The 57,671-nt window shown below is 43.4% G+C and carries 42 protein-coding genes (2 of these 42 cut by a window edge); 40 read left to right on the top strand and 2 right to left on the bottom strand.

Annotated features, from left to right (window positions below):
• From nagA to ACZ5B7_RS27340, 17 genes are all read left to right on the top strand, one after another.
• Positions 1 to 775 carry the 3' portion of an N-acetylglucosamine-6-phosphate deacetylase gene (gene nagA / locus ACZ5B7_RS27420; protein ID WP_464491732.1) on the top strand. It extends 404 nt beyond the left edge of the window, so 775 of the gene's 1,179 nt are visible here — the last part of the coding sequence; its start codon lies beyond the left edge, outside the window; it ends in the stop codon at positions 773 to 775.
• Positions 772 to 1,710: a tagatose-6-phosphate kinase gene (gene lacC / locus ACZ5B7_RS27415; RefSeq protein ID WP_464491731.1), complete on the top strand. Its 939-nt coding sequence runs from the start codon at positions 772 to 774 to the stop codon at positions 1,708 to 1,710. The genes nagA and lacC overlap by 4 nt, the downstream gene beginning before the upstream one ends.
• Positions 1,711 to 1,722: 12 nt before the next feature.
• Positions 1,723 to 2,724 (top strand): tagatose-bisphosphate aldolase, encoded by a 1,002-nt coding sequence (lacD, locus tag ACZ5B7_RS27410; RefSeq protein ID WP_464491730.1) that lies wholly within the window; start codon positions 1,723 to 1,725, stop codon positions 2,722 to 2,724.
• A 197-nt stretch (positions 2,725 to 2,921) separates the two neighbouring features.
• Positions 2,922 to 5,192, top strand: a complete 2,271-nt coding sequence (locus tag ACZ5B7_RS27405) for a helix-turn-helix domain-containing protein (protein WP_464491729.1) — start codon at positions 2,922 to 2,924, stop codon at positions 5,190 to 5,192.
• Positions 5,193 to 5,516: 324 nt separating this feature from the next.
• Positions 5,517 to 6,494: an ABC transporter permease gene (locus ACZ5B7_RS27400; RefSeq protein ID WP_464491728.1), complete on the top strand. Its 978-nt coding sequence runs from the start codon at positions 5,517 to 5,519 to the stop codon at positions 6,492 to 6,494.
• Positions 6,495 to 6,502: 8 nt separating this feature from the next.
• Positions 6,503 to 7,375, top strand: coding sequence for a carbohydrate ABC transporter permease (locus tag ACZ5B7_RS27395; protein ID WP_464491727.1), 873 nt, complete (start codon positions 6,503 to 6,505; stop codon positions 7,373 to 7,375).
• Between the two features lie 82 nt (positions 7,376 to 7,457).
• Positions 7,458 to 8,993, top strand: a complete 1,536-nt coding sequence (locus ACZ5B7_RS27390; RefSeq protein ID WP_464491726.1) for an extracellular solute-binding protein — start codon at positions 7,458 to 7,460, stop codon at positions 8,991 to 8,993.
• Positions 8,994 to 9,080: 87 nt separating this feature from the next.
• Positions 9,081 to 10,958, top strand: coding sequence for a DUF2264 domain-containing protein (locus tag ACZ5B7_RS27385; RefSeq protein ID WP_464491725.1), 1,878 nt, complete (start codon positions 9,081 to 9,083; stop codon positions 10,956 to 10,958).
• Between the two features lie 12 nt (positions 10,959 to 10,970).
• A complete protein-coding gene (locus tag ACZ5B7_RS27380) occupies positions 10,971 to 12,176 on the top strand; it encodes a glycoside hydrolase family 88 protein (protein ID WP_464491724.1) in 1,206 nt (401 codons plus the stop codon).
• A gap of 27 nt (positions 12,177 to 12,203) precedes the next feature.
• Positions 12,204 to 12,842: a YesL family protein gene (locus tag ACZ5B7_RS27375; protein WP_464491723.1), complete on the top strand. Its 639-nt coding sequence runs from the start codon at positions 12,204 to 12,206 to the stop codon at positions 12,840 to 12,842.
• 137 nt (positions 12,843 to 12,979) lie between these two features.
• Complete coding sequence (locus tag ACZ5B7_RS27370; protein WP_464491722.1) at positions 12,980 to 16,117, top strand: glycosyl hydrolase family 95 catalytic domain-containing protein; 3,138 nt, start codon at positions 12,980 to 12,982, stop codon at positions 16,115 to 16,117.
• Between the two features lie 46 nt (positions 16,118 to 16,163).
• Positions 16,164 to 17,312, top strand: coding sequence for a Gfo/Idh/MocA family protein (locus ACZ5B7_RS27365; RefSeq protein ID WP_464491721.1), 1,149 nt, complete (start codon positions 16,164 to 16,166; stop codon positions 17,310 to 17,312).
• 260 nt (positions 17,313 to 17,572) lie between these two features.
• Positions 17,573 to 19,327, top strand: coding sequence for an ABC transporter ATP-binding protein (locus tag ACZ5B7_RS27360; protein WP_464491720.1), 1,755 nt, complete (start codon positions 17,573 to 17,575; stop codon positions 19,325 to 19,327).
• Positions 19,328 to 19,335: 8 nt separating this feature from the next.
• Entirely contained in the window at positions 19,336 to 21,159 is a 1,824-nt protein-coding gene (locus tag ACZ5B7_RS27355) for an ABC transporter ATP-binding protein (RefSeq protein ID WP_464491719.1), read from the top strand.
• A 418-nt stretch (positions 21,160 to 21,577) separates the two neighbouring features.
• A complete protein-coding gene (locus ACZ5B7_RS27350) occupies positions 21,578 to 21,751 on the top strand; it encodes a copper homeostasis protein CutC (protein ID WP_464491718.1) in 174 nt (57 codons plus the stop codon).
• On the top strand, positions 21,700 to 22,245 hold the full coding sequence (locus ACZ5B7_RS27345) for a copper homeostasis protein CutC (RefSeq protein ID WP_464491717.1): 546 nt from the start codon (positions 21,700 to 21,702) through the stop codon (positions 22,243 to 22,245). The genes ACZ5B7_RS27350 and ACZ5B7_RS27345 overlap by 52 nt, the downstream gene beginning before the upstream one ends.
• Before the next feature lie 293 nt (positions 22,246 to 22,538).
• Positions 22,539 to 25,751, top strand: coding sequence for a chondroitinase family polysaccharide lyase (locus tag ACZ5B7_RS27340; RefSeq protein ID WP_464491716.1), 3,213 nt, complete (start codon positions 22,539 to 22,541; stop codon positions 25,749 to 25,751).
• A gap of 51 nt (positions 25,752 to 25,802) precedes the next feature.
• On the opposite strand, the gene ACZ5B7_RS27335 is transcribed toward ACZ5B7_RS27340, so the two are convergent.
• Together ACZ5B7_RS27335 and ACZ5B7_RS27330 are read right to left on the bottom strand one after the other, a co-directional pair.
• Positions 25,803 to 26,486: a response regulator gene (locus ACZ5B7_RS27335; protein WP_464491715.1), complete on the bottom strand. Its 684-nt coding sequence runs from the start codon at positions 26,484 to 26,486 to the stop codon at positions 25,803 to 25,805.
• 32 nt (positions 26,487 to 26,518) lie between these two features.
• Positions 26,519 to 27,691 (bottom strand): sensor histidine kinase, encoded by a 1,173-nt coding sequence (locus tag ACZ5B7_RS27330; protein WP_464491714.1) that lies wholly within the window; start codon positions 27,689 to 27,691, stop codon positions 26,519 to 26,521.
• 448 nt (positions 27,692 to 28,139) lie between these two features.
• Between ACZ5B7_RS27330 and ACZ5B7_RS27325 the strand changes: the two genes are divergently transcribed.
• The 23 genes from ACZ5B7_RS27325 to ACZ5B7_RS27215 form a co-directional block, all read left to right on the top strand.
• Positions 28,140 to 29,441 (top strand): ABC transporter substrate-binding protein, encoded by a 1,302-nt coding sequence (locus ACZ5B7_RS27325; protein ID WP_464491713.1) that lies wholly within the window; start codon positions 28,140 to 28,142, stop codon positions 29,439 to 29,441.
• A 76-nt stretch (positions 29,442 to 29,517) separates the two neighbouring features.
• Positions 29,518 to 30,417, top strand: a complete 900-nt coding sequence (locus tag ACZ5B7_RS27320; RefSeq protein ID WP_213144019.1) for a carbohydrate ABC transporter permease — start codon at positions 29,518 to 29,520, stop codon at positions 30,415 to 30,417.
• A gap of 38 nt (positions 30,418 to 30,455) precedes the next feature.
• The gene (locus ACZ5B7_RS27315; protein ID WP_213117518.1) at positions 30,456 to 31,328 is read left to right on the top strand and encodes a carbohydrate ABC transporter permease; all 873 of its coding nucleotides are present in this window, start codon (positions 30,456 to 30,458) and stop codon (positions 31,326 to 31,328) included.
• Positions 31,329 to 31,337: 9 nt separating this feature from the next.
• The gene (locus tag ACZ5B7_RS27310; protein WP_464491712.1) at positions 31,338 to 34,754 is read left to right on the top strand and encodes a polysaccharide lyase family 8 super-sandwich domain-containing protein; all 3,417 of its coding nucleotides are present in this window, start codon (positions 31,338 to 31,340) and stop codon (positions 34,752 to 34,754) included.
• 24 nt (positions 34,755 to 34,778) lie between these two features.
• Positions 34,779 to 36,212, top strand: a complete 1,434-nt coding sequence (locus tag ACZ5B7_RS27305) for a sulfatase family protein (protein WP_464491711.1) — start codon at positions 34,779 to 34,781, stop codon at positions 36,210 to 36,212.
• Entirely contained in the window at positions 36,209 to 37,408 is a 1,200-nt protein-coding gene (locus tag ACZ5B7_RS27300; RefSeq protein WP_464491710.1) for a glycoside hydrolase family 88 protein, read from the top strand. The genes ACZ5B7_RS27305 and ACZ5B7_RS27300 overlap by 4 nt, the downstream gene beginning before the upstream one ends.
• Before the next feature lie 32 nt (positions 37,409 to 37,440).
• Entirely contained in the window at positions 37,441 to 38,052 is a 612-nt protein-coding gene (locus ACZ5B7_RS27295; RefSeq protein WP_464491709.1) for a YesL family protein, read from the top strand.
• A gap of 33 nt (positions 38,053 to 38,085) precedes the next feature.
• On the top strand, positions 38,086 to 38,502 hold the full coding sequence (locus ACZ5B7_RS27290; RefSeq protein WP_464491708.1) for a PTS sugar transporter subunit IIA: 417 nt from the start codon (positions 38,086 to 38,088) through the stop codon (positions 38,500 to 38,502).
• A gap of 1 nt (position 38,503) precedes the next feature.
• Complete coding sequence (locus tag ACZ5B7_RS27285; RefSeq protein WP_464491707.1) at positions 38,504 to 40,324, top strand: alginate lyase family protein; 1,821 nt, start codon at positions 38,504 to 38,506, stop codon at positions 40,322 to 40,324.
• A 12-nt stretch (positions 40,325 to 40,336) separates the two neighbouring features.
• Positions 40,337 to 40,990, top strand: a complete 654-nt coding sequence (locus tag ACZ5B7_RS27280; RefSeq protein WP_464491706.1) for a bifunctional 4-hydroxy-2-oxoglutarate aldolase/2-dehydro-3-deoxy-phosphogluconate aldolase — start codon at positions 40,337 to 40,339, stop codon at positions 40,988 to 40,990.
• Complete coding sequence (locus tag ACZ5B7_RS27275; protein WP_464491705.1) at positions 40,987 to 42,000, top strand: PfkB family carbohydrate kinase; 1,014 nt, start codon at positions 40,987 to 40,989, stop codon at positions 41,998 to 42,000. Before ACZ5B7_RS27280 ends, ACZ5B7_RS27275 begins: the two co-directional genes overlap by 4 nt.
• Before the next feature lie 173 nt (positions 42,001 to 42,173).
• Entirely contained in the window at positions 42,174 to 43,004 is an 831-nt protein-coding gene (gene kduI, locus ACZ5B7_RS27270) for a 5-dehydro-4-deoxy-D-glucuronate isomerase (protein WP_378586029.1), read from the top strand.
• Positions 43,005 to 43,104: 100 nt separating this feature from the next.
• Entirely contained in the window at positions 43,105 to 43,881 is a 777-nt protein-coding gene (gene kduD, locus ACZ5B7_RS27265) for a 2-dehydro-3-deoxy-D-gluconate 5-dehydrogenase KduD (protein WP_464491704.1), read from the top strand.
• A gap of 68 nt (positions 43,882 to 43,949) precedes the next feature.
• Positions 43,950 to 46,574: a polysaccharide lyase 8 family protein gene (locus tag ACZ5B7_RS27260; RefSeq protein ID WP_464491703.1), complete on the top strand. Its 2,625-nt coding sequence runs from the start codon at positions 43,950 to 43,952 to the stop codon at positions 46,572 to 46,574.
• Between the two features lie 378 nt (positions 46,575 to 46,952).
• A complete protein-coding gene (locus ACZ5B7_RS27255; RefSeq protein ID WP_464491702.1) occupies positions 46,953 to 48,461 on the top strand; it encodes a sulfatase family protein in 1,509 nt (502 codons plus the stop codon).
• A 42-nt stretch (positions 48,462 to 48,503) separates the two neighbouring features.
• Positions 48,504 to 49,760 carry an anaerobic sulfatase maturase gene (locus ACZ5B7_RS27250; RefSeq protein ID WP_464491701.1) on the top strand — a complete coding sequence of 419 codons (1,257 nt, stop codon included), beginning with the start codon at positions 48,504 to 48,506 and terminating at the stop codon, positions 49,758 to 49,760.
• A 23-nt stretch (positions 49,761 to 49,783) separates the two neighbouring features.
• Entirely contained in the window at positions 49,784 to 50,614 is an 831-nt protein-coding gene (locus ACZ5B7_RS27245) for a sulfite exporter TauE/SafE family protein (protein WP_464491700.1), read from the top strand.
• 149 nt (positions 50,615 to 50,763) lie between these two features.
• Positions 50,764 to 52,290 (top strand): PucR family transcriptional regulator, encoded by a 1,527-nt coding sequence (locus tag ACZ5B7_RS27240; RefSeq protein WP_464491699.1) that lies wholly within the window; start codon positions 50,764 to 50,766, stop codon positions 52,288 to 52,290.
• A gap of 162 nt (positions 52,291 to 52,452) precedes the next feature.
• The gene (locus ACZ5B7_RS27235) at positions 52,453 to 53,106 is read left to right on the top strand and encodes an aspartate/glutamate racemase family protein (RefSeq protein ID WP_464491698.1); all 654 of its coding nucleotides are present in this window, start codon (positions 52,453 to 52,455) and stop codon (positions 53,104 to 53,106) included.
• Between the two features lie 51 nt (positions 53,107 to 53,157).
• The gene (locus tag ACZ5B7_RS27230; RefSeq protein ID WP_464491697.1) at positions 53,158 to 54,057 is read left to right on the top strand and encodes a DMT family transporter; all 900 of its coding nucleotides are present in this window, start codon (positions 53,158 to 53,160) and stop codon (positions 54,055 to 54,057) included.
• 74 nt (positions 54,058 to 54,131) lie between these two features.
• A complete protein-coding gene (locus ACZ5B7_RS27225; RefSeq protein WP_464491696.1) occupies positions 54,132 to 55,748 on the top strand; it encodes an OPT/YSL family transporter in 1,617 nt (538 codons plus the stop codon).
• A 61-nt stretch (positions 55,749 to 55,809) separates the two neighbouring features.
• The gene (locus ACZ5B7_RS27220) at positions 55,810 to 56,871 is read left to right on the top strand and encodes a DUF917 domain-containing protein (RefSeq protein ID WP_464491695.1); all 1,062 of its coding nucleotides are present in this window, start codon (positions 55,810 to 55,812) and stop codon (positions 56,869 to 56,871) included.
• Between the two features lie 20 nt (positions 56,872 to 56,891).
• Positions 56,892 to 57,671: the 5' portion of a DUF1177 domain-containing protein gene (locus ACZ5B7_RS27215; protein WP_464491694.1), read on the top strand. It continues 168 nt past the right edge of the window; the window shows 780 of its 948 coding nt (coding positions 1-780); it begins with the start codon at positions 56,892 to 56,894; its stop codon lies off the right edge, out of view.

Raw genomic sequence — 57,671 nt, 5'->3', positions numbered from 1 at the left:
ACATAAAGGCGCCCAAAACACTAAATATTTCTGTGACCCATCAGTGGAGAAGCTGGAAACCTGGCAAGCCAAATCGAATCGTTTCATTAAAAAAATTGCGCTTGCTCCTGAACGGAATGGGGCACTCCAATTCATCGAACATGCCGTGAAGGATCAGGTAACGGTGGCGTTAGCACATAGTGATGCCACATATGAAGAGGCAAAGCAGGCGGTTGAAAAGGGTGCATCGATCTTTGTTCATACCTTTAACGGCATGAGCGGCGTGCATCATCGTGAGCCGGGGATGGCAGGTGCGGCGATGGCTCTGCCGGATGTGTTTGCGGAAATTATTTGTGATGGTCACCATGTCCATCCTGCAGCCGCCAATATTTTAATGAATGCCCGTGGCAGGAAGGAAACGGTTCTGGTTACCGATTGTATGATGGCAGGCGGAATGCCGGATGGCCGTTATCAGCTCGGTGAATTTCCGGTCGTAGTGAAGGAAGGGGCTGCACGCCTAGAAAGTGGAAGCTTGGCCGGCAGTATTTTGCAATTAATCGATGCCGTCAAAAATGTCGTCGATTGGGGAATTGCAACCCCGGAGGAAGCCATCTATATGGCAAGCACCGCACCTGCGAAGAGCATTCAACTGGACGAGGAATGCGGCAAAATCGCCAATGGTCTTGCAGCCGATTTTATTGTGCTGACAGCGGACCTGGAGCTTGCGGCGACGTATCTTGATGGTATTTGTCGGTACAAGGTCGAAAACTTCACGCAGAAAGAGGGAGTTCGATGATTTTAACGGTCACGATGAACCCATCTGTTGACATTTCCTATCCAATCCCACATTTCAAGCTCGATGATGTAAACCGGGTCGAAGCCGCCAGCAAAACCGCAGGCGGCAAGGGCCTAAATGTGGCCCGCGTCATCAAGCAGTTGGGCGAGGACGTTCTCACGACAGGAGTGCTAGGCGGAACAATTGGCGACTACATCATTCAGGAATTGACGAAAGACGAGATTGAAAGCAATTTTTTAAAAATAAACCAAGAATCACGAAACTGCATTGCGATTCTCCATGACGGCAAGCAAACGGAAATTTTGGAAGCAGGTCCGACCTTGACGAATGAAGACGGGTCTGCCTTTCTAGCAAAATATGAAAACCTTCTGCCCCACGTTTCTATGGTGACCATCTCTGGCAGTTTACCAAAAGGTCTGCCTTCGAGCTTTTATCGGCGGATGGTCGAGATGGGCCGGGATAAGGGTATTCCTGTCATTGTTGATACATCAGGGGAGTCACTGCGTCAGGTGTTGTTACATAAAGTAAAGCCATTTGCCATCAAGCCAAATATCACGGAACTAACGCAGCTTCTCAGCAGAAAAGTGGAGCAAAGCATTAGCAGCATGTCGCAGGCGTTAGGAGACGAAATGTTTCAGGGAATTGAATGGATTGTCGTATCAATGGGTGGGGAAGGTGCTTTTGTTAAACATGGTTCAGATTTTTACCGGGTGACCATCCCTCCGATTGATGTAGTGAATCCGGTCGGCTCCGGGGATGCAACGGTAGCTGGGCTTGCTGTTGCTCTGAAACATAAGCAGCCCGCCACGGTTGTGCTGAAAACGGCGATGACCACAGGAATGTTAAATACGATGGAAGCAGCCACAGGCCATATTAATACAGCTCATTTCAGACGATTTTTCGAATTGGTTCAAGTGGAAAAAATAGATTACTAGAGGTGAATGTCTATGTTAAAGCTAACGAAAAATAAACTAGAAGCCCTTAAACGTTTGTCAGATGAAAATGGGATCATTGGTGCATTAGCGATTGATCAGCGCGGTTCCTTGAAGAAAATGATTGCCTCCGGCAGCAAAAGTCCAGTTGGCGATGAGGGGATCGTCCGCTTTAAACAATTAGTTTCTGAAGAACTGACACCCTATGCAACTTCGATTCTATTAGATCCGGAATATGGGCTTCCTGCGGCACGTGTCCGTCATCCGGAAGCGGGATTACTAGTGGCCTATGAAAAAACAGGCTACGATGCCACGGCTGTTGGCCGTTTGCCTGATTTATTGACTGAATGGTCGGTACGCCGCCTGAAGGAAGCCGGCGCCGATGCAGTAAAATTCCTGCTGTATTACGATGTGGATGAAGATGAAAAAATTAATGAATATAAGCATGTGTATATGGAACGTGTAGGCTCTGAATGTGCGGCAGAGGATATTCCGTTTTTCCTTGAGATTGTCACTTACGATGCCAAAAACGATGATGCGAAAAGTTTGGAGTACGCAAAAGTGAAACCGCATAAGGTGATTGAAGCGATGCGGGAATTCTCTAAGCCGCAGTACCAAGTAGACGTTTTGAAGGTCGAAGTTCCTGTTGATATGAACTTTGTCGAAGGGTACACGGACGGAGCAGCTGCGTATTCGAAGGAAGAGGCGGCCGGCTATTTCAAAGAACAAAGCGAGGCAACCGATCTTCCGTTTATCTTCTTAAGCGCCGGCGTAAGTGCGCAATTATTCCAGGAAACATTGAAATTTGCCAATGCATCCGGGTCCACCTTTAACGGTGTCTTATGCGGCCGGGCTACTTGGAAGAACGGTGTTGCTCCATTTGCCGAACAAGGTGAAGAGGCAGGCCGTGCTTGGCTCCAGGGCACTGGGAGTAGAAATATCCAAGAACTGAACGCAGTCCTGAAAGAAACGGCCAGTTCTTGGTTTGAAAAGACCGCTCTTGGAATGTATCGCTAGTCAAAAGAAATATCTTAATATATCAAATGTTTTAAGGCCGGATTCGTCATGAATTCCGGCTTTTCGTCTCATATTAAGCTGCCGAACTTTTTTCATCCGCTATAAAAACTGCAAGTACGCGTAATTGGAGGGATTTACTGAAAATATTGAAGGAAATTATTACTGTTCGCTACCTTAATTACATTTAGGAGGTAAAAATGAAAAGGAGAAAGTTATTTTGGCAGATGCTGATGTACTTCGGTATAATTATTATCTTATTTTCTTCCGTTACAACATTCCTCTTATATAAAGAGAGCAGTGAAGTGTACCAAAAGGAACGAAGTCAGCATCAGAAAATCTTGCTGGAGCAGGCAAAAAAAAGTATTGATACAAGAATCCAGGTAGCTTTTAATGCACTGATGCAGTTACAAAATAGCCAAGAATTTAAAGATTACATTAGGCCAAATCAAAAAGAAGACTATTATTACCGAATGCTGCAATTGTTGAAACAGTTGAAAATTAATAATTCAGCATTTGCAAATTTTGAATATAGAAGCGGCGTACTGAACCTTGCTGATAACGTAGTCGTTACACAAGATTCAACGGTGAACAGAGAAATGTTTTTTAAGGAATTAGGATTTTCTAAAAAAAATATTTCAGCATTGGAGGATTATGTACATAATTCAACGCCGCAATATGGCAATCATCAAGTCTTGATCCTAGCGAACGAAAATAATAGTGATTATTTGACATTAATTAAAAAGGAAACAAATTTTAATAAAGTAGAAACATTATTCTTTATTTCTTTTTATGTAAAAAGTTTTTTTTCCTTCGTGGATGGAAAGGACAAGGAAGGGTTTGGTTTGGTAACTAAGGATGAAATAAAATATTTGCAGACCAATTTAGAATCTGCCAAAGTGAAGGACATCCTAGATCCTAAGGAATTAGCTAAATTGGATGAGCTTAGTTTTGAATCCGGCTCTGTCACGACGGAAAATGCTAGGTACGATATTCATCTTACACAGTCTACTGTTCTCAGTAATTTAAATTATGTTTATTTTTCACCAAAGCCGGCTTCAATTGCGGCGATGAAAAGGGTGTATCTAAAAGCCTTTATAATTGGACTTTCGTTGTTAACAGTAGGAATACTATTAGCTGCTTATTTAGTGAATCGAACGTATCGTCCGATACAACATATTATTCATCATTTGTCCCAATACCAGAATTATGAAGGATATGATGAGCTTTCATTTATAAAAAATACAACCGATCAAATTAGCACGATGAACGAAAATCTGAAGGAGACGATTGAGCAAAACAAGCTGCCGCTCAAACAGCAATTCCTTAACGAATTGGTTGTGGGTCCCATGAATCAAGAGGATTTTTCGGAGAAATTAAAGCGCTTTCCCCTCAAGGTTAGTCAGAGGAATTTGAAGGTCATCATGATTGAGGTTGATTCCAATGTCATTCTTCAGGAACGTCTTTCGAAAGAGGGAATCTTGACGGTAAAGCAGCAAATTCTCGGTATTCTTATAAAAGAAATTGAGCCGTTTTTTGCCTGTGAATTATTCGAATATGGCTATCAGAAAATTGTGCTTATCATTCATCAGGAAGATGTGGAAAATATTGTTTCAAGATTGACACTGTTATTTCAGGCGATGAATAAAGAATTAGAGCTTAATATTAGTACAGCTGTCGGTCAGCCGGTAGTCGGACTGGAGCAAATTTATCATTCATTTGAAAGTGCCCAGAAAATTTTGGAGAGTAAATTCGCTTTGGAGAGGAACACAGTCCTTTCATACGAGGATTTCACATATTTGGATCAGACAAACTTTTATTTTCCGTTGGATGTCGAACGGAGCTTAATTCAGCTAGTTGTTCAGGGAAACAGTGAAAAAGCAGAAACGATTCTAAATCGAATTCTTGAGGAAAATTTGTATTCTAAGAAACTGACAAGGAATGCGCTCTCCCAATTCGTGTTTGCAATCAGAGGGACAATTAACCGGATATTGCAGGCAGCCAATAAAACATCGAAAGAGATTTTCGGTGATAAAATGTCCACTTTCCATTTCGAACTTCAGCAAATTCATGATAAAGATCAATTAGAAGAGAGAATCCGTTGGATTTTTTCAGTGATGTTAATGCAAATTAGTACAAAGGAAAGTGAGGAGGAAACGTCGATTGCGACGAAATTTTTAAATTTTATTCAGCAAAACTATGAAAAGGATATCTCCCTTCAAGATCTTGCTGATGAATTTGGGTTGTCCTCCAGCTATATCAGTACCATTTTTAAAAATCATACAGGTGAAAATTATAAAGATTACTTGAATAAATATCGTATTTTAAAAGCGCAGGAGATTTTAGAAAACAGAGAGGTAAAAATAAAGGAATTGGCAGGGATGGTTGGATTCAACAACGTGAACACATTCATCCGTACTTTTAAGAAATATGTAGGACTGCCTCCGGGACAATATGAAAAAAGCAGTTAACATTTTGGCGTGGATTGGAACTTAATGTCCCATTCCATGCTTTTTTAGTTTATTTACCGTTTCTCCACAGTCATTTTCTTAAAAAATGGATATTCATTTTTTTCGAATATCTACAAAACTTTCAAAATAGGAGAAATCAAAACCGCTACAGCACTTAAATATTCAAAATAAAATAAAAATTTGAATATTAGCCTAAAAAATTGGAGATAGCAACCGTGGACATGGTTTTTTATGATGAGAATAACAGAGAGCAGGAGGGGGAGTTCATTGAAAAATATAAGAAAGCGCATTCGCTGGCAGTAAACGCAGGAAGGATGGTTGCAGTTGAATAGTCCATTGTCAGAAGTAAAAGAAACAATTGTTCCAGCAAAACAATCGCTCCTTGCAGTGAAGCTACAGGCAGCAAAAACGATTATCTGGCGCGATAAATACCTCTATTTAATGCTAATTCCATTTATTCTATGGTATTTAATTTTCGCCTACAAGCCGATGTACGGATTGCAAATTGCATTCAAAGATTATAGCTTATTTAAGGGAATCTCAGGAAGCCCCTGGGTCGGGTTTGAAAATTTTGAACGTTTTTTTCACAGTGAGTATTTCATCAGAAATTTAGTGAATACATTTATGATCAATTTTTGGGGTTTAATTTTTGCTTTCCCGGCACCGATTATTCTTGCTTTATTGTTAAATGAAGTAAAGAATATGATGTTTAAAAAGACCGTACAGACGATTACGTATCTTCCTCACTTTATTTCGGTTGTCATTATCGCAGGGATTGTCACCAATTTTCTGGCGCCAACGAATGGGATTGTCAACATTATAATTGAAAAATTGGGGGGAGAAAAAATCAATTTTCTCGCAATGCCGGAATTCTTTCGTACTATTTATATTGGCTCGATGCAGATTTGGAAGGATGTAGGCTATAGCGCCATTATTTATTTGGCAGCGATTGCCGGCATCAATCCTGCCCTATATGAGGCGGCAAAAATGGATGGGGCAAACAGGTGGAAACAAATGTGGCACATCACCCTGCCAGGAATGCTGCCGACGATTATGATTTTACTGATCTTAAATCTCGGTAGTTTTCTCGAAGTAGGCTATGAATCGATTATCCTGTTATACCAGCCTGCCACTTATGAAACGGCTGATGTGATTAACACTTATGTGTACCGGGCAGGTCTTCAAGGCGGAAACTATGAGGTAGGAGCAGCGGCCGGTTTGTTTAATTCGGTTGTAAGCTTGATATTAGTAGTTGCAGCCAATCGTTTAAGTAAAAAAATGACTAACATTGGATTATGGTAGGTGATGAGATGAAGCAATCCTTTTCTGATAAACTATCATCGGGCTTTATTGCAGTAATCTTAATTTTGCTTTCAGTTGTCTGCCTGTATCCCTTTGTCTATGTCCTTTCCGCTTCATTTAGTTCAGGGAATGCGGTCATCACGGGTGAAGTGGTACTGTTTCCAAAGGACATCACACTTGATTCCTATAAATCTATTTTAGCGAAAGAGGGGTTATGGCAGGCGTATGGCAATACCGTTTTCTATACCGTAGCCGGTACTGCTTTTAGTATATTATTGACCATTTGCGGAGCCTATCCCCTGTCAAAAAGCAGGCTCCGGGGCCGGACCTTTGTCGCTTTTTTTATCGCGTTTACCTTGTGGTTTGGTGCGGGGCTTATTCCGACTTACTTGAATTTTAAAGATTTGGGGTTATTGGACACAAGGACTAGCATTATTGTCGGGTTTGCCGTTTCAGCGTTTCTCGTCATTCTCTTGAGGACCTTTTTCCAATCCATTCCTGATTCTTTAGAGGAGTCGGCTAAAATGGACGGTGCCAATGATTTGCAAATCCTGCGGTATATTTATTTGCCGTTATCCAAGCCCGCCCTAGTGACCGTAGGACTTATTTATGCAGTGGGCAAATGGAACAGCTACTTTTGGGCGATGATCCTGTTGAAAGATGAAAGTAAAATTCCGCTTCAGGTACTGCTGAAAAAAATGATTGTTGAAATGAGTTTAAATGAGGAACTGACAGGTTCGATGAATGCCGCCAATACGATGTCACAGGAAACGTTTATTTATGCCACAATTATTGTGTCGATTTTGCCGATTGTGCTGGTTTACCCCTTCCTTCAGAAGTATTTTGTGAAAGGGACGATGATTGGCGGGATTAAAGAATAATTTTTCGTTGAGGGCACTTAAAAGAGCAGTCTATTAGTTGAAGCTTTAGCAAGTAAAAACATATATGAGCGGGGGTAAAAAAATGAAGAAAAGAAAATTAGTCGTTCCTTTACTTGCAAGTATGATGATGTTAGCAAGCGGTTGTAGTGATGCTGCTTCCACCAGCAGCAAAGAGAAGAATGCGAAAAAGGATGGAAAAGTTGAGGAATTGAAGGTCTTTATGCATGCATCCAATGGTTATTTTATTTTCAATGATGATTGGGCCACCTTTAAAGAAGCGGCTAAAAAGACAGGAATCAAACTAAAAGGAACGGCGCCAAAATCGTCGACAAACAGTGCGGAGGCATTTAACTTGATGATTGCATCTGGAGAGATTCCGGATTTGGTCCACGGTCAAAAGAAATACTTAAATAAATACGGAATGGAAGGTGCTTTCCTGCCGCTGAATGATTTAATCAAAAAGCATGCGCCAAATATCCAAAAATACGTAAAAGAAAAAGAGGGTTTCTTAAAGGCGAATCAAGGTCCGGATGGAAAGCTGTATATGGTGCCATATATTTCTGATGGCTTGGTAGCGGAAACATATTTTATCAGACAGGATTGGCTTGATAAGCTCAAGCTTCAAATGCCCCAGACAGTGGACGAGTTTTACAATGTTTTGAAAGCGTTTAAAGAACAGGACCCGAATGGAAATGGGAAACAGGATGAAATCCCGTATTTTTCGGAGGATAATATCCTTGGTCTGAGTACATTATGGGGAGCCTTCGATGGCCTGTACCTTGATAAGGGTGAAATAAAATATGGACCATATGAAGCAAAGTTCCAAACAGCAATGGAAAACTTGTCAAAATGGTATAAAGAAGGGTTAATTGATCCAGAAATTTTCACTAGAGAAAAATCAAGGGAATATTTGCTAGGTAATAACCTTGGCGGGGCATCCCGATATTATCCTGGAAGTACGGCTGGATATAACGATGCACTAAAGGATTCTGTTCCAGGTATCAATTTTGTCGTAATGGCACCGCCTGAAAATGCAGACGGCAAACGAATTGAACCGACGAAACGATCTGATTATGGAAATAATCTGGGTGTTGCGATTAGTGCACAGGCGGAAAATCCTGAAAAAATTATTAAATATCTTGATTTTTTCTATAGTGAAGAAGGGCGAAGATTGATGAACTATGGAATTGAAGGCGAAACTTATGAAATCAAAGATGGGAAACCGGTGTTTACTGATAAGGCGTTAAAGGCAAAAGATGGGAATATTGTTGAAAACCTAAGGTCTTACGGAGCTCAAGTTCCGTTCTCCTTCCATCAAGATTTTGAATATGAAAAGCTTTGGATGAATCCAATTGCGGTGAAAGGGATTGAGGAATATACAAAGGGCAATTACTTTACTGAACAAATTCCGAACCTGACATTTACCGCGGAAGAAGAAAAAATTCTTACAGATATTGGAACGCAAATCACGACTTATAAAGATGAAACTGTACAAAAGTGGATCATGGGATCAGATCCAGTAAACCTTGAAGAATTCAAAAAGCGATTGGATGAAATAGGCTATAAAGAGTATATCAAAGTTTACAAAGAGGCTTATAAGCGTTATCAAGATAGCTAAGCTCTTCTTTTAGTTTTATGACCCTGAGGTGTTAGTTCTTCCCCCTGAACTAACACCTTCATTTCATACTGAGGATGGGAGAAGAATATGAAATTTAATCAGAACCCGATTTTAAAAAATCCGCTTAAAACGAGAGAAGATGTAATGGAGGCAGTAAAACAACTTTGTCTGCCATTGGTTGATTTTTACTCAAACGGTAAGTCTTTATTAGACGTTGGCAGAACGAGCGCCATTTCAAGAAATCAAGTCATCCAAATGGAAGGATTTTCACGTCCATTATGGGGGTTGGTTCCTTTTTGGAGGGGCGGCGGCACATGTCCAATATTAGAGAATGTGTACCTCGAAGGCATCCGAAATGGCTCCAATCCGGATCATGAAGAATATTGGGGACCCATTACTGATGTTGACCAGCGGATGGTAGAGATGGCTGCTCTCTCATTGGGGCTGATTCTCGTTCCGGATAAACTGTGGCATCCTTTAACGGAACAGGAAAAACAAAACTTGTATCAGTGGTTAAATCAAATAAATGAAAAACAGCCTGTCGATAATAATTGGCTTTTTTTTAGAGTCATGGTGAATACTGCGTTTGATAAGTTGGGGTTACCCTATGATCAAATACTTCAAGAGAAAACGTTAACGAGATTAGAAGAGTTCTACTTAGGGGTTGGCTGGTTTTCAGATGGCAATGCCCCGCAGGTTGATTACTATATTCCGTTTGGGTTTTATTTTTATGGGCTTATTTACGCAGAAGTCATGAAGGATAAGGATCCGGAACGCTCCAAGCGATTTAAAGATCGGGCAAAAGTTTTTGCGAAGGACTTTATTTATTGGTTTTCCGAGAATGGCTCATCAATCCCTTTTGGCAGAAGCCTAACCTATCGATTTGCCCAAGGGTCATTTTGGAGTGCGTGTGCGTTTGCTGATCTCGAGGTCTATTCATGGGGCGTGATGAAAGGAATTATTCTGCGCCATTTACGATGGTGGCTAAGTAAGCCAATCTATCATTCAGATGGTACTTTAAGTATTGGGTATGCATATCCGAATTTGATTATGGCGGAAAAGTATAATGCTCCAGGTTCACCCTATTGGGCACTGAAAATATTCCTGCTGCTTGCCTTGGATGAAAATCATCCGCTGTGGGCTGCAGATGAGGAGCCACTGCCTAAACTCGAACACACGAAAGGGCTGCTGCACCCGAACATGATCATTTCAAGGGATGAAGACCATGTGTATGCTTTGACCTCTGGACAGTATGCGTTATTTGAACCTGCCCACACGGCTGAAAAATATGCAAAGTTTGCTTATTCGACTGCTTTTGGATTCAGTGTGCCAAAAAGCAACTATGACTTGATCCAGGGTGCGTTTGACTCGATGCTCGTTTTCAGTGAGGAAAATATGTATTATCGCGGCCGCAGAAAATGTGAAGAAGTAAGGATGGAGGATGCAGCCATTTTTTCACGCTGGAAGCCATGGAGTAATGTCGAGGTGGAGACCTGGCTGATTCCTCTGAAGGGCTGGCATGTAAGAATTCATAAAATTCAAACGGAAAGAAAGCTTAATACAGCCGAAGGCGGGTTTGCGATTGCCCGTGAAAAGGAAATTAGTCTTCAACACCTTCATCAGAAATTGGAAGGTGCAGATGGTATTGCTACCCATTGCCCATGGGGGCTTAGTGGAATCATCAATTTATTTGGAGAACGGTCGTCTTCCTTAGTATTAGCTGACCCAAATACAAATGTACTACATTCTTCTACTTCGTTTATTCCGACTTTACACGGAGAAATCAGCCCTGGAACACATCTATACGCAACAGCCGTCGCAGGTCATTGTGATTCGGAACGGGGAAAATTCCTTTGGGAGCGTAAGCCTGGGTTAGTTTTTAGAAATGACAATCTGGTTATTGTGACCGATGAAAATAAAGAAGTTTTTGAGATTAAGGGAATCCTAGCGGCATCAACTGTTTGAGGAGGAGTGAACATGATGATTAAACAATTCAATAAAACTGTTACAGATGAAGGTATTCTGCGAAAAGAGCGTTATGCAAGCCGGCCGGCATTTTCGAGGGAGGATGCAGAAAACGCCATTCGCCATGTATTAAAAAAAATAGACCAAAAGCTACCGCGTTTTACTGAGCAATTTCCAGCCCCTTGTACAACAAATCTTCGCTATGAAGCTACGGAAAATCTCGAGTGGACACCGGGGTTTTGGACTGGAATGCTATGGCTTGCCTACGAAGTAACGGGTGAACCGAAATACCGTGAAGTCGCGGAAATTCAGCTGAATAGCTATCGGGAAAGAATCGAAAAAAGAATTATGACCAATACCCATGATCTCGGCTTTTTATATACCCTCTCCTGCATGGCTGCTTATAAATTGACGGGAAATCAAGAGGCACGGACGATTGCCTTGAACGCCGCAGACCTCTTGCTCGAAAGATTTCATGAAAAGGCAGGGATTATTCAGGCGTGGGGAGATTTAACCAATCCTAAGCAGCGGGGCCGGATGATTATCGATTGCAATATGAATCTGTCTTTACTCTATTGGGCTTCAGGAGAAACCGGCAATCTTAAATACAAGCAAGCTGCCTATCAGCATATTCTCCAGGCGTTTGACTATATTGTACGGGATGATGCGTCTACCTACCATACGTTTTATATGAATCCTGAAACTGGCGAGCCAATTAAGGGTGATACACACCAAGGATTCTCCGATGAATCTTGCTGGTCTCGGGGGCAGGCTTGGGGTATGTACGGCTTCCCATTGAGTTATCTCTACACAAAAGATGAAAAGTTACTTTCAGTGAGCAAAAAGTTAACTCATTATTTTCTCAATCGGCTCCCTGAAGATGATGTCTGCTACTGGGATTTGTTTTTTATCGAGGGAGAAGAGGAACGAGACAGTTCAGCCGCGGCAATCGCGGCATGTGGATTACTGGAAATGGTCAAACAGCTGCCGGTTTTAGACAAAGACCGCAAATACTATGAACATGCAGCCGTAAAGATTATTTCTTCGTTAGCGAAACAGTATGTTTCTAGTGAGGAAGATGCAGAAGAAGGCGTATTGCTTCATAGTGTGTACAATAAAAATTTCGCCCACGGGGTCGATGAAAGCTGTATGTGGGGCGACTATTTTTACTTTGAAGCGCTTGTTAGATTGACGAAAAACTGGACATTATACTGGTAGTTTAAAAGGAATGGGGCGGTGTTCATCATGGAATTAAACGGGGTAATGGGCAGGCTGTATAACGGAATGGAATGGATTTCAAAGCTCGTCTATGTACAATTTCTATGGCTTCTCGGATGTGTAGCCGGACTCGTCATCGGCGGGCTATTTCCGGCTACAATGGCCATGTTTGCGGTGCTTAGGAAGATGATCCAACAGGAGGAGGAATTTCCCTTTTTTCAGACGTTTTGGGTTACATTTCGCAGAGAATTTTGGAGGGTAAACGCATTAGGCGGGATCATAAGTCTGATAGGGTTTATCCTGTATTTCTATCTTGTTTTTCTAAAAGCGCATGAAGGGGCAGTTTCTGTAATTCTCTATATTCTCGTGTTGTCAATTACCTTTGTCTTTCTCATTACAAACTTGTTCTTGGGTCCGGTTTTTGTTCATTATCAGCTGCGTTTCTTTCAATATCTGAAAATGGCTCTTTTGTTTTGCCTTTCCTGCCCGTTTCACGGGATTTCCATGATCGGCGGGCTTGTCGCATTTTATTTCTTTATGTCATATGTAACAGGCCTGCTGCCATTCCTAAGTGTAAGTTTATTGGCATGGTTTTTGATGTTTATCGCGAACCTAGCATTTCAAAAAGCAAAGCAGGAATCAGCTGCTGGGAAACTATCAATCTGAAAATATCCTTGTTCAGGGAAATACAAGGTTGCTATCAGATATAGGTCAGGCTCTACTACATCGAATCGTGATTTTTCAATTAACGGAGAATAAGAGGTGTATTTTAAATTTCCTACAATAGAAAACGGAGGAAAGCCATGCATGTAGTAAAATACGAAAATGCAGAAAGTGGTTGGAACGAGGCTTTGCCACTTGGAAATGGAAATTTTGGGGGGATGGTATTCTTCGAGGAAAATAGGCTGACTTTAGCCTTAAATCATTATGAAGTTTACTATAAGAAACTTCATCGTTACAGCGAAAAGTATAAAAACGGCGAAGGACCTCATTTCGATAAAGTATTTGGCTTTACGTTTGATGAAATGAAACAAAGGGCGAAAGAAATGCAACGTGATCCCGAGCAAGGCTCGTATTTTTTATACACCGATGCATTATGGAACAGCACTTTTTATAGAAGGTATGGGAAACCTGGAGGGGGATCTTCCCATTATCCTACCGGTGAAATTCAGCTTATACCACATGAGGAATTGACAGACTCTGATTACTACTCTCTACAGCTTAATGTCGAGAAGGCGTGCATCGATTTCCAAATTGAGAAAGAAAGCAACAAACTTGACGCACGTACGATCGTAACCCAAAACGAGGATTATGTAGTCACCCAAATCAATCAGACGAATTCAACTCTATTGAAAGCGGTCGTTATGTCTGTCCCTTCCAGAAGATATGCAAATATGACCATACAATATCACCAGTTGAACGATACAACTTTCTATTATAAAGGCTCGTTCTATCCAGATGGTGAAGATAAAGAATACGGCCGGTTTAGCTTTCTCGTGATGATGAGGCTAATCGGAGCGAAGGGACATTCTGAGATTGCATCAAATGGTATGAACATCCATATTCACGATGCAGAGAAGAAAGTCACCCTTATCACAACAGTTGTTACGGAAGAGGAAACAAAGGAGCTTTTGCAGACAGCTACACAAAGATTAGACAAAGCTGCCCACTTTTTGCCTGATAAAATCACCCATCACAAGCAGCATTGGGAAAACTTTTGGAAGAAATCCTCGATTACTTTACCGGATAAAATGGTGGAGGATTTATGGTACGTTAATTTGTACGCCATTGCCTGCAGTAGTGGAAAAGGGGGAAGAATGTATGAGCAGGCATGCGGGTTAAACGGTTTGTGGGATATAAAACAACCGACGAAGTGGGGCAGCATGTGGTATTGGGATGTTAACATTCAGGCTGCCTTTTGGCCTCTCTATACTGCTAATCATCTTGAGATTGCCGAAGCATTTAATGACGGTTTGTTGTCTTTCACATCTCTTGCTGAAAAAATGGCAAAGCAGTTCCACGGGCTACAAGGGTATGCGGGCGATTATCCGTTCCCCTTGTATTTAAGCACATGGCCTTGGTGTGCCCAGTTTTTATGGCATTACTACAAATTCAGCATGGACCAAGACTTTTTGAAAGAGAAAGCTTATCCGTTGTTTAAGCAAATTCTCACATTTTTCGAAGGTTATCTCCATATCGACAATGAAACAGAGCATTACGTCGTCTTTCCTGATATTTCACCAGAACAAGGCCCTGTAACGATGAATTCTACCATTACGCTTGCGACAGTCGGTTATTTATTAAATATTTCAATAGAGGCAAATGTCATTCTTGGTGAAGAGGAAGCCGATCGCGAAAAATGGAGTGATCTACTAGCCCGATTAGCTCCTTATCCAATAGCCATTTCTAAAAAATATGGCGAGATCATCAAAGATTCCGAATGGGCACCTGCTGATTTACATTTAAGGCACCCATCCGTCCTTATGCCGATTTATCCAATTGGTGAAATCAACAAACATAGCGAAGAACATATAAGAAAAAGGGCGGAAAATACGCTGCGTTATGTACAGGAAAATACGGAGTTCGGTGTGTTTCAGTTTGGCTGGCTCTCGTGTGCTGCTTCAAGGCTTGGGAAAGGGAACACAGCACTAAGACTGCTATATGAGCAAGGCATCGATTTATCATTACGGCCAAACGGTTTATTTTCCGAGGAAACGGAGCGGTGGATTAACTATTGTAATATTACAAATGAGCCGCTGTACTATCCGCATATGATGGAAGCTTCTGGCGAAATGGTCGCCTCCGTTAACGAAATGTTGCTGCAAAGTTATAACGGAATTATAGATGTTTTCCCGGCTGTTCCATCAGGGGAACCCGAAAATGAACGTAAGGTCGGCCTTTACGATCACGAGGTCGAAAAAAATGTGAGGACGTACGAAAGATGGGAGGATTGTGAGTTCCGTGGCCTGCTTGCCGAAGGAGCCTTCGAAGTAAGTGCCGTTATGAGAAAGGGACGAACGACCTTTGTTCAAATCAAAAGCTTAGTGGGAAACAAGTTCGTTATGCGAAATCCATATGAATTGGGCGAAAAGTTGTCGGTAGCAAGTTTTGACGGGGCATCTTGGGAGAGGATGGAGCACGACCAGGAGGGTGAATACGTTTCTTTTTTTACTGAAAAAAATGGAGAGTATGCGATTTTCCCGCAAAGGGATGACAGTATGAACTTGGATGTCCATCCAAATCGGCTTTTTGTTATAGATCCGTTTCTTTCTCCGAGTGAAAGAGGGGACGAAGGGACCTATCCACGAATCCATGAAGCCCATACGTCCCGAAGAGTTTTCTTAGGGAAAAATAAAGATACACATCATATGAAGATGCTGGATCATTTTACATTCGATTATTATTCCGGCAATTACCGAGAATCGCGAACTGCCGTTTACCGATTAGACTTTGGAACGGCAAAGGATCAACCCGTAAAAGATTATTCCAAAGCGATTCCAAGACAGCTTCATATGGGAGGTGGAATCGGTCAAGATTTTCGAAAAATATCGTCAGAAACGGTATTTACTCCGTATACAGGATTTGGATGGGAAAATGCTGGCGATTTAACAGCGATTGATTGCGCAGGGCCCGATGAGATTCGCAGGGATTTCGTTGGTGGAGAAACAGAAAAGACATTTTTGCTTGAGCTTCCAAAAGGCAGGTACGATATGTTATTCGTGTCAGGAGACAACGATGCCCCATCTTACACTGAGGTAGAAATTGAAGGACAAAGCGTATGGAAACCGGAAAAAGCTTTGCGGGCAGGGGAGTTTGTTACAGAAATCTTGCCTATCATACAACGAAAAGATGGTTTTCTGAACATTCACTTTCGAAGTCAAAGGGGAATGTCATGGAAAATAAATCTACTAGTCTTTAATAAAAACTATACCTACCTTTAACACGATTGATTTGGAAGATTACTTGAAAAGAGTGGGAGTGGAAATAATGAGAACAGTTAGAATAGGGATAATTGGTGCTGGATTGCGGAGTGGAATTGCGAAGTATTGGCATAATCCCGGCGGAAAATCAATGGTCGTAGGAGCTGCAGATGTTTCAATGTCAAGGCTAAAAGAGTTTCAAGAAAAGATTAACGAACATGCATTTATAACTACAGATTATAACGAACTATTAGCACGTAGGGATATTGATGCCGTTGCCATTCTATCACCGGACTATTTACATGAGGAACATGCCATTGCTGCCCTTCGAGCCGGAAAACACGTCTATTGTGAGAAGCCCCTTGCTATCACGGTAGAAGGCTGTGACCGGATCATTGAAGAATCCAAAAAGTCAGGAAAACACTTAATGGTAGGATTTAATATGCGCTATATGAGCATGTATCAAACGATGAAGGAAATTATCGATTCAGGAGTAATCGGTGATCTTAAGGCCGTTTGGGTTAGACACTTCGTGGGGTTCGGCGGATATTTTTATTACCATGACTGGCATGGTACAGCTAAAAATACCACCTCTCTACTATTACAAAAGGGATCGCATGATCTTGATGTCATTCACTGGATTACCGGAAAATATACGAAAAAAGTATCTGCATTTGGTGGACTCGACTTCTATGGCGGGGATAAACCAAATACCTTAACCTGTCCAACGTGTGAGGAAAAAGATACTTGTACGGAGGCGAGTCTTAAGATTTTGACCCAATGTGCTTTCCGAGAAGAAATTGACGTAGAGGATAACAATATGTTGATTATGGAGCTTGAAGGCGGAATTAAGGCATCCTACCTGCAATGTCATTTTACACCGGACTATTCAAGGAATTATACCTTTATCGGTACAAAAGGACGATTGGAAAACGATGATGTCAACAATAAAATTTATGTAAAAACACGGAAATCAAATACATGGAACGAATTCAGTGATATAACCTATGACATGAAAAAGGAACAAGGAAGTCACGGCGGTGCTGACCCAAAAATTTGCAATGATTTCATCGAGTTAGTTTTGCACAACAAGCAGCCCTTGACGACACCATTCGCTGGGAGAATGAGCGTAGCTGTCGGCTGTGCTGCAACAGAGTCAATTCGCTCTGGCGGTAAGGTGGTTGAGGTTAAACAGGCATCAACTATCAGTCTATGATACAAGTTGACGAATATGAAAGTAATCCTGTTTTTGATGAGGAATTTTCCTCTATAAATAAGGCTGTGTTAAAGGGACATTTAAATATCGATGTCCCTTTGACTATTGGGACAAATCAAGAAATGGGATTGCTCAAAAGTGTAATGGGGTGAATGGAAATGACAGAATTAATTTGCACAAGAATATCAATTTTACGAAATATTTTTGGCAGTAACTCAATATGATTTGAAGGTTGATAAATTTTTCCAAAGGAGGAAGACATGTCAGTTTTCAAAAAATTAAAGTCGTTCTATCTTCCTTATAGACGGGACTTCATTTGGTCAATGCTGTTTTTGATCATTGTGGCGGGCATTACCGTTGTCTATCCGGTTATATTGCAGATGACAATCGATGAAGTCGTACTTGGTGGGCAGTATGACTTGGTGCCGAGGATTTCCTTCGGATTTATCACGGTAATGGCTGTAAAAGGATTGTCGACCTTTATTCAGCACTATTTAGCAGATATGTTCGGCATTAAATCGGTGTACAGTCTGCGTAATGCCCTATATGAAAAACTGCAGCGGCTGTCGTTTAGTTATTACGATAACGCGAAGACTGGGGATTTAATGTCACGTTTAACTGCAGATGTCGAAGGCTTTCGCTTTTTCGTGTCATTCGGGTTTTCGGAGGTTCTCCGCTTTATTATTGTAGTCGGCGCTAGTTTATGTGTGATGTTTTATTATTCTGTTTCCCTTACCTGTGTAACGATCGCAGCACTTCCGTTTATTAGCGTGGTAGTGTACAAATTCGATAAAAGCGTACATCCTGCATTTCGTGGGATTCGCGAATCGTTCGGCCGATTGAATACAAAGGTCCAAGAAAATATCAGCGGAATCCATACGGTCAAGGCACTATCAAAAGAAAAGGTGGAAATTGAGCGTTTTAATAAGTCCAACCAGGACTATCGTACAAAACAGCTTTTTACTGCTTCGATTTGGTCGAAATACTTCCCACTTATGGAGCTGATTGGGAATATATCTGTCGTTGCTTTATTGGCATTTGGCGGGTACCAAGTCATTGATGGCAGCTTAAAACCAGGTGAGCTTGTCGCGTTTTACAGTTTGATTTGGTATATTTTATGGCCCATCATGAACCTTGGTTTCACCATTAATATGTTCTCCCAGGCGAAGGCCTCCGGCGAGCGGCTCCTAGAAGTTTTAGAAGCAAAAGAAACCATTTTTGATGAAGAAAATATAAGACAAACTGAAAAAATTGAAGGGCATGTTGTCTTTCGTAAGGTGACATTCCGTTATCAAGCAGAGGAAACGGCTGCACTAAACCAAATTAGCTTTGATGTGCCTCCCGGTTCAACCATTGGTCTTATCGGCGCTACCGGTTCGGGAAAAACTAGTGTGATTCAGCTTTTGTCGCGCTTTTACGAACCAACAGCAGGAGATATTCTGATTGATGACCGTCTGATTAAGGAATTTAGTCTAAAAACACTTCGTTCACAGATCGGGGTTGTATTACAGGAAACCTTCCTTTTCTCTTCAACCATCAAAGCCAATATTTCCTACGGAAGACCAGAGGCGACGATGGAAGAAATCATCGATGCAGCAAGACGTGCCGATGCCCATGAGTTTATCATGGAACTGCCTGATAAATATAATACGATGCTGGGAGAAAGGGGTATGGGTCTTTCCGGTGGGCAAAAGCAGCGGATTGCCATTGCCCGTGCCATCTGTACCAATCCGGCCATTCTCATTTTAGACGATGCAACAAGTGCTGTGGATATGGAAACGGAATTTCAAATTCAAAAAGCCCTTCAAGAAGTCATGAAGGGGAGAACAACCTTTATTATTGCCCATCGAATTTCCTCGCTCCAGCATGCGGATGAAATTCTAGTATTAGATAATGGAAGTATTATTGAACGCGGGACACATGACGAGCTTCTAGCTGGTAATGGAGCGTATCGAAGGATTTATAACATTCAATACCAGGATCACGAGGCAATTATGCAAAAGGCCGCAAGGTAGGTGGAAGTATGGAAGAAACTCGAAGGAAACAGCTGATATTAGAGCGGTTTCAATATTCACAGGACCAAGTGATTGATAAACCGTTTAACTGGAAACAAATGTGGCGTTTATTGCAATATATCAAACCATATGCAAAAAATTTATTGCCGCTCTCGTTTCTTACGGTGATTATTTCAACGGCAGTTCGGTTAATCATTCCAATTTTAATTGGGGTATATACCCTTGATAAGGCCATTATTGAAAAAGATACAACACTGCTAATCCGGCTTGTATTTATCATTTCTGGGTTATATATATTGTCATATGTCGTCAATGCCTTAAGGATTCGCTGGATGAATAAGCTGGGACAAAATGTGATTTATGATTTGCGCAGGCATTTATTTACCCATGTACAGTCCCTATCCCATCGATTCTTTGATCAGCGCTCAGCCGGGTCAATCCTCGTAAGGATTATGAATGACATTAACTCCCTGCAGGAGCTGTTTACAAGCGGGGTTATTAATCTATTAACGGATTTTCTCCTGTTGTTTGCGACGATTTTTATATTGTTTTCGTTAAACGCTAAGTTAACGATTGCAATTATGGTGATCTTGCCAATTATGTTTTTTATCTCAACAAGCCTGCGGAAAAAAATCCGGCAATCATGGCAGCAAGTACGTTCAATTCAGTCAAAGATGAATTCACACTTAAATGAAAGTATTCAAGGAATTCGTGTCACCCAGACATTTACACAGGAAAACGAAAACACGCAATTTTTTAAGGCGCTTAACCATGATAATTTCCAGACCTGGAAACAGGCGGTTCGGAAAAATGCAATGTTTGGTCCGTTTGTTGAAATGACAAATGCTTTGGGAACCGTTATTTTAATCTGGTATGGCGCAATGCTGGTCACAAATGGGGAATGTACCGTTGGCGAATTCGTTTCCTTTGCCTTTTATTTAGGTATGTTCTGGGAGCCGATATCAAGGCTAGGGCAGCTGTATAATCAGCTATTAATCGGGATGGCGTCTTCGGAAAGGATTTTTGAGTTTTTAGATGAAAGACCGATTGTGAAGGAAGCTACCAATCCATTGGTTCTTCCTTCCGTTAAAGGGCAAATCGATTTTGAGGATGTGGAGTTTTCCTATAATGACACAAGGAAAGCATTAAACGGGGTTTCATTTTCCATCCAATCGGGTGAGACGGTTGCACTTGTCGGACACACCGGCTCTGGGAAAACAACCATTGCGAATTTGGTAAGCCGCTTTTATGATGCGACAGCAGGAGTTATCAAAATCGATGGACATCCAATTCAAGAACTGTCGATTGCAGGTCTCCGTTCGCAAATTAGTGTCGTGCTCCAAGAGACGTTTATTTTTTCAGGTACCATCATGGAAAACATCCGTTTTGGTAATCCGGATGCGAGTGATGAAGATGTGATTGCAGCAGCAAAAGCGGTAGGTGCTGACTTTTTTATTACCCAGCTCTCAAACGGTTATCATACAGAGGTGGAAGAGCGGGGGAATGTGTTATCCGTAGGTGAACGTCAGCTTCTTTCTTTCGCCAGAGCACTCCTGGCTGACCCAAAAATTCTCATTCTTGATGAAGCCACGGCAAGTATTGACACGGGGACAGAAGTGAAAATTCAACGTGCATTAAAAAAGTTATTAAAAGGAAGAACGGCAATCATGATTGCCCATCGGCTCTCTACGATTAGAGAATCTGATAAGATTATTGTCCTTGACCATGGCAATATCCTTGAGCAGGGAAATCATGACACCCTCATGGCAAAACAAGGGGTGTATTATGGATTAGTAAAAGCGCAGTACAAAATGCTTGGTGCAATTTGTTGATTAAACACCTAGATAACCAATAAGAGGACACGCCCCAGGTGTTCTCTCTAGTACCGCTTTGTTATTGACAATTTTTACAGCGGCCTCTTTTCTTTTCCTGATCTGAAGAAGAAGGCAAGAAATAGAAACTTATATTTTAACTAAAATACCTTTGAGAACTGGGTCAGACCCCTACTGTATTAATATATTAACAGAGCGGGGGCTGACCTCATTTTCGTTTGAACTTTTTTGTGCAGTAAAGGAATTCAATTAATGGGAACACCATTATTCCAGTGCAGGAATATTAGCAATAGCAAGCGTAGAAACTAATTGTGCATGGAGTATCCATCACAAATTGTTTTTTTTGTAATGAGTTGGCGGTGCTGTTTATTTTTATCAGAATCGTATTATCAGTTTATTCATGGTATAAGAGGTGCTTATGTTAAAAGAAGTTTGTGTGGAAAATTTTACTGTTGTTCCGGAGGCGATAAAAAGGGGGGCTCGGCGGATTGAACTGTGTGATAACTTGTCTGTGGGCGGCACCACTGTCAGTCTCATGGAGTGGCTTTTCAAACGATTTCCTATTGTCACAGTAATAATTGTAAGGTTATGACGATCATCAGGCCCCGGGGTGGGAATTTTATTTATAATAAAGCTGAAATAGAAATCATCCAAGATGATATTGCTCAATTTAAACAATTAGGGACAGACGGGATTGTAATCGGATGCTTAAATGACCATGGCTGGATCGATGAGAAAGCCATGCTCCTATTGCTGGAATCAGCTGAAGGGCTCGATATTACTTTCCATATGGCATTTGACCGGATAAAACCTGATAATCAGCTTCAAGCAATTGATTGGCTGGCTACCAATGGTGTACACCGGATTTTAACCCACGGTGGACCCAGCCATACATCAATTGAGGACAACTTGGATCGGCTAAAGGAGTATATAGAATATGCAGGCGATAAAATCATTATCCTTCCTGGCGGGGGAATCACCGATAAGAATTTAAACATGATAGCCAGTCAGTTACAAGTAAGCGAAATACACGGAACAAAACTAGTAGGTGACCTTATAAAAGAGGTCTGGCCTCAACCACTTTAACGCATGGACGCCATGGGGAACAGATCCCCATAGCCATTCATTGTCAGAAGCAGGTACGAGTTTTAGGCGGTGTCTGTTGGCATTTTTTGAAACTGCCATACTATACAACCTCAGAATCGAACATATAAAAAAGGCTTGATACCCAGCTTTAAACGTTAACAAGCTGGGCTGTTTGGCCTATTTTCGTTAATGCGGTGAAGTGGCAGGGGTAAAAAGTTTTCGACTATCGTAATCTCTTTATTTCTCCCTAGAATGGTAATTGTAAGCGTTTTAGCTTATAGAAGGGGAAGGAGATGGAAAAAAGAATGAGAGATTTTAAGAAAAAGCAGAAAGAGGACAAGCGTTATGGCAAACGGCTCACCGCTTTGACGTTAACAGCGGCCTTGGCAGTGCCGTTAACGATTATACCGCCTGAAACAATCAGCCTGAAAACGGCATTGGCCGCCTCCAGCACAGCCACTTCTGCAGGAGAGCAAGACCTCTCAACTCGTGCCACACAGCTAGAGAAGGATGCAAAGGCCCTGGGAATCCCGCTGTTCCTGTTTGAAAACGGCATCCCGAAGACGTTTAAAACAGACAACGGGGCAGCGCTCGAACTGGATGGCCACCACTCAAAGGACGGCCAACACTCGCTAAAATGGAACTACACGAGCGGCTCAAAATTAATCGTCAATGAGAAAATTGGATTTACACCATTTGTCCCTAACAATCAAGACCAATCGATCAAGTCCTTTGTCGTCTGGGTCTATAATGAAAAGCCTGTCAACAACACAGCCACCTTTCAATTTGGCCGAGGCAATAACGTCGACAGCTGGTTTGATATGAACCTGAACTTTACAGGATGGCGGACCGTCTGGGTATCATTTGAACGTGATATGCAAGGAACGCCACACCCGCACATGAACCGGATGACGGTTGTCGCACCGAAATCCCAATCCGGGACCTTATATTTTGACTCCATGATGCTATCAACTCCAATTGACCCGCGGCACCATACCCCGGATGCTCAAGTACCATTTGTGAATCCGGACGTGATGGAAGCGGCAAACGCCCATTGGCTTGGTCTCCTGAATTATTCCAAGCTTACACCACCAGAACCTCAAACCAATGTAACCGAAGAAAGCCTGGCTGGTATTCGCCAAATCGAAACAAAATTCACAGAGTTACTTTTTAAAAAGCAAAAGGTAACAGATACACTGCTAGCTGACATTCGAAGCCGCTATGCGTCATTCGGAATATCCCGTGATGAATATGGAATACACGGTGCTTCCCTGTTTATGCCGCACTTTGACCAGGCTCCGGCGGCCATAAAACCGGATTTTAAAGAGCTTAGCAATACAGCCGATCTTAGGGCTTTCACTGACTTCATGGATTTAGTCGCTAACACGTATCTGTCTGCCACGGATGAGACGACCAAAAATGAGCTTAAACAAATGTATATCGACTTGTCTGACCATATGGCCGATCAAGGCTGGGCCGACGGGAGCGGGCAAGGAACGATGCACCATCTCGGCTATAATATCCGCGGGTTTTATTCATCCGCCTTCCTGATGCGGGATGTTTTAAAAGAAGCCGGCCTCCTCGAGCGCACCCAAAAAGCCCTGTTCTGGTTAAGCGGAGCGGGAAAGATCTATACGCCTAAAGAAGAGGTTGTCAGCAATATCGACATTCTAAACACCACCTTAAATGGCATGCTGGCCAGTATCCTTGTCCGGGAGGATTCGAAGGGAAAAATAAGAGATATGGAAAGCTTCACCTCTTGGCTGTCGCAAGGACTTGTTCCGGCAAAAGGTTTAGACCCTGCCTTTAAGAAGGACGGTTCGGCCTATCACCATGACAATCATTACCCAGCCTATGCAAAGGATGCCTTCACTGGGGTTACACCGATTATGTATGTATTATCAGGAGGTCCTTTTAGAGTTACCGAGGATGCCCATGAAACATTGAAAAAGGCATTGATGTCGATGCGCCTGTATTCAAATAAAACCCAATGGCTGATCAGTGTAGCCGGTCGCCATCCGGACGGAAAAGGTGCGTTGACACTGCCTCCATTCCGGTATTTGGCGTTAGCGGGATCCCCAGATGGGAAAGAGTCGATTGATCTCGACGTGGCGGCTGCTTATTTAAGGCTCATTGATAAAGATGATACATGGTCTAAGCAGTTCAAGCAGCAGGGTATTACGGCAGAGGCAGCACCAACCGGATTTTGGTCGATGAATTACGCCAATCTTGGCATTCAAAGACGGGACAACTGGCTTGTCGGTGTAAAGGGCTTTAGCCGTTATTTGTGGGGGAATGAAACCTATCAGGATGCAAATTTATATGGACGCTATATGTCCTATGGCCAAATGCAAATTATGGGTGCCTCTAATCACCGGGACAGCGGCTATGTGCAGGAAGGCTGGGATTGGAACCGCTGGCCGGGGACAACGACGATTCATCTGCCGTTTGATAAATTGCGTTCCGATGTCCGAAACGTTGACCGTTTTAGTGGCATCGAAGAAATGCTGATTTCCGATGAGACCTATTCCGGAAGCTTGAGCCTTCAAGGACAGAATGGCATGTTTGCGATGAAGCTGCATGAGCATCCAAAATATGATGGCTCGCATCGGGCCCGAAAATCCTATTTCTTCTTCGATAATCGGATTGTGGCTCTTGGTTCAGATATTGAAAATAATAACAGTGAGTATCCTACGGAAACGACACTGTTCCAAAACTATATGGAAACCGAAGCGGAACCAGTGTGGATGTCCAGCACAGGTACGATTTCAGCGTTCCCTTATCAAAATCAGCTCACTCTGACCCAAGACGCTTGGCTGGTTGACAACAAGCATAATGGTTTTTATGTACCGTCCGGACAAACCATATCCATTTCAAGGTCTTTGCAGCAGTCCAAAAACCAGAAGGACGGATCAGACACGTCAGGGAATTTTTCAACGGCTTGGATTGATCACGGGAAAGCACCAAAGGATGGAAAGTACCAGTATGCTGTTTTGGTGAATACGAATGAAAATCAAATGGCCGATTTTGCTGCCTCCATGGAAGACCCTGGGAAGACCCCTTACACGGTCCTCCAGCAGAATCGGTTGGCCCATATTGTCCAAGACCGTACAACTGGCATTACAGGCTACGCATTATTTGAAGCAAACGACTCTATCAATCAAGGAATTGTGCGTGCCGTCGATACACCAGCAATGGTCATGACTAAGATGGACGGTGCAAAGTTAGTCCTTAGCGCGGTTGACCCTGATTTACGCTTATACGAGGGTACCGAAGCGGATCAATATGATGAGAATGGGGTACAAAAGGAAGTCAGCATTTATTCCCGTACATGGCGCCACTCAGAAAGCATTATGCGCCCGATGAAACTAACCATTGAAGGGGAATGGACACTTGCTTCAACAGATTCTCGTATCAGAATCCTTTCCGCAGAGAACGACCGCACCTTAATAGAATTTGATTGCAAAGATGCACAGCCACTAGAAGTTGTCCTGCAGCCAAAATAAGACGAGGGGACGGTTCTTCTGCTTTTGAAGCAGAAGAACCGTCCCCATGCATCATGATATATCCTTAATCAAATCAAACAGTCGAAGTTCGTTGACTTCAGTGATGATTTCTTTGGTGCTGTTTTTGTCGAATTTTTTCAACAGGCTGCTGATTTGCTTTTTGATGGTTTCGACTTCGACGGCGCGGATGTCAGCAATTTCCTTACGCTTTAAACCGCTGCAAAGCAGCTTTAATATCTCGAGTTCGGATTGAGTTAGGTTGGCAATGATTTTAAAAAAGTACGTTAATTGATCTTCTGATTTTTTGATGCGGGCAAACTCCGTTCGAATTTTTTCGGCGATAATCGGCCGGATGGGCGATTGGTTGTTGTAAGCCGAATAAATTGCTTCAATGATTTCTTCCTTTGGAGCCGCTTTCATTAAATAGTCGACAATGCCGGTTTGAAAGGCGGCAAAGACAATATTATTATCTTGGTGAACCGTCAGCATAATGATTTTTGTATCGGGTAGAATCTTATGAATCTCTGAAGCTGCCTTAATCCCCGCCATTTGACTTTCCATTTCAATGTCCATCAAGACAATATCTGGTTTCTTAATCGCCGCGTAGGCGACAGCCTCATAGCCGCTTTTGGCAGAAGCTGCGATTGAAAGGTTGTCCACGCTGTTGATGATTCTTTCAAGCCTTCTGCGATGGGCCTCCATGTCGTCTGCTATTAAAATATGAATATTTTCCACGAAAATACCTCCCCCCAGATACGGGGTATATTTTATACCCTTTTTACTAGTGGCAATAGAATATCAAACTGTGTATATTTACCTATCTCGCTTTTAACCTCAATCTTGCCGCCATGTGCAGTGATTACCTTGTGGCAGAATGATAGGCCGATTCCCCAATTGGTGATGCTTGGTTTTGTAGAGAAGAAAGGGGTGAAAATTTCTTCCACGTGTTCGGCTTCGATTCCCGGGCCGTTGTCCCGAATCGAAATGGTGCCCCACTGATCCACATAGTTTACGCTGACCCAAATGAACCCGCCGGCATTAGACAGTGCCTCCACTGAATTTTTCAGGAGATTATTGAGCACTTCATTGATGTAATCTTCATCCATGTAGACAAGGATGTTGGAATTTGTTTTTTCAAAATGGATCTCAACATTCGTCAAATTGGAACGAAACCGTTGAATGGCCCTTTCGATGGGGACATCCAGCGGAACGGCCTTAATGTTTAAAGTGATTTGCTTCAGCTTATCATTTGCTTGATTAATGCTTTGGAACGACTGCTCGCACGATTCTGTAATGAGTTTCAGGCTGTACAGTGCATCTTCATCATCCGCGAATTTCTCCTGTAAATATTCAGCCTCGGAGCGGATCGCCAGAAGATGATTTTTGATCGCATGGGTGAAGGCTCGAATCCCGAGTGAGGCGGTGTCAATTTTCTTTTTGGTAATGATATTGATGTTGGAATAGCGCGCTTCGTTTGCTTTGAATTTGTAAATATTATAGAGCATGATGCCGATTGCTCCAATTGCCAAGAGCGGGAAAAAGCGATATTCCATTAAAAACAAATTAATAGAAGGCTGTACATAATTGATAAAGCTTTTACTAAAAGTAATTCTGACAAAGTTGGTGGGTGCCCAGTAAAAAATAAACAGGTGTACAAAGGTTAATGGCAGCAAACTAATAGAGATATAGAATGTATGATCCCGAATCGACCTTAATTGGTAATAACGGATGTAATGGTACAAAAATAAGGCAAGGCTAAACACCAGATAAGCATCATTCAGCACTTGAAAGACAATATCGCCCGTATGGCTCAACTGCTCATAAAGATCCATTTTATCTGTCTCAAAGGCCAAATCCTGAAGCATTAGATTAAGACTTGGATCATAAAAAAGAAACTGAATGATCCCGACAATCCCGAGTCCTAGGTAGACGAAACGCAATCTAGGATGACTCCTGAGACTGCTGATGAACGAAATAGAAAAACTAAGGAAGGAAAAATAAAATAAGATAATCCCTAGGTTAAACAGCCGAATTAACGTATGAGCATCAAAGTTTTTCAGGACAAGTCGGTTCCAGGTTCCTGGGCCAAAATCAATGAATTGATTGACAACATTATAGTAATAATTAAATTTTGATAAATAGAGGGTGAATGAAATATAGGCCAAAATCCACCCAATTGTCAATGTACATAAAAAGAAAATGGATCTGCTGCTAAGGTATTTATAGATAAAAAAGATTAAAAATACCATAAAAACTAGGCAGAGAAAGATCATGATCGTCACTCCCGGCTGCAAAAAGGGGGAAGAAAATTTTCGACTTATTTCGAAAAGTGGAAACCCTTACACTGAGTATATAACAAACTATTAAAAAATTTAAGGGGGACAATGTATGAAAAAACGTTTTAGTTTAGTGGCATTATTGCTTTTATGTTTTAGTTTGATTGTTGGCTGTTCCAATAGTGAAACAGAAAAGAGCAGCGCGAAGGAAGAAGGCGGAAAGAGTTCCAATGAAAAAGTAAGTTTGAAAATGGCCGTTTTCCCTGCAGATGAAGCTATTTTTAAACAAGGCTATGAAAATTTCAAAAAGGATCATCCGAATGTCGACATTACATTCGAAACCTTCCCGCAGCAGCAATATTATGAAAAAATCCGCATGCAGCTTTCTGGCGGAGAAGGCTATGACCTATTTACTGGTCAAATGGATAACATGGTAGACACAGGAATTCTGGCACCGCTAGATAAGTACATTAAAGACAGCGGCGTCGATGTTTCCGGATACGGGTCGATGTATGACACCTATAAATATGATGGAAAAGTACTCAGCCTTCCTTACCGTAAGTCCAATTGGATGCTCTACTATAACAAGACTTTATTCGATCAAAAAGGCGTTCCATATCCAAGCGATGATATGACATGGGATGAGTTCCGTGATTTAGCCAAGAAGATGACAAGCGGCAGCGGAGAAAACAAAGTATACGGCGCTTACCTGCAGCAATGGCCGCAAACTTGGTACATGGGTGCTGTTCAAAAGGGAGCATCGATTATTGATAAAGACCTAAAACCATTTAAGGATGCCTTGCAAACAAGGGTTGACCTTGAAAAGGACGGTTCGATCATGAAATGGTCTGAACAGGTATCAACAGGAGCACATTATAATGCCGCGTTCCAAAAAGGGAATATTGCGATGAACATCATTGGCGATTGGCATGTTGCTCAGCTTCGTCAGGGGGAAAAAGAAGGAACCTTAAAGTTTGATTGGGATGTTGTGCCAATTCCGCATCCAGAAGGCGTTGCCAAGAATACTTCATTGGCATTGCCAGTTTCGATCATGATGAACAAAAATACGAAGCATCCGAAAGAAGCATTTGAATTCCTGAAGTACATGACAGGTAAAGAAGGGGCAGAGCTTCTTGCTGGAGCAGGCTATTTAACTGGATATATGGACAAGGATGTGGAAGCGGCTTATCTTGGCGACGGTTCACAAAAGCCAAAGAACCTTCATTATTTCTTGGAAACAAAAGAATATCCAGAATACCCAATGCTGCCAGGTGTGAAAAACGTTGTCGTTGAACAAATCTTCAAGCAAGAGGGAGAGCTTGCATTAATTGGCCAAAAATCAGTTGATGACACCATCAAAGACATCACGAAACGAGTAAAAGACGAATGGGCAAGTAAGTATGGAGAAAAGTAATTAGCATCGAACTTGGCACTGCTCTAAGGTCTTCATACAGCAGTGCCAATTTTTTTAAAAGAAAGGATGAAACAGTATGAAGCCTGGTAAAGCTGTAAAATCGAAAGCGATTAGGCGAAATCGAATCACCGCTTATACCTTTCTTCTGCCAAATATTATTGGCTTCCTGGTATTTATCTTCGTTCCCGTGATTGCCTCCTTCTTTATGAGTTTCACCTCTTGGAATGGCTTTGGGAATATCGAATTTATTGGACTAGATAACTATAAGCAGCTGTTGAAGGATGCTAATTTCAAAATTTCATTTATTAATAGCATCCTGTTCATGTTAATCTCTGTCCCGATTACGCTATTTATTTCGGTGTTGATCGCGATTGCCTTAAACCGGGGTATCCGCTTTGTCAAAGTGTTCCGGACGGCCGTTTTCCTGCCGTATGTCACAGCGACAATTGCTGTTGCAGCTGTCTGGCAGCTTATCTTTAACCCGTCAATGGGTCCGATTAACGGAACATTAATGAAGCTGGGGATTGACTCACCTCCCGGCTGGCTATCATCGCCATCCTGGGCGTTAATCTCGGTATCAATCGTCTATATTTGGCATTCAGTTGGCTATTATATGATTCTATTTTTAGCGGGACTGCAAAACATCCCAGATTATCTTTACGAAGCAGCCGAATTGGACGGCGCGGGACCGATTACGAAGTTTTTCCATATCACGCTGCCATCGTTATCTCCTGTATTGTTCTTTACGACCATTATTGGTGTGATTAACTCATTTAAAGTATTTGATTTAATCTATGTGCTGACAGGGGGAGGACCAGGCCGGTCGACCCATGTGCTCGTCTACGACATCTACAATACAGCCTTTAAACAATTTGAGTACGGGTACGCCTCAGCGATGGCTTATGTATTGTTCTTGGTGATTCTAATCATCTCGATCATCCAATTTAGTGGGCAGAAAAAATGGGTGAACTATTAACCTATGACTAAACCGACAGAAAGGAGCGGAAGTCTTGTATGAATATTGCTACTGAAGCTCAAGTCTATACACCAGAAGTAAAAAAGAAGAAAAAATTCGCGGTTGGCCAAGCCATCAAGTACATTGTGGTTATTTTAGTTTCCTTGACGATGGTCCTTCCGTTTGTTTGGATGCTGTCTGCTTCTTTGAAACTGGAAACGGAGATTTTCGGATTTCCCATCAAGTGGATCCCGGAAACCTTCCGTTGGGAAAATTATAAGGAAGTTTGGACCGCTGTTCCCTTCCATATTTATTACTTAAATACGTTAAAAATTGCCGTCATCACTACCATTTTGGTGATTATCAACAGTTCACTGGCCGGCTATGCGTTTGCCAAAATTAAATTCCCAGAAAGCAACCGGTTATTCTTTATCTATGTTGCCACAATGATGATTCCATACCAGGTCATGATGATTCCGCAATTTATGCTGATGAAACAGCTTGGACTCGTGAATTCGCACTGGGCGCTGATTATTCTCGGAGCCTTTAATCCATTTGGCGTTTTCCTGTTCCGCCAGTTCTTCCTATCAATCCCGGATGAGTTACTGGAAGCGGCAAGAATCGACGGCTTGAGTGAGTTTGGCATCTACTGGCGGATTATTCTGCCATTATCCAAACCGGCCATCGCGACACTCGTCATTTTCTCATTCATGCATTCCTGGAATGATTTCTTGGGACCGTTAATCTATCTGACATCGGATCATTTATACACATTGCAACTGGGCATCCAGCATTTTATCACTGAGTATAACACCGAGTATTCCCTGCTAATGGCGGCAGCGGTATCGGCTGTTGTGCCAACCATCATTGTTTATTTCTTAGCACAGGATCATTTCATCAAGGGAGTTGCCAACACGGGAATCAAAGGATAAAGGAGCGAAATGATGAACAAAAAGCCTGCAAAAGGATTGTCTGTTCTGATCATACTGTCTTTACTCATTACCATGTCCGTCAATGTACCATTGATTTTTGCTGATGATACCGCTAATCGTTTAGTAAACACAGGATTTGAAGAAACCCAGAAGGCTGCGTCCGGATGGGACCAATTAGGCGCAGCCAACTGGAGCGTGTGGAAGCCGACAGGAAAACCAATTGTGTCGATTTCCGAGGATGCAAGCCACACTGGAAAATATGGGCTGAAAATTACAGCCGCCGAAACCGCACGAGCATCTGTAAATCAGGATGTCCCTGTAAAAGGCGGCAAAACCTATTTATTAAGCACGTGGCTGAAGACGGATAATATCGTCAGCGGCCAGGGGGCGCGGATGAGAGTGACCACCTTTGAAAAAGGGCAGCAGCTAGACCTCCTTTACTCAACCAGACTAACTGGGACTCATGATTGGTCACAAATCAAAATGGAGGTAAAGCCTCCGCAAAATTGCGATAGCATCCGAGTCCAGCTTTTCTTTGAAACAGGAACAGGAACCGTCATGTTTGATGATGTTTCCTTACAGATGATTGACCCGGCTACATCAATTGCGATTGAAAATAAGGAAGTAACGATTAAAGAGCAGGAGACAGCTGTTTTGAATGCCAAAATGGAACCAGCTGATGCCAGCTCGAAAATTTCCTGGTTTTCAAGCGACAATTCTGTTGCCACAGTGGATAACAACGGCACGGTAACAGGAGTAAAAGCCGGTGATGCCGTGATTATGGCAGTAACGGATAATGGCCTGACTGCCACTAGTACGGTCAAGGTTTTAAGAAATGACGCCCTTGAACGGCCAGCGGTTGAACAATTGGAATTGTCTCCAAAAGAACTATCATTAACGGCAGGGCAGCTCCGCCTTCTGCAAACGCAGGTTACTCCAGAAAATGCAGACACCGGGCAGCTTGTCTGGAAGTCTTCCAATGAAGAGGTCGCTTCAGTAAAGAACGGTCTTGTAGAAGCGAAGTCGCCGGGAACAGCGGTCATTTCGGTTACAACAGCCGATGGGACAATCAACAGTGAAAGTCAGGTCATAGTTACCGCCGCTTCCGTCGACGAATATGATCAGCTTCGTCATAAGTGGGAAAACCAAATGACCAGTCTCGACTACTACGATGCTTCGAATGAACGAATGCAGCAAATGACGGCCAGCCAAACGAAATCGGTGCAGTCCTTATGGAGGACGATGGTTAAAAACAAAGACCGTTCCTTCCTTTGGTATGAGTACAGAAGCACTGATAATTCCGCCGATATTCGTGACAGCTACCGGAATCTGACGACCATGACCAAGGCATTTGTCAATGAACATTCGGCCCTTTATCGCAACCCGCAATTGTTAAAGGATATTGAGGATGCCTTAGAGTGGCTTTATCAAAACCGCTATAACGAGAATATTCAGCAGTACAGCAACTGGTGGCACTGGGAAATCGGCGTGCCGAATGAACTAAACAGCATCATGGTGCTTTTATATGATTATTTGGATCAGGAAATGATTCACCGCTATCTGAATGTGATTGATCATTTTCAGCCGGATCCGACTAAATCAGGTGCGACGACTCCTAGTAATTACCGCGAAGCAGTCGGCGCCAACCGTATAGATGTCAGTAAGGTAGTTGGCGTGCGCGGCGTTCTTGTGAAGGATGGTGCGAAAATCGCAGCAGCTCGCGATGCACTGAGCCAAACCTTTGAAAACGTGACGTCAGGCGATGGTTTTTATGAAGATGGTTCGTTTGTTCAGCATGAGGACGTTGCCTACACCGGTTCTTATGGAAATGTGTTAATCGAAGGGTTGACCGATATGCTTGATTTATTAAGCGGTTCGACCTGGGCTGTAACGGACCCTAAGGTATCTAATGTTTATGACTGGATTGAAAACGCCTTTGAACCATTCATGTATAAAGGCGCGTTGATGGATATGGTCAGAGGAAGAGCGATTTCCCGCAGTTTCCTTCAGGACCATCAGGCCGGGCAAACGATTACCAAAGTAGTGATCCGGCTGGCGCAATTTGCACCGGAACCGTATGCAGCGAAATATAAGAGTATGGCCAAATCGTGGCTTCAAGAAGATAAGTACCTAGATTATCTTTCAAGCTCCAGCAATTTCAAGGACATGGTCCTGGCTAAAGAGCTGTTGCAAAATCAAGATATCAAGCCTAGGGGCGAGCTTGATTACCATAAGAACTTCGCGTCGATGGACCGTGTGGTGAACAGGAAACCAGGCTACGCTTTTGGCATCAGCATGTATTCCAACCGGATCCAAAACTATGAAGATATGAATGATGAAAACCGCAAAGGCTGGTACACAGGCGAAGGGATGACTTATTTGTACAATGCCGATCTCGCTCAGTACAGCGATGATTTCTGGCCTACTGTTGACCCGTATCGGATGCCTGGAACGACCGTTGATACAATGAAGCGGGCAGACGGCAGCGGGGAGCATAATTCACCAGAGTCTTGGGTTGGGGGTTCCACGCTGGACCGATTTGGTACAGCAGGCATGTCTTACAAAGCTTGGAATAGTTCCTTAACAGCCAAAAAATCATGGTTTATGTTCGATAACGAAATTGTCGCGCTTGGCGCAGGAATCACAAGCGGGGATAACAGAACGATCGAGACGATTGTTGAAAATCGAAAAATCCGCGATAACGGCTCAAACGAACTGATTATTAATGGGGAAAAACCAGACTTAAGCGATGGGCAAAACCATACTACTGAAGCCAAGTGGGCATTCTTAGAAGGAAATGTGCCGGGGGCTGATATCGGCTATTACTTCCCTGAAGGAAAAACCCTAACTGTGAAAAAAGAACAGCGAACTGGCGCCTGGAAGGACATTAATTATACCGAGCCGGCGAAACCAATTACGCGTTCCTACGCCACAATGTGGTTTGACCACGGTGTAAATCCGGCAAACGACACGTACTCTTACGTGCTGCTTCCGGGCTTAACATCGGAACAAACAAGCCAATATGCCGCCCAGCCGGAGATTTCAATTTTACGAAATGACACGGCCGTTCAAGCAGTGCAGGAGCTGAGGGAAAATATCATCGGGGCAAACTTCTGGCTGGATGAAAAACAAACAGTTGGGCCGTTAACTGTTTATCAAAAGGCGTCGGTAACGATGCAGGAGAAGGATGGCGTGCTGGCACTGGCTGTTTCCGACCCAACGATGCAAAATACCGGCACGATTGACATTGATTTTGACGGAAAAGCCTTTGAGGTACTCGAAGCCGATGAACAGGTGCAGGTTGTGGAAACGAAGCCTTCCATTAAATTAATAGTGAACGTCAACCAGGCACATGGAAAGTCCTTCACTGTCAAATTAAAAATGATTCCAAGTGTAAAAGGAAACAGTCCACATTCGATTAGATAAACGTAAGAAAAAGGAGCGAGACAAATGGAGAGTCAACAAAGACCGAATCTCATCTATATTTTTGCCGATCAATGGCGCCGTCAGGCTGTCGGCTATGAAGAGGAGGACCAGGTGATTACGCCAAATATCGATGCTTTTGCGCAGGAGGGGACGATTTTTTCCCATGCCGTCACCTGCTCTCCATTGTGCTCTCCTCATCGGGCCTCATTGCTGACGGGCAGGTATCCAAACAGCACGGGGGTCTATACCAATTGTAAGGTCGGCGCCGAAGTTATGTTGAGTCCGGATGAAATTTGTATCAGCGATGTGCTCTCGGAGAACGGCTACCAGACGGCCTATATTGGCAAATGGCATCTCGATTTGCCGGAATTAAACGTCACCGACAAGCCGGGATCCGGGGCCTCCGGCTGGGATGCCTATACTCCGCCGGGACCGAAACGGCACGGCTTCAAATATTGGTATTCCTACGGGGCATGGGATGAGCATCTTGCCCCGCATTACTGGCAGGACAGTCCGGAAAAAATCAAAGTCAATCAATGGTCGGTTGAGCATGAAACAGACCAGACCCTTAAGTATCTTCAACACCGGGATAAAGAGCAGCCGTTTGCCTTATTCTTATCATGGAATCCCCCGCACAGCCCGTTCGATCAGGTGCCGGAAAAATACCGGAAGCTGTACGATCGGGAGCAAATTACCTTAAGGGAAAACGTGAACCAGTCCACCTTTTTGGTGCATACCGGGGAACCAGTGGACGGCGGTATCGAGGAATTAAAGGACAAACAATTAAACTATTTCGCTGCCATCTCAGGAATCGATGACCAGTTCGGAAGAATTTTGCAATTTTTAAAGAAAGAAAATTTGGAAGAAAACACAATTGTCGTGCTGACATCGGACCATGGCGAAATGATGGGCTCCCACGGCTTGATGGCGAAGCATGTGTGGTTTGAGGAATCAATCGGCGTTCCTTTTTGTGTTCGCTGGCCAGGGGTGATTCCGCAAACAAGAACGGAGCTCCTGCTGAACACAGTCGATATTATGCCGACCCTGTTGAGGCTGCTGGATTTAGAGATTCCTAGTTCGGTAGAGGGGACGGATTTATCCAGGTATATCCTGAACCGCCAGAGCGGCGGACCGGAGGAAGCGTATATAAGCGCCTATCCGGGCCGCAAGGAAGCGATTGAAGCGTTTCGTGTTGCGGGACTGGATAATCGGGAATTTGGCTGGAGAGCCGTTCGAACCCATGACTTTACCTATGTGATTCACCATGGCTATGCCCCTGGTGATGGATTGGTCCGTTTGTTATATGATTTGAAAAATGATCAATACCAGTTTCACCCGGAACAGATTGAAGATCCATCCGGCCATCCGGTCGCAGTGGTGCTTGAAGGAAAGCTGTGCCGCTGGCTGAACGACTTAAATGATCCTTTTTACAACAAACTTAGAGGTGTTATGAAATGACCGTATATGCAGCCGAAGTACGCAAGGAAGACATTAAAAACTTTGAACGTTTTACAAAAGATCCGGCAGTTAACCGCGCTTTTGTGGAAAAAGCTATTCAGCATGTTTTAGTTAAAATTGACCAGAGCTTAGATGTGTTCACAGACAAGTTTCCTGATTCCAACAGTGAGAATCTTGTCTACAAACCGATTGAAAACGTGGAATGGACAACGAGCTTTTGGACCGGGATGCTGTGGCTTGCTTATGAGTACACCGGGGAAGAAAAATACCGGAAAGTAGCAGAGAAGCAGATTCAGAGTTTTAAAGAACGAATCGAAAAACGAATTGAAGTTGACCATCATGACCTGGGCTTCCTCTACACATTAAGCTGTGTCAGTGCCTATAAATTGACTGGCAATGAAGAAGCAAAGGAAATCGCCTTAAAAGCAGCAGATTTGCTAATTACCCGCTATTACGATAAAGCCGGAATTATCCAGGCCTGGGGCGACCTTAACGATCCGAAGCAGCGCGGCCGGATGATCATTGACTGCAACCTGAACCTGCCGTTGCTTTATTGGGCATCGGAGGTAACTGGAAAGCCACATTATCGGGAAATGGCCCAGTCGCATGTCAAGCAGGCGGCCAAATATATTGTCCGTGAAGACGCCTCCACTTTCCATACGTATTACATGGATCCGGAAACAGGCGACCCATTGTACGGCAATACTCACCAAGGCTTTGCGGATGACTCGTGCTGGGCGCGCGGGCAAGCTTGGGGTATCTATGGGTTTCCGCTCAGCTACCACTATACAAGTGATTGGAGTTTAGTTGAGTTAGCGAAGAAACTGACAAACTATTATTTAAACCGTTTGCCTGAAGATGAGATTTGCTACTGGGATTTAATTTTTACAGAGGGTGACGAGGAGCGGGACAGCTCAGCGGCAGCGATTACGATCTGCGGCCTGCTCGAGATGGCAAAGCACTTGCCGTTAACCGACCCGGAAAAACAAATCTATGAGAATGCTGCCTTAAAAATGGTGCAGTCACTATATGAAAACTATCGGACCGAAATCGACAGTGAGGCCAATGGAATCCTCAAGCATGCGGTCTACTACAAAGCCGGCGGCCGCGGCGTGGACGAAAGCTGCATCTGGGGCGACTATTACTATTTCGAAGCGTTAATCAGACTTGTGAAGGATTGGAAGATGTACTGGTAAATCTTTAATGATTTGAAAGGGGAAATGTTAGGATGGATGGCAAGCTTTATAAAACAATGGAGTTTATCATGAACGCGTTTTTGTTGAATGCACTTTGGCTGGTGATGTGCCTGCCCATCCTGACCATTTTCCCCGCCACAACGGCTATGTTTGGGGTGGTCAGGGAATGGCAAAAGCAAAAAGATATTCGCGTCATTTCAGCTTATTTCCGTCACTTTAAAGGAAACTTTAAGCAAAGCTTTGTTCTTGGCACTTTATGGATCGTCTTTACCTGTTTTCTGATCGGTGATTTTATCATCACCAATCAGATGAATTCGAGCCTAAAATACGCACTATTTGCGTTTTTTTTCCTATTAAGTATCGTTTATCTGTTTGCGTCGATTACGATTTTTCCTGTCATCGTTCATTACCGGGTATCTTGGAAAGACGCGATCAAGAATGCCATGCTGCTTTCGATTGGCAAGCTTCATTCCACGATTCTTTCCCTTGTGATCATCGCCGGGGCGGTGGGGATTGTTTTTTACTTCCCAGCAGCTTCAATGTTAGTCTTTAGCGTTGCTGCCTACCTGATTTATGCCTTGGTATCAAAGGGGTTTCATACGGAAAGAAAAGTTCAAACTAATGGCCGGACAGCTGCTGTTTAACATTTTAATTTCATCATGAAAGAAGGGGCAATCATGTACCAGATTTTAGTGACAGGACATGGCGGATTTCCATCCGGTATCCAATCCGCTCTCCGCTATTTAATGGGGGACAATCCGAATCTATCCATCTTAGAGCTTTCTGAAGGGATGACTCACAAACAGTATGAAGCAGAGTTATCCGAGTTTTTGAAAAACCACCCCCGGGTGCTGGTCTTTGCCGATTTAACAGGCGGTGCCCCGCACCAGATTGCCGCAAGGGTCCTTCTTGAACATCATTTTTCGCCCGAACAATTCCTTATTTCAGGCATGCCGTTAAGTGTGGTGACCGAGTTAACGATGAAGTTTCAATTTCAAGAAGTCGCAGTAGAGGATGCTCCGGCTGTCATTCAACAGACTTTAGCTGAGTGCAAAGACATGATTCATTATCTTTCATTGGCAGGAGGCGTTTGAATTGGATCTTACTCGATTAAAAGCAAACCTTGCAAAATACTCATCACAACAGCAAATGCCCTTTCTGAACGAGAATGAACGAAAAGCTTCCTATTTAAGTAGCAATCTTTTGTGTTCCAACATTTTTGTTTTTAAAAAGCCATTGGATATGGAGGCTTGCTATATTCCCTACTCCTTTCAAGAGATTGATTGGAACCGGGCTATGAATGCGGATGAAGAATGGATTTTCATGTTAAATCGGCATGAATATCTGATTGACTTAGCAAAGGTTTACTCCGATTCAAAGGACGAGAAATACCTGGCATGCTGGAAGCGGTTTGTTTTTGACTGGATTGAGCGGAATCCATTTTCCGAGGAGAAACTACGAACCTCGTGGCGGACAATTGATACAGGGATCCGCTGCTCAAGCTGGGTGAAGAGCCTCCAACTTATCTATGGGGAATTACGGAATGATGAGCTGCATCCCATTTTTGAATCCCTCAAGCAACAAGTGTTGTTTTTGAAAAATCAATACCTTGACCGCTATACGTTAAGCAACTGGGGCACTTTGCAGATTTCCGGCATATTGCAGGCAGTTATGCTTTGCGAAGACTTGGTCCCGGAGGAAATTGTGAAGTGGGCATGGGAAGAGCTTGAACGTCAATGTGACATCCAGTTTCATGGGGACGGTGTCCACTGGGAGCAATCGCCGCTATATCACTTTGAAGTTCTGTTTGCTTTAGTCGAAATTTACAGGACCGCCCAAGCTTTAGGTATGCCAATTTCCTTTGATTTAAAGGGTCTCATCGAGCATGCTGTTCACGGTGCCTATTACATGATTTATCCAAATGGCTATGTTGTTCCGCAGCATGACAGCGATTATGTGTTTGTTCAGGATGTATTTGCTATATTACAAGAGTTTCAGCAGCCGAACTTGCCTGAGCTGTTTATCGGTGAGGATAGCGGTAATTTTGTCTACAAAACGGAAAAAGATTTTGTCAGCGTTTGGAATGGACGCCATGGCAGCGGGCACGCGCATGCGAGTTTAGGCCATCTGAATCTGTTTTTGAACGGGGAGAGAGTCCTATGTGATTCGGGAAGATTCACTTATCAGGAAGGACCAGTACGAAACTTTTTAAAATCGGGCCAAAGCCACAGCACCGTCCTTGTTGATGATGTTCCCTTCATGTCGGTTAAAGACTCTTGGTCCTACCACTATGTCGGGAAAGCTCTGGGGAACCGTGTCAAAGATGCAGCAGACTATATCGTGCTGGAAAATACCTTTTCCCATTCAGCCTACATGGTGCAGCGGACGGTTGTTTTTATCAAGAAGGAAAGGATTGCGATTGTCATCGACCATGTTGACAGCGAAGGCTCTCACACGATGAAACGATTCTTTCAAGTGAATCCAGAGATGAAGGTAAGCAAGCAGGAAGGCTGCTGGGAGTTAAGCGGTAAACGGAATAAAGCCTATACATATTTTTTGGAAGATGCCAATACGTACTGTCAGGACAGTATTTATTCGGACATTTATAACCGTCTTGGTAATCGAACGACATTAATAGAGGAAAAGAATTTTGAGCATTGCGGCATCAGTACAGCAATTTTTTCTGCAAAGCCGCTCGTGGTGACGAAGCATCGTATTGAGCAATGCGCGAGTGATGGGCCGCCGGCTGATGAACAGTTTCTAGGGTTCCGGCTTGAGTTGGATTCCGATGTCTATGATATTTATTTTTCGGCCAATGATACGGTAAAAGGGGAACGGGTTTACAAGCACAATGATGTGCATCTATATCATAAACTGACCATTTTGAATGATGGCAAGAAAGTGAAGTTTTTTTAAGGAGGGGTGGCCATGAAAAAGTATAAAGTTTTAAGCGGCGTGATGGAGTCTGGTGTTGTCGCAGTTATCAGAGCAGATAGCAAAGAAGAGGCGATTGCCATTTCTGAGGCTTGTGTGGCAGGCGGAATAAACGCTATTGAAATTACCTTTACCATCCAAGATGCCGAGGCGGTCATCAAGGAACTGGCTTCACATTTTGCGGATCGTCCGGAAGTCATCATCGGGGCAGGGACGGTATTGGATGAGGTTACCGCAAGAATTGCGATTATGGCTGGCGCCCAATTTGTTGTCAGCCCTTGCTTTGATGAACCGACAGCCAAGCTTTGCCACTTATATCAAGTTCCCTATATGCCGGGCTGCATGACGATTACAGAAATCAAGAATGCGCTGGAACATGGAGTGGACCTGATTAAATTATTCCCAGGTGATACGTTGGGACCGGGCTTTGTGAAAGCAGTCAAGGCTCCGCTGCCACAGGTGAATATCATGCCGACCGGCGGAGTCAATCTCGATAATGTAGAACAATGGATTCAAAATGGCTCTGCCGCTGTTGGTGTCGGAGGGAATCTGATTGCACCGGCAAAGACGGGAGATTATGAAAAAATTACGGAGATTGCTAGGCAATATGTAGAGAGAGTCCAGAGAGCACGCGGGGGTTTAGGATGAAAAAGGTTGTCACACTGGGAGAGATCATGCTGCGGTTATCGACACGGGAGGGAGTTCTTCTAAAACAGGCAGATCAATTGAGCGTGCATTATGGGGGAGCAGAGGCAAATGTTGCTGTTTCTTTTGCCAATTTTGGTTATCAGGCCTATTTTGTAAGCAAGATTCCTTCCAACCCGTTAGGCATGGCGGTCGAACGGCATCTGAAATCCCATGGAGTCCAAACCGATTACCTCATCAAAGGCGGAGAACGGCTGGGATCCTACTATATCGAAGCCGGGGCAGGCGAACGAAGTGCACAGGTGACATATGACCGTAAGTACTCGAGTTTTTCGGGGCTTGAAGCCGAAGAGGTAGAGATTGAGAGGATCCTGGCTGGAGCTTCTTTAATCCATATTACGGGAATCACCTTGGCCCTGACTGCCTCTTTACGCGAGCTTGTCTTGAAGATTTTTCAAAAAGCAAAGGATATGGGGATTAAAGTCAGCTTTGATTTTAATTATCGTTCCAAGCTATGGTCGCAGCAGGAGGCAGCCGAAGCGTTTCAACAGCTGATGCCGTATGTCGACATTTGTTTCTGTGGTGAATTGGACGCTGTGCATTTGCTTGGACTTCCTCAAGTTGATACGGAGGTACCTCCGGAGGAACGGCTGAAAGTCTATTATCGGAGGATAAAAGAACTTTATCCGAATCTTGAATATTTGAGTTCTACCTTCCGTACTGTGATTTCGGCATCGAGCAATCGATTGCAAGGAAACCTCTTTGTTAATGGGGAGCTGTTTCAATCGAAAGTGCATCGGATCGACCCGATTGTTGACCGCGTTGGAGGGGGTGATTCGTTTGCAGCAGGAATTTTGGCGGGCATTTTGGAAGGACTCCCTGCACAGCAGATCATTTCTTTCGGAACAGCTGCCTCTGCATTAAAGCACACTGTTGAGGGGGACTGTAATCCGTTTTCTTGGGAAGAAGTGCTTGAGTTTGCCGCCGCGGAATCGGGAGCGATCAAGCGGTAAGATTTTTTGGCTTGGAGGTTGTAATTTTACACTCTATCGGCGAATTCTAGGCTCCTATTGGCGAATTTCGGTGTTCTATCGGCGAATTTTAGCATTCTATCAGCGAATATCAAGGTTCTATCGGCGATTGGCAGTAATCATCTAAAAAATCATAAAAAAAGGAGATATGAATCATGGAAACACGTTATGCCCACCATCCGGAGGATATGAAAAAATACACAACAGAGGAATTAAGAAGAGAATTCCTTGTTGAAACATTATTTGAACCAGGTCAGGTTCATTTAACCTATACGCATGTTGACCGAATGATATTTGGCGGAGTTACTCCTGCTGATCAGGAATTAACGATTAAGCTGGACAAAGAATTGGGAGTAGAGTATTTCTTAGAACGCCGTGAGCTTGGAATTATTAATATTGGCGGCGAAGGCTCCGTTGTCCTTGACGGCACAGAATACGAAATGCAGCAGCGTGACGGTCTTTATGTCGGCAAAGGAACAAAGGAAGTGTTATTCCGATCCAAGGATGCGGCTAATCCGGCGAAGTTTTATATCAACTCTGCACCGGCTCACCATACGTACCCAACCGTAAAAATCGATATTAACAAAATCGATCCGCTGCAGATGGGAGCTCCGGAAACATTGAACGAGCGAAAAATCTATCAATATGTGCATCCTAACGTTTGCCAGAGCTGCCAGCTGCAAATGGGCTTGACGATGCTTGCACCGGGAAGCGTGTGGAACACGATGCCATGCCATACCCATGAGCGCCGGATGGAAGTGTATTTATACTTTGATATGGAACCAGAAACTCGCGTTTTCCATTTCATGGGGAAACCGGATGAAACAAGACACATAGTCATGAAAAACGAACAGGCAACGATTTCACCAAGCTGGTCCATCCATACAGGTACCGCAACAAGCAATTATACCTTTATCTGGGGCATGTGCGGCGAAAACATTACGTATAGCGACATGGACCATGTAAAAATGGAAGATTTGCGCTAATTAAAACACAGAAGATGCATCATGAGCCCCGACAAGCGCGCTAGCTTTGCGGGGCTTAGACGTTAAATTCTAGAAAAATATCATTTTGGAGGTAAATAGAATGACTCTTACATCATTTTCACTGGATTACTTTAGTCTCGCTGGGAAAGTAGCGATTGTTACAGGGGCCAATAAAGGGTTGGGGCAGGCATATGCTGTGGCGCTTGCCAAGGCCGGTGCCGATCTTTTTGTTGTCGCGAGAAGCGGAGATTGTGAAGAAACTCGGGCCTTAATTGAAGAAACGGGCCGCAGAGCCGAATTTTTTCAAGCAGATTTAAGTGACCGGGAAGCGGTAAAACAAGTCGTGCCTGAGTGTCTAAAGGTATATGGGAAAGTGGATATTTTGGTCAACAATGCGGGAACTATCCTTCGTTCACCGCTGGTTGAGTACAAGGAAGAAGATTGGGATACCGTCATGGAGGTCAATTTGAATTCGTTGTACCTGTTAAGCCAGGAGGCAGCGAAAGTGATGGTGGAGCAAAAGAGCGGAAAAATCATCAATATCGCCTCGATGCTTTCGTTCCAGGGCGGCAAGTTTGTCCCTCCTTATACTGCCAGCAAACATGCAGTTGCCGGTTTGACGAAGGCATTTGCCAATGAATTAGCCGAACATAATATTCAAATTAATGCCATTGCTCCGGGCTATATTGCGACCGATAATACTGCTCCAATTCGTGCAGATGAAAAGCGAAACGTTGAAATCCTGTCGCGTATTCCGGCAGCACGATGGGCAGACCCGTCTGACCTGATGGGCACCGTTGTTTTTTTAGCGAGCAAGGCCTCTGATTATATGAATGGGCATGTTCTGGCAGTCGACGGCGGCTGGCTGGCGAGGTAAAACTCTATCTGTCCACTTGGGTTATAAGATCTGTGTCTCAAAAAATTTCTTTTTAGGATGGTGTATTTATGGGGAAAAATCTAAAGAAAATTTTAGCGACATCCGTAACATTAACGACCTTTTTAACAGTTCCGGCGATAGATTCCAACAACTCTGTTCAGGCTTCTGAACCGTCGGCATCTGCTGTCACCGAGACAAACCCAGCAGAGACTGTAAACGACCTTAATCAATTAAAGGTAAACTTTAAAGAGTATCTGGTTGGCAATGAAAGTTTGAATACGAACCCATCGCTAGTCAATAAAATCAATTCTGTCCACAATACAGCCAATACTAGACTCGGGGATTTCCTTCCAATAGAGGGAAGGGCACAAGGTCTGTTCAAAGGCGTCGTTCTTGGAGAAGATCCCAAAAATTTAAGCAACTCCTTTTTATATTTATACCAAATGGCGTTGGCTGCCAAGACCTATAAAGACCCTAGCCAAGCCGGGAATAATTTTTACGAAAATAAGGAACTGATCAATAAGGTCATTGATGGGTTGGATTGGCTGTATGCCAATCACTTTGCCGACCAGGAAAAGGGTTACTACGGGAACTGGTATGAATGGGAAATAGGCGCCCCGATCAATGTTACGAAAATCCTGCTTTTGTTAGAGGATGAGATTAGAGCTTCTAAACCAGAATTAATCAATAACTATGTTAAGTCCATGGACCTTTATTTAAGAAATGGAAAGGACGGGGATATTGATTTAACCGCCCGTCAACACACAGGTGCCAACCTTGCCGATATCGCCACCAACCGAATCATCCAAGGGGCACTTACTGGAGATGGGCAGCGGGTTTCAAAGGCAGTAGCCAATATCCTGACTGTCTTTCAAACGATTGACCCTAATCATATTGTGAATGGAAATACGGATGGATTTTATGAGGACGGCTCATTTATCCAGCACCACCGAGTTGCTTATACCGGTTCCTATGGAAAAGTTCTCTTAAATCGGATTATGCAAACCATGAATATTTTAAACGGCAGTTCTTACAATCCGGAAGAAATATTGGTTCCAACCGTTCAGAATTGGTTATATCAAGGGTTCTCCCCCGTTATCTTTGAAGGGTATATGATGGAAATCGTCAAAGGTCGAGCAGTTTCAAGAACGGGGACAGGGTATCAGGATGTAACAAGCATCGTGGAGGCAATGCTATATTTATCGAACAAATTAAATAAGGAAGACAGTAAGCGTTTAAAATCCTACATCAAATATATTGCGCAAACGTCCAAAGGAGGGATTAATCCAAACTCCTTCACCTCCTATAATGCCATTATTACCTTTAACAACATCATGGCAGATAGCCAAATTGAGGCTAAAGACGCGATTGCGGAAGAAAATCATTATGCGTTTAATTTAATGGATAAAACGGTCCATTTGCGGGATTCCTATGCGTTTGCTTTTTCAAGAAGCTCCGACCGAATCAGCAAGTATGAATATATGAGCGGCGAGAACTTAAAGCCATGGTTCCAAGGTGATGGCGCGTATTACTTATATTTATCAGGAAGAGATCAGACGAAGTCATTTGGGGCCGATTATTTGGCAACCATCGATCCTTATAAACTCCCAGGGACCACTGTCCCTGTAGAGGAGAGAAAAACCATTCCTGAGCTGTATGATGGAAAGCTTTTCTATGAAAATACAAATCATCCATTAAATTTCTATGCATCCTCTGTGTCGCAAAATGATTATGTTTATTTTCCAGTAGGAACAAATCATTACTCTGGTGGAGTCAAGCTTGGGAAATATGGAGTTTCCGGTATCCAGCTTGGGGATGAGATTGGCTATCGTGATAAACAGGCAGGGCTGCTTCCGGAAGACTTTGTAGTTTATAAAAATGCCAATGCCAATAAATCAGCTTTTATGTTTGATGATGAAATCGTTTTGTTAGGTTCTGGTATTCAGGATCAGCTGGGGAGAGAGGTTATTTCTACTATTGATAACCGTATGTTCGACAAAAATGAAACGAGTTCCGTGGCTGGGGAAACCTATGAAAATGTTAAATTAGCGAACCCGGCTAATGGTCAATACGACCTAAAATGGATTCATTTTAATACCAATGGAGAAGGAACAAAGATAGGTTATTACTTCCCTGAGGCTTCCAATATCCAGGTTTCCACAAATATGGTGACGGAAAGCCTTAGAAAAATCCGTACTGGCAATCCAGATACCAAGATTACTAAAAACTTCTTTACCTTAGGAATGGATCATGGAGAAAATCCGCAAAATGCTAAATATGCTTATGTAATTTTGCCGAACTTTGGTGAAAACGAAACGGAACAGTATGCAAATAATCCAGGTGTGAAAATTTTAGCTAACACCGAGGATGTCCATTCTGTTGAGCAGACGAAGCTTGGGCTAAAAGGATTTAACTTTTTTGGTGATAAAAAGAGAACGGTTAGTAATGTAACATCCTATAATCCAGCATCGATTCTTGTAAGGAAGGATGGCGATACGGTAACCGTAGCGGTCTCCGACCCGACGCTCAGCTTGGAAAAAATGAAGCTTGAAGTTGCGTTGCCGAAGCCAGTAGTAGTGGAAGCAAGCGAGGGTGTGAAAGTATCCGTATCTAGTAAAAAAGCTTTAATTCATATTGACTCTAAGAATTCTAATGGGAAGAGCTTTGAAATTAAGCTAAAGATTAAAGAGTAATCTGGCTTTAGAGACAAAACACCATGAGGAGAAGTCAAAAATGTCTTTGAAGAAGCCTTTTAGAGAAAACGGCCTTAAAAATGGTCAAAGATGTCTTTGATGAGTCTTCTTAAAGACAAAACTGCCTGAGAAATAGCGGAAAATGTCTTTGAAGAAGCCTCTTAAAGACAAAATGGCCAGAAAAGAAGTCAAAAATGTCTTTGATGAGGCCTCTTAAAGACAAAATGGCTTAAGAAAGAGCCGAAAATGTCCTTAATCTACTTAAAAGCAAAATTACGACGTTGAGGAACCTTGTTAAATCTAAAGCTAGTTCCTACCCAACTGCTTTTTATACCTTAATAGAGTACAAGTTTTTGAAAACGATAAGGAGCACACGTCATGAAAAAGCCAAATATCTTACTAATCACCAGCGACCAACAGCACTACGATACCATCGGTGCCTTTAACCCGGAGATTTCAACTCCCAACCTCGACCGTCTGGCAAGGGAAGGCACGACATTTCAGCGGGCCTATTGTCCGAATCCAACTTGTACTCCGGCAAGGTCTTCGATTATTACCGGTACCTATCCAAGCCAGCACGGTGCCTGGACACTGGGGACGAAACTAAGCGAGGATCACCTGACAATCGGCGATGTTTTCGTTGAAAATGGCTATCGGACCGCACTCATTGGAAAAGCCCATTTTCAGCCGACACGCACATCGGATGAATACCCGTCATTAGAATCGCTGCCGCTCCTTCAGGATATCGAGTTCTGGAAATCTTACAATCAGCCATTCTATGGCTTTGAAAAAATCGAACTGCTTCGCAACCATACCAATGAATATTTGGTAGGTCAGCATTATGTGGCTTGGCTGGAGGAGAAGGGCTATGATGACTGGAAGCAGTATTATATGCCGCCAACCGGAACGATGGACCCGTCCATCACTTATCAATGGGGGATTCCTGAAGAATATCACTATAATACATTCATCGCGGAAAAAACGAATGAGCTCCTGGAAAATTATCAGCAGCAGGACGAAAATTTTTTCCTATGGGCGAGCTTTCCCGATCCGCATCCGCCTTATTTAGTTCCTGAACCGTGGGCTTCGATGTATGACCCAGATCAACTGACGATTCCGGAACTGTACCCGGGAGAACATGAGAAGAATCCGCCGCATTTTCAAAAGACACAGGAGGAGAATCCTGATTTTTCCTACCTTGCGGAAACAGGCTTTGGCATTCACGGGTATCACTCTCATCTGCTGCCGGAAGACGACCGAAAAAAATTAGTGGCGAACTACTATGGTATGATTAGTTTTATGGATAAGTATATTGGTAAGATTCTAGATAAGCTGGATGAATTGGGCATCGCCGATGATACCATTGTTGTTTTTACAACAGATCACGGTCATTTCTTCGGCCAGCATGGGTTGCAGTACAAAGGCGGGTTTCATTATGAGGATTTGATTAAACTTCCATTTATTGTCCGCTATCCTGGCAAGGTTCCAGCGCAAAAGGAATCACATGCCATGCAATCGCTGGTTGATTTGGCTCCGACCTTTTTATCAATAGCTGGCATCCCTGTCCCGCCCATTATGTCGGGCGAAAACCAAAAGGATGTTTGGCTTGGCAGCAAAGAAAAAGCAAGGGATCACATCCTATGTGAGTTCCGCCACGAGCCAACGACTATTCATCAAAAAACCTACGTGGATGATCGATATAAAATAACCATCTATTATCGGCAAACCTATGGTGAAATATTTGACCTCAAGGAGGACCCAAAGGAAGTAAATAATTTATGGGACCATCCTGACTATCAAGAGTTGAAAAAAGAGCTTCTATTAAAATACGCCTGGGCAGAGCTGCATAAAGAGCAGCTGCCAATGCCGAGAATTTCACATGCATAAGGACGAAGGACCAAATATTACAACAAGAAGGAGATAATCAAAATGGCGCAGGGCTGTTTAACTTCCCAACAACATTCACATATCGGTGTCATGTGGAAAACCGTTTCCGAAGCGTGCAATCTCGCTTGTGATTATTGCTATTATAGCGGCTGCGGCGGCCAGCCGGGGAAAATTGATAAAATCGATCCAGCTATCCTTGAAAAATTCATCAAAGAATATATGGCAATAACCAATGGGGTAGCCTCCTTTGCTTGGCAAGGAGGAGAGCCGCTCTTAGCCGGGTTAGATTTTTTTAAACAGGTTGTTTATTTACAGGCGAAGTACGCCCCGAAAAATACCATCATCAGCAACTCGCTGCAAACGAATGCTACGCTGATTACCGAGGATTGGGCACGATTTTTTAAACAATACAATTTCCTCATCGGTATCAGTCTTGATGGCCCAAAGGAAATCAATGATGCGAGAAGGGTGACCGGGCATGGGAAGGGAAGCTTTGAACGGGTAATGCGTGGAATTGATTACTTGAAAAAACATCATGTCGATTTTAATATCTTAACGGTCATTCATCAAGACAATGTGGGGCGGGCGAAAGAGCTGATGGAGTTTTATCAGCAAGAAGGCTTTTCTCATGTGCAGTTTATACCTTGTATGGACTTTCGGGCGCAGGAGCCGAATAAGCCGGGGCAATATCTGATTACTCCGGTACAATACGGTCAGTTTTTATGTGAGGCGTTTGACATTTGGTATAACGACGGCAGTCCAAACCGGTCTGTCCGCTTTTTTGATAACATTCTCAGTGCCTACCTGCATCAAGAGGCGGAATTATGTATTCACCGTCAGACCTGCCCGAAAACGTTGATTCTAGAACAAAATGGAGATGCCTATCCGTGCGATTTTTATATTAATGATGATTATAAGCTTGGGAATGTTGGTCAGGATTCACTGATAGATATCCTCAACAGCCCGAAATATGATAATTTTCTTGGCTTGAAACCATCTTTGCCTGAAAAGTGCAAAAGCTGTGAGTTCTTAAAGCTATGCCATGGCGGCTGTCCAAGAAATCGAGCCTGGAACCAAGCAGATGAGACGGTGAATCCAGATTATTTCTGTGAAAGCTACATGCAGGTTTATAAGCATGGACATGAACGAATGGAAAGATTGGCAGAAGGTATAAAACTTCAATGGTTACAAAATCATCTTAAAGCAGGCCGTCCAAAGCCCGAGAGAAATGATTTCTGCCTATGCGGCAGCGGGAAGAAATTCAAAAAATGCTGTGAAAAGTTTGTTCAACTGGTGTAACTTTCCTGATTGGGGGAATGAAAATGGATCTAACAACAGGCTTCTTGCTTTTACTTATTGGGATCCTTGCTGGAGGTTACGGAACGATTGTCGGTGCCGGTGGCGGTTTTATTTTCGTGCCGGCACTGCTGCTTCTTTTTAAAATGGAGCCTGCGATTGCTGCAGGATCAGGGCTTATTATCGTGTTAATTAATTCTTTGTCTGGTGTAGTTGGTTACGCAAAGCAAGAGAAGATTCAATATCGAACGGGGCTTACGCTCGCTATTGGTGCCCTGCCTGGTTCCTTTCTTGGGGTTTGGCTGCTCCAACTCTATTCATCTAGTTACTTCTATGTGATATTTGCTACGTTGTTGGTTGGATTGGGTATCTTTTTATTTACCAAAAATCTTCCGGATAAATTAAAAAGACACCAGCCTTCTGATGGGTATGCATACATAGCGGCAGGTGAATCCAGCGGAAATGGGGATACCCTTTATTCGGCAGATAACGAAGATGGCCGTTCGTTTGAAAAATGGCTGATACCACTAGGGTTAGTGATCGGCATTTTATCCAGTTATCTCGGAATTGGCGGCGGCTGGCTTCTCGTTCCCATCTTAATCTATGTATTTAAAGTACCGACACACAATGCGGCGGCCACGTCCATTTTTTCGCTATGTCTTTATTCAACGATCGGTGTGATGGCGCAGCTATTCTATGGCCATGTCGATTGGCCGGCTGTCATCTTTGGCGGCATCGGTGTGATCGTCGGTTCACAAATAGGGGTCTTGCTCTCGCAAAAAATCCCCGGCAAAGTCATAATCCAAATGCTGTCCGTACTATTAATATTTATCGGAGTTCGGATGTATTTTTCCTAAAATGAAGCATGGAATGAAGCACGGGGACGGTTCTGATGCCTCACAATTGTGAGGCACAAGAACCGTCCCCGTGCTTCGCTTATGCGATAAATCGGGATGATTGTGGTACACTGTTGATAGTTTATTTTGTTACGAAATAGGTGAGATTGGTGAATTCTGCGGGAATTACTTTGAAGGAGCTGCTTCGGCTTCCGGTTTTAAAGGATGCTAAGGTGATTAGCGGGGAGAAAGGGTTAAATCGGATTGTTAGATATATCGATATCATGGAGGTGCCGGATATTAGTGGCTGGCTTCGGGAGGGCATGCTGTTGCTGACAACTGCCTATTCCATCCGTCACGAACTGGGCTTGCTTCCGAAACTAGTCAAGGAAATGGCGGAGGCTAATGCTGCGGCGCTAGCAATCAAGCCGGAACGCTTTATCCATGAAATTCCTGCTGCGATGATTCAGATGAGCAATACTTTTGATTTACCCATCATCCAGCTTCCAAAAGGAATTCCCTACATAGATATTACGCAGGCGGTAATGGAACAAATCATCGACAAGCAATCCTCCCTGCTTCGAAAATCGGAAGAAATTCATAAAATGCTTACCACGCTGGTTCTCGAAAACACTGGTATCCAAACCGTTGCAGATAATGTTGCTGCATTGCTGAATTCTTCGATCTGGCTGATTGATAATACTGGGGAAACAATCGTTGCTTCACCACCTGAAGCCCACTTCCATTCTTCCCCCCATGCGCGTTCCTGGGTAATCAGGGTGGACAAGGAAACGGCGGGTAAACTGTTCGTTGATAAGGAAAAACTTGGTGAACTCGATCAGGTTTGTATCGAGCAAGCTCGGCTCGTCTTTGCATTGGAATTAATGAGGAGAAAAACAGCTTTAGATACTGAGAAAAAGCTGCGTGGTAATTTTATTGAGGAACTACTGTCCGGTCTGCCGTTGTCTAAACAGGAAATCATCAATAAAGGGAACCAACTAGGCTTAAAGCCAGATGCCTTGTGGGAAATAGTCATCGTCGAGGGCGACCAGGAAGAAATCTCTCCATTCATGGAACAGCTAAGTAGATTTCTTTCCGATGAATCACAAAAGCTTCCTGTAAAGTCCCATATCCATTGGTTGGGAGATCGGCTGATTTTGCTGCTTGGTTCTCACAATCAGGAATCCCAATCGAATCATCAACGTATGGAACAGACTGCTTGGCGGGAAAAATTGCAGTCGTGTATTTGTGAATGGAAGGGAATTCGGCTCGGCTTCGGCGAAAAGGTGCTTCTTTGGGACGTGCAGCAAAGCTATTTGCAAGCCAAATCAGCGATTATGTTGGGCTCGAGAGTAGATAATATGAAAAAGGTTTTTACCTTTGAGGAAATCGAATTGTTTCAGTTAATCATGGATGCCGCGGAATATGTAGATATAGACAAATTTGTTGAAAAAAGAATCGGAAGGCTTTCTCAGTATGACCAAAAGAATGGCACAGACTTATTGAAAACCTTATACTATTATTTATTTACCCGTGGAAGCCTGAAGGAAACAGCAAAGCATATGTTTTTACATCGAAATTCTGTAAAATACAGAATCGATAAAACCCTCGAGCTATTCGGATTTGACATCGAAAATAGTCATGAAAGAGTCGTTCTGTTCTTTTGTCTTAGCTATCATTTGTTAAAAAATGTATAAGTCTTATTTTGGGTCCTTTGTGCTCCTGGCACAAAGGACCCTCTTTATTTTTGGTTTGCTGGGACGTGTTCAGGAGAGGAAAACTATTTTAGAATTTAAACATTCTATACTTTCTATTTTTTCAGAAATTATAGAAAGGTCAATCAGAAAGGAGTTGTTCGAATGATTGGTGTGATAAGAGTTTTTACAACGGACAAGGAAGAAATCCTTGAACAGCATGGAAAAATTATATCCCAGATTTATGATCTCCCTACTATCAGCAGATGCATTCCGGATCAGCCTTTAGGAATTTTCAACGATGAAACAGAGGAACTGGCAGTTCCTAAAATCGTCCAATTGGGAAAAGAGCTGGAGCAGGAGGGCTGTCAGGTTTTGGTGATTAGTTGTGCTGCCGACCCAGCTATTAAGGAACTTCGCGAAAAAATCTCCATCCCGGTTATTGGAGCAGGAAGTGCAGCGGCCCTTACGGCTTTGACAATTGGGCAGCCTGTTGGCGTTCTTGGGATTACAGAAACGGCGCCGGATGTAATCAAGAACCTCTTGGGCGATCAGTTGGTCGGTTATGTCCGCCCTGAAGGTGTAACCAACACCACAGATTTGCTGACTCCGTCCGGACGAGAGAAAGGATTAAAGGCTGCGCAGCAGTTATTAAACCAAGGAGCGAAGGCAATTGTGTTTGCCTGCACCGGGTTCTCAACGATTGGATTGGCTGGCCTGCTGAGGGAAGAATTAAAGGTTCCGATTATTGATGCCGTGGAGGCAGAAGGATTATTTGCGTCCTCACTTTACAAACAGCTTTTTTCAAAAAATGTCTAGTAATGGGTGTTAAGTATTTCATTAGTTCACCTTTGAAAGAAGGGTAAATCCTTGGTTAAGTCTTATCTCATCCTTTTTGCTTGTGTGCTAATTTGGGCTGGTAACTATCTGGCCCGGCAGTTCTTGCTAAAGGAATTTTCTCCTTATTTTTTATCAGCCTTCAGCTTGACGGTGATATCGGTATTCTTTTGCATCATCGCCTTTTTAAGCAAATCCTTTGTCCGGCTGAAGCGGAAGGAGTTCATCCTTTTCTGCTGCGCCGGATTGATCGGACTGACGGCCAATCAAGTCTTTTTGTTTACCGGGTTAAAGTATTCCACAGCCACCAATGCCTCGTTAATTTTTAGCATGGCGCCGCTCATTACCGCCGGCTTGGCAGCGGTCTTTCTAAAAGAAAAAATCACACCGCAGATGATTCTCGGAAGTGTAGTAGCCATAATCGGATTATATTTTGTTTTATCAGTGAAAGGACAATTCCGATTCAATGTGGGTGATTTACTTTTGCTAGGGGCAACGACGACGTTTGCGTGTAACCTCATCTTTGTCAGGCTGCTTTCGAAACGGCTATCACCGTTCATCATTACAACGTATAGCTTTTTGTTTGCTGCAGTTATCTATGATCCCTTTCTAGTCATAGGAACGAAGGTGGGCTGGAACACGTCTATATCCATTTGGATGTTTGCTGTCCTGTCCGTGCTGATTGGCCAGGGTATAACGTCGCTGCTTTGGAATAAGGCTATGAATGATGTAGGGGCAGCGAAAGCCGCGATTGTGCTTAATCTTCAGCCAATCATGACGATGCTGCTGGACTTTTTCATTAATCAGACGCCTCTTACGGGCGCCAAGCTGGGTGGCGCGGGACTTGTGTTTATCGGAATTCTTTTAGGAACTGTTCAAAGAGGTTTTCTTAGTAAAAACTTCTTCCAGGCAAACAAGGCATTGGAAAAATAATACGAATTATATCGAGAGTTTTGCATTCTTTCAAATTTTTTTTAAAACCACTAATTTTGACTGGAGGCTATCATATGAATCATGAAAAAGTCGAAAAAAGCCATCCTAGGGTATTCGAGCCTGCAGCTCTCATTCTAACGATTATCACCGCAGTATTTGGTTCTATTATCGGTATGCAAATCGTTACAACCCTTGGGGTAACACCTAATACCTCGATCATTGGTGCTTTAATCGCCATGTTAATTGCAAGGATTCCAATTGAAATTTTTAAGAGATTTAAATCGATTCACCGTCAGAATCTTATTCAGACGTCGATTTCTTCTGCGACATTCGGGGCAGCGAATAGCTTGTTAATTCCAATTGGTATTCCATTTTTAATGGGAAAAACGGAATTAATTTTTCCGATGTTAATAGGTGCTGCGTTAGCGATGTTTGTCGACGCGGGGATTTTATATAGGCTGTTCGATTCTAAGCTCTTTCCAGCAAGAAACACTTGGGCGCCTGGTGTAGCAACCGCGGAATCCATTCTTGCCGGGGATAAAGGCGGCAAGCGGGCCGGACTCCTCGGAATCGGGACAGGGATTGGTATAATCGGTTCCTTCCTTCATATTCCAATGTCGGCATTTGGGGTTGCGTTTATCGGAAATATTTGGGCTCTTACGATGTTCGGAATCGGCTTAATGATTCGCCAGTACTCTGTTCCATGGTTCGGAATTGACGTGAACAAGCTTTATATCGCTCACGGCATTATGATTGGCGCAGGTATTGTCGCTTTAATTCAGGTTTCGATGTTAATTTTTGCAAAACAAAAGGGTCCTTCTAAGGCCACTAAGAATGAGGTGGCTGTTGCAGTCGAAGCTGATGATGCGTTTACCCGCCCGATTAAGGAAGCAAAACGGGCACTTGGACTTGGTTTCATTGCGTATCTAGCCATTGCTTTAATCATTGCCCTTGCAGGCGGGATGATCACACATATGTCTGCAGGCATGTTGATTGGTTTCATGGTTTTTGCTGCATTTGCTGCGTTTGTTCATGAATTGATTGTCGGTATTGCGGCGATGCACTCCGGCTGGTTCCCGGCTTTCGCTGTTGCTTTTATTACCCTTTTAATCGGGATGATGGTTGGGTTCCCACCAGTAGCCCTTGCGTTGCTTGCAGGCTTCAGTGCCGCAACTGGTCCTGCTTTCGCCGATATGGGCTACGACTTTAAGACTGGTTATATCCTTCGCGGTGAAGGTAAGGATAAAGAGTTTGAGGTGACCGGCAGAAAACAGCAATATGTTACCGCGATGATTGGCTTCGGTGTTGCATTATTAACGGTTATCGTGACGTATAAAGGTTATTTTGCTCAGAACCTCGTTCCGCCGATTGATACGGTGTATGTTTCAACAATTGAAGCAGGCGCTTCCTCGGATGTTGCCCTGAAACTGCTTCTTTGGGCGATTCCTGGTGCGATTGTGCAGTTTATCGGCGGTCCAAGCCGTCAATTAGGGGTCTTGTTTGCAACAGGTTTGTTAATCCTAACACCTTATGCATGCTGGGCTGTTCTTAGCGGTATCTTAATCCGCATTATTTGGACAAAAGCAAAAGGCAAAGAAGCAGAGGCACCAATGAGTATTTTGGCAGCAGGCTTCATTGCCGGAGATGCATTATTCAGCTTCTTTAACTCGATCTTCAAGATGGGTAAATAATTTTTGAAAAAATAGCGGTCCTAGCCGTTAACGATTTTTTACAAGAGTGAGGCGAAAGATTTTGACAAAGATTACCTTAGATAAAAAAATGGTCGAATATGCGGTGTATGGTGGCGCCGTTCTTGGCGGCGGTGGCGGAGGCTGGATCGAAGAAGGTCTGCAAATCGGCAATCTGGCTGTCGAGGTTGGGCAGCCTAAGCTTTATACCGTGGATGAACTGCAAGATGAAGATTTGCTTGTGACCGTGTCATTAGTCGGGGCACCGGCAGCCAAGGATAAATTTTTAAAGCCAATTCATTATTCAAGAGCGCTGGAGCTGCTTTCGCAAAAAATTGGCCGGCCGATACAGGGGATTATCACAAATGAGAATGGCGCCGGAACATCGGTGAATGGCTGGTTTCAAGCAGCTGTAACAGGCATTCCGGTCATTGATATCCCTTGTAATGGACGGGCCCATCCAACTGGCTCGATGGGGTCGATGAATCTCTCTGAGCTGTCCGATTATATTTCCCATCAGGCGGCTGTTGGCGGAAAAGGTGCGAACTTTATGGAACTAAGTTTATCAGGTTCCCTTGATAAGGTAGCTACAATGGTCCGGAAAGCTTCTGTAGAGGCTGGAGGTTTGGTGGCTGTTGCGCGAAACCCGGTAACGGTTGCCTATGCCAAAGCGAACGGGGCACCGGGTGCAATCCGCCAAGCTATCGAAGTGGGTGAAGCCTTATTAAGCCATGTTGGCGAGTCCGCCATTGATGCTGTAGTCAGAAAGCTTGGCGGCAGGGTTGTCACCGAAGGGATTGTCACGGATTTCACGCTTGAAACAACAGGCGGGTTTGATGTCGGTACTGTCATCATCAATGATTCCTATGAGTTAACCTTTTGGAATGAGTACATGACGATTGAGAAAAATGGCGAGCGTTTCGCGACATTCCCAGATTTAATCATGACCCTTGATGCAAGAACAGCGGAGCCGATCGTTACTGCTGCCATGGCAAAAGGGAAGCAAATAGCGGTTATTGCCGTACCAAAGGAAAACTTAATTTTAAGCAGCACGATGCAAAACGAAAAGTTAATGAAGCCGGTTGAGGACGTGCTGAAAAAGTCAATTCTGCAATATTGCTTTTAATAGATTAGGAGGTTACAAGAGTGGTACTAAAACAAACTTTAACAGCGATTGATGTATTGGATAATGCATATGTGTCAGGAGAAACGGTAAAGGAATTATTCCAGCCATATCCAAACGTTACCGTTACGGTTCAAACGGTGACTGGTGAAAAGGGCAGCACTGATTTTATTAAAATTGTGATTCCAGGATCAAATGGAAAAAGCAATGGTGGAGATGCGCTAACCTTTGGTATCGTTGGACGCCTCGGCGGAATCGGCGCTCGTCCGAACCGAATCGGTCTTGTATCTGATGCGGACGGAGCCGTATCAGCGGTTGCCTCTGCATTAAAGCTTGCGGACATGCAGGTAAAAGGGGACACCTTGGTCGGTGACGTGATTGTCACCACACATATTTGCCCAAATGCGCCGACACGCCCACATACACCGGTTGATTTTATGGATTCACCGGTTGATATTTTAACCATGAACAGATATGAAGTGGTACCGGAAATGGAAGCTATTTTATCCATTGATACAACAAAGGGTAATCGCGTTATTAATCATAAGGGGATTGCTATTTCTCCAACAGTTAAAGAGGGTTATATCCTGCGGGTGAGCGATGATCTATTACGCATAATGGAGATGGCAACAGGTCAATTGGCTGTGACATTCCCAATTACGACCCAGGATATTACGCCATATGGCAATGATTTATACCATATTAATTCTATCCTGCAGCCGGCTGTCGCAACAGAAGCTCCGGTTGTCGGTGTGGCGATTACGGCTCAATCCATCGTACCTGGCTGCGGTACAGGCGCAAGC

The organism is Neobacillus sp. S1115, from assembly GCF_055385565.1.
This window is presented reverse-complemented; position numbering and strand designations above follow the sequence as displayed.

Coding starts and splice junctions, on each gene's coding strand:
- ACZ5B7_RS27315 (WP_213117518.1), top strand. CDS start 30,456: ATGAATATTGCTACTGAAGCTCAAGTCTATACACCAGAAGTAAAAAAG.
- kduI (WP_378586029.1), top strand. CDS start 42,174: ATGGAAACACGTTATGCCCACCATCCGGAGGATATGAAAAAATACACA.
- ACZ5B7_RS27305 (WP_464491711.1), top strand. CDS start 34,779: ATGGAGAGTCAACAAAGACCGAATCTCATCTATATTTTTGCCGATCAA.
- ACZ5B7_RS27300 (WP_464491710.1), top strand. CDS start 36,209: ATGACCGTATATGCAGCCGAAGTACGCAAGGAAGACATTAAAAACTTT.
- ACZ5B7_RS27295 (WP_464491709.1), top strand. CDS start 37,441: ATGGATGGCAAGCTTTATAAAACAATGGAGTTTATCATGAACGCGTTT.
- ACZ5B7_RS27340 (WP_464491716.1), top strand. CDS start 22,539: ATGGAAAAAAGAATGAGAGATTTTAAGAAAAAGCAGAAAGAGGACAAG.
- ACZ5B7_RS27250 (WP_464491701.1), top strand. CDS start 48,504: ATGGCGCAGGGCTGTTTAACTTCCCAACAACATTCACATATCGGTGTC.
- ACZ5B7_RS27275 (WP_464491705.1), top strand. CDS start 40,987: ATGAAAAAGGTTGTCACACTGGGAGAGATCATGCTGCGGTTATCGACA.
- ACZ5B7_RS27390 (WP_464491726.1), top strand. CDS start 7,458: ATGAAGAAAAGAAAATTAGTCGTTCCTTTACTTGCAAGTATGATGATG.
- ACZ5B7_RS27255 (WP_464491702.1), top strand. CDS start 46,953: ATGAAAAAGCCAAATATCTTACTAATCACCAGCGACCAACAGCACTAC.
- ACZ5B7_RS27290 (WP_464491708.1), top strand. CDS start 38,086: ATGTACCAGATTTTAGTGACAGGACATGGCGGATTTCCATCCGGTATC.
- ACZ5B7_RS27310 (WP_464491712.1), top strand. CDS start 31,338: ATGATGAACAAAAAGCCTGCAAAAGGATTGTCTGTTCTGATCATACTG.
- lacD (WP_464491730.1), top strand. CDS start 1,723: ATGTTAAAGCTAACGAAAAATAAACTAGAAGCCCTTAAACGTTTGTCA.
- ACZ5B7_RS27375 (WP_464491723.1), top strand. CDS start 12,204: ATGGAATTAAACGGGGTAATGGGCAGGCTGTATAACGGAATGGAATGG.
- kduD (WP_464491704.1), top strand. CDS start 43,105: ATGACTCTTACATCATTTTCACTGGATTACTTTAGTCTCGCTGGGAAA.
- ACZ5B7_RS27405 (WP_464491729.1), top strand. CDS start 2,922: ATGAAAAGGAGAAAGTTATTTTGGCAGATGCTGATGTACTTCGGTATA.
- ACZ5B7_RS27360 (WP_464491720.1), top strand. CDS start 17,573: ATGTCAGTTTTCAAAAAATTAAAGTCGTTCTATCTTCCTTATAGACGG.
- ACZ5B7_RS27320 (WP_213144019.1), top strand. CDS start 29,518: ATGAAGCCTGGTAAAGCTGTAAAATCGAAAGCGATTAGGCGAAATCGA.
- ACZ5B7_RS27385 (WP_464491725.1), top strand. CDS start 9,081: ATGAAATTTAATCAGAACCCGATTTTAAAAAATCCGCTTAAAACGAGA.
- ACZ5B7_RS27365 (WP_464491721.1), top strand. CDS start 16,164: ATGAGAACAGTTAGAATAGGGATAATTGGTGCTGGATTGCGGAGTGGA.
- ACZ5B7_RS27370 (WP_464491722.1), top strand. CDS start 12,980: ATGCATGTAGTAAAATACGAAAATGCAGAAAGTGGTTGGAACGAGGCT.
- ACZ5B7_RS27260 (WP_464491703.1), top strand. CDS start 43,950: ATGGGGAAAAATCTAAAGAAAATTTTAGCGACATCCGTAACATTAACG.
- ACZ5B7_RS27235 (WP_464491698.1), top strand. CDS start 52,453: ATGATTGGTGTGATAAGAGTTTTTACAACGGACAAGGAAGAAATCCTT.
- ACZ5B7_RS27350 (WP_464491718.1), top strand. CDS start 21,578: ATGTTAAAAGAAGTTTGTGTGGAAAATTTTACTGTTGTTCCGGAGGCG.
- ACZ5B7_RS27380 (WP_464491724.1), top strand. CDS start 10,971: ATGATGATTAAACAATTCAATAAAACTGTTACAGATGAAGGTATTCTG.
- ACZ5B7_RS27325 (WP_464491713.1), top strand. CDS start 28,140: ATGAAAAAACGTTTTAGTTTAGTGGCATTATTGCTTTTATGTTTTAGT.
- ACZ5B7_RS27355 (WP_464491719.1), top strand. CDS start 19,336: ATGGAAGAAACTCGAAGGAAACAGCTGATATTAGAGCGGTTTCAATAT.
- ACZ5B7_RS27395 (WP_464491727.1), top strand. CDS start 6,503: ATGAAGCAATCCTTTTCTGATAAACTATCATCGGGCTTTATTGCAGTA.
- ACZ5B7_RS27245 (WP_464491700.1), top strand. CDS start 49,784: ATGGATCTAACAACAGGCTTCTTGCTTTTACTTATTGGGATCCTTGCT.
- ACZ5B7_RS27225 (WP_464491696.1), top strand. CDS start 54,132: ATGAATCATGAAAAAGTCGAAAAAAGCCATCCTAGGGTATTCGAGCCT.
- ACZ5B7_RS27280 (WP_464491706.1), top strand. CDS start 40,337: ATGAAAAAGTATAAAGTTTTAAGCGGCGTGATGGAGTCTGGTGTTGTC.
- lacC (WP_464491731.1), top strand. CDS start 772: ATGATTTTAACGGTCACGATGAACCCATCTGTTGACATTTCCTATCCA.